General features: G+C 63.8%; 46 protein-coding genes (2 of these 46 only partly in view). 24 read left to right on the forward strand and 22 right to left on the reverse strand.

Going from position 1 to position 57,671, the window contains the following annotated elements; genetic code table 11:
* The 3 genes in view from PI87_RS15025 to PI87_RS15035 are tightly spaced (at most 20 nt apart) and all read right to left on the reverse strand, a layout consistent with a single transcriptional unit that may run on beyond the window.
* Window positions 1-706 carry the 5' portion of a cytochrome d ubiquinol oxidase subunit II gene (locus PI87_RS15025; protein ID WP_039598504.1) on the reverse strand. Its footprint begins 326 nt before the window's first position, so the window shows 706 of its 1,032 coding nt (coding positions 1-706); the start codon lies at window positions 704-706; the stop codon falls past the left edge of the window.
* Entirely contained in the window at window positions 703-2,076 is a 1,374-nt protein-coding gene (locus PI87_RS15030) for a cytochrome ubiquinol oxidase subunit I (protein ID WP_039598505.1), read from the reverse strand. The genes PI87_RS15025 and PI87_RS15030 overlap by 4 nt, the downstream gene beginning before the upstream one ends.
* Window positions 2,077-2,096: 20 nt before the next feature.
* Window positions 2,097-2,663, reverse strand: coding sequence for a GbsR/MarR family transcriptional regulator (locus tag PI87_RS15035; protein ID WP_039598506.1), 567 nt, complete (start codon window positions 2,661-2,663; stop codon window positions 2,097-2,099).
* 458 nt (window positions 2,664-3,121) lie between these two features.
* Between PI87_RS15035 and PI87_RS15040 the strand changes: the two genes are divergently transcribed.
* From PI87_RS15040 to PI87_RS15095, 12 genes are all read left to right on the forward strand, one after another.
* Window positions 3,122-4,666, forward strand: coding sequence for a methyl-accepting chemotaxis protein (locus PI87_RS15040; protein ID WP_039598507.1), 1,545 nt, complete (start codon window positions 3,122-3,124; stop codon window positions 4,664-4,666).
* 145 nt (window positions 4,667-4,811) lie between these two features.
* Window positions 4,812-5,066 (forward strand): GlsB/YeaQ/YmgE family stress response membrane protein, encoded by a 255-nt coding sequence (locus PI87_RS15045; protein WP_039598508.1) that lies wholly within the window; start codon window positions 4,812-4,814, stop codon window positions 5,064-5,066.
* A 157-nt stretch (window positions 5,067-5,223) separates the two neighbouring features.
* On the forward strand, window positions 5,224-5,514 hold the full coding sequence (locus tag PI87_RS15050; protein WP_039598509.1) for a hypothetical protein: 291 nt from the start codon (window positions 5,224-5,226) through the stop codon (window positions 5,512-5,514).
* Between the two features lie 376 nt (window positions 5,515-5,890).
* Window positions 5,891-7,213, forward strand: a complete 1,323-nt coding sequence (locus PI87_RS15055) for an MFS transporter (RefSeq protein ID WP_039598510.1) — start codon at window positions 5,891-5,893, stop codon at window positions 7,211-7,213.
* A gap of 13 nt (window positions 7,214-7,226) precedes the next feature.
* Entirely contained in the window at window positions 7,227-9,782 is a 2,556-nt protein-coding gene (nirB, locus tag PI87_RS15060; RefSeq protein ID WP_084209978.1) for a nitrite reductase large subunit NirB, read from the forward strand.
* A gap of 24 nt (window positions 9,783-9,806) precedes the next feature.
* Entirely contained in the window at window positions 9,807-10,145 is a 339-nt protein-coding gene (nirD, locus tag PI87_RS15065; RefSeq protein ID WP_039598511.1) for a nitrite reductase small subunit NirD, read from the forward strand.
* Between the two features lie 2 nt (window positions 10,146-10,147).
* Window positions 10,148-11,377 carry an NAD(P)/FAD-dependent oxidoreductase gene (locus PI87_RS15070; protein ID WP_052321552.1) on the forward strand — a complete coding sequence of 410 codons (1,230 nt, stop codon included), beginning with the start codon at window positions 10,148-10,150 and terminating at the stop codon, window positions 11,375-11,377.
* Between the two features lie 284 nt (window positions 11,378-11,661).
* Window positions 11,662-14,409: a nitrate reductase gene (locus tag PI87_RS15075; RefSeq protein WP_039598512.1), complete on the forward strand. Its 2,748-nt coding sequence runs from the start codon at window positions 11,662-11,664 to the stop codon at window positions 14,407-14,409.
* 76 nt (window positions 14,410-14,485) lie between these two features.
* On the forward strand, window positions 14,486-14,833 hold the full coding sequence (locus tag PI87_RS15080) for a YkgJ family cysteine cluster protein (RefSeq protein WP_039598513.1): 348 nt from the start codon (window positions 14,486-14,488) through the stop codon (window positions 14,831-14,833).
* A 44-nt stretch (window positions 14,834-14,877) separates the two neighbouring features.
* Window positions 14,878-15,684 carry a fused MFS/spermidine synthase gene (locus PI87_RS15085; protein WP_039598514.1) on the forward strand — a complete coding sequence of 269 codons (807 nt, stop codon included), beginning with the start codon at window positions 14,878-14,880 and terminating at the stop codon, window positions 15,682-15,684.
* Window positions 15,685-15,857: 173 nt separating this feature from the next.
* Window positions 15,858-16,490 carry a DUF2239 family protein gene (locus PI87_RS15090; protein ID WP_039598515.1) on the forward strand — a complete coding sequence of 211 codons (633 nt, stop codon included), beginning with the start codon at window positions 15,858-15,860 and terminating at the stop codon, window positions 16,488-16,490.
* Window positions 16,487-17,869 carry an MATE family efflux transporter gene (locus PI87_RS15095; RefSeq protein WP_039598516.1) on the forward strand — a complete coding sequence of 461 codons (1,383 nt, stop codon included), beginning with the start codon at window positions 16,487-16,489 and terminating at the stop codon, window positions 17,867-17,869. Before PI87_RS15090 ends, PI87_RS15095 begins: the two co-directional genes overlap by 4 nt.
* A 22-nt stretch (window positions 17,870-17,891) precedes the next feature.
* Here PI87_RS15095 and PI87_RS15100 read toward each other — a convergent pair whose 3' ends face one another.
* The 7 genes from PI87_RS15100 to PI87_RS15130 form a co-directional block, all read right to left on the reverse strand.
* Entirely contained in the window at window positions 17,892-18,233 is a 342-nt protein-coding gene (locus PI87_RS15100; RefSeq protein WP_198139563.1) for a Rieske (2Fe-2S) protein, read from the reverse strand.
* Complete coding sequence (locus PI87_RS15105) at window positions 18,220-18,792, reverse strand: RBBP9/YdeN family alpha/beta hydrolase (protein ID WP_039598517.1); 573 nt, start codon at window positions 18,790-18,792, stop codon at window positions 18,220-18,222. The genes PI87_RS15100 and PI87_RS15105 overlap by 14 nt, the downstream gene beginning before the upstream one ends.
* 106 nt (window positions 18,793-18,898) lie before the next feature.
* Window positions 18,899-20,041: a porin gene (locus PI87_RS15110; RefSeq protein WP_039598518.1), complete on the reverse strand. Its 1,143-nt coding sequence runs from the start codon at window positions 20,039-20,041 to the stop codon at window positions 18,899-18,901.
* Between the two features lie 70 nt (window positions 20,042-20,111).
* On the reverse strand, window positions 20,112-20,960 hold the full coding sequence (locus tag PI87_RS15115) for a TauD/TfdA dioxygenase family protein (protein WP_039598519.1): 849 nt from the start codon (window positions 20,958-20,960) through the stop codon (window positions 20,112-20,114).
* Window positions 20,961-20,969: 9 nt separating this feature from the next.
* Window positions 20,970-21,950 (reverse strand): quinone oxidoreductase family protein, encoded by a 981-nt coding sequence (locus PI87_RS15120; protein ID WP_039598520.1) that lies wholly within the window; start codon window positions 21,948-21,950, stop codon window positions 20,970-20,972.
* A gap of 142 nt (window positions 21,951-22,092) precedes the next feature.
* Entirely contained in the window at window positions 22,093-23,433 is a 1,341-nt protein-coding gene (locus PI87_RS15125) for an MFS transporter (protein ID WP_039598521.1), read from the reverse strand.
* A gap of 72 nt (window positions 23,434-23,505) precedes the next feature.
* The gene (locus tag PI87_RS15130) at window positions 23,506-24,561 is read right to left on the reverse strand and encodes a 3-keto-5-aminohexanoate cleavage protein (RefSeq protein ID WP_039598522.1); all 1,056 of its coding nucleotides are present in this window, start codon (window positions 24,559-24,561) and stop codon (window positions 23,506-23,508) included.
* 143 nt (window positions 24,562-24,704) lie between these two features.
* Here PI87_RS15130 and PI87_RS15135 point away from each other — a divergent pair, with 143 nt between their 5' ends.
* On the forward strand, window positions 24,705-25,712 hold the full coding sequence (locus PI87_RS15135) for an AraC family transcriptional regulator (protein ID WP_039598523.1): 1,008 nt from the start codon (window positions 24,705-24,707) through the stop codon (window positions 25,710-25,712).
* Window positions 25,713-25,714: 2 nt separating this feature from the next.
* Here PI87_RS15135 and PI87_RS15140 read toward each other — a convergent pair whose 3' ends face one another.
* Together PI87_RS15140 and cls are read right to left on the reverse strand one after the other, a co-directional pair.
* Window positions 25,715-26,977 (reverse strand): MFS transporter, encoded by a 1,263-nt coding sequence (locus PI87_RS15140; protein ID WP_039598524.1) that lies wholly within the window; start codon window positions 26,975-26,977, stop codon window positions 25,715-25,717.
* Window positions 26,978-27,075: 98 nt separating this feature from the next.
* Window positions 27,076-28,512: a cardiolipin synthase gene (gene cls / locus PI87_RS15145; RefSeq protein WP_039598525.1), complete on the reverse strand. Its 1,437-nt coding sequence runs from the start codon at window positions 28,510-28,512 to the stop codon at window positions 27,076-27,078.
* Between the two features lie 188 nt (window positions 28,513-28,700).
* On the opposite strand from cls, the gene PI87_RS15150 reads away from it, so the two are divergent.
* A complete protein-coding gene (locus tag PI87_RS15150) occupies window positions 28,701-30,431 on the forward strand; it encodes a phospholipase D family protein (protein WP_039598526.1) in 1,731 nt (576 codons plus the stop codon).
* An 88-nt stretch (window positions 30,432-30,519) separates the two neighbouring features.
* On the opposite strand, the gene PI87_RS15155 is transcribed toward PI87_RS15150, so the two are convergent.
* Entirely contained in the window at window positions 30,520-30,660 is a 141-nt protein-coding gene (locus PI87_RS15155; RefSeq protein WP_039598527.1) for an entericidin A/B family lipoprotein, read from the reverse strand.
* Window positions 30,661-30,974: 314 nt separating this feature from the next.
* On the opposite strand from PI87_RS15155, the gene PI87_RS15160 reads away from it, so the two are divergent.
* Entirely contained in the window at window positions 30,975-32,543 is a 1,569-nt protein-coding gene (locus tag PI87_RS15160; protein ID WP_039598528.1) for a methyl-accepting chemotaxis protein, read from the forward strand.
* 78 nt (window positions 32,544-32,621) lie between these two features.
* On the opposite strand, the gene PI87_RS15165 is transcribed toward PI87_RS15160, so the two are convergent.
* Window positions 32,622-34,049 (reverse strand): bifunctional diguanylate cyclase/phosphodiesterase, encoded by a 1,428-nt coding sequence (locus PI87_RS15165; RefSeq protein ID WP_039598529.1) that lies wholly within the window; start codon window positions 34,047-34,049, stop codon window positions 32,622-32,624.
* Between the two features lie 268 nt (window positions 34,050-34,317).
* Window positions 34,318-35,226: a flagellar brake protein gene (locus PI87_RS15170; RefSeq protein ID WP_039598530.1), complete on the reverse strand. Its 909-nt coding sequence runs from the start codon at window positions 35,224-35,226 to the stop codon at window positions 34,318-34,320.
* Between the two features lie 201 nt (window positions 35,227-35,427).
* Here PI87_RS15170 and PI87_RS15175 point away from each other — a divergent pair, with 201 nt between their 5' ends.
* Window positions 35,428-35,829 carry a GtrA family protein gene (locus PI87_RS15175; RefSeq protein WP_084209974.1) on the forward strand — a complete coding sequence of 134 codons (402 nt, stop codon included), beginning with the start codon at window positions 35,428-35,430 and terminating at the stop codon, window positions 35,827-35,829.
* A 22-nt stretch (window positions 35,830-35,851) separates the two neighbouring features.
* On the opposite strand, the gene PI87_RS15180 is transcribed toward PI87_RS15175, so the two are convergent.
* A complete protein-coding gene (locus PI87_RS15180) occupies window positions 35,852-36,331 on the reverse strand; it encodes a hypothetical protein (RefSeq protein WP_039598531.1) in 480 nt (159 codons plus the stop codon).
* Between the two features lie 663 nt (window positions 36,332-36,994).
* Here PI87_RS15180 and PI87_RS15185 point away from each other — a divergent pair.
* The 3 genes from PI87_RS15185 (at window position 36,995) to PI87_RS15195 (ending at window position 40,102) form a co-directional block, all read left to right on the forward strand.
* Window positions 36,995-38,353: a diguanylate cyclase domain-containing protein gene (locus PI87_RS15185; RefSeq protein ID WP_039598532.1), complete on the forward strand. Its 1,359-nt coding sequence runs from the start codon at window positions 36,995-36,997 to the stop codon at window positions 38,351-38,353.
* A gap of 312 nt (window positions 38,354-38,665) precedes the next feature.
* Entirely contained in the window at window positions 38,666-39,346 is a 681-nt protein-coding gene (locus tag PI87_RS15190; protein ID WP_039598533.1) for a GntR family transcriptional regulator, read from the forward strand.
* 72 nt (window positions 39,347-39,418) lie between these two features.
* Entirely contained in the window at window positions 39,419-40,102 is a 684-nt protein-coding gene (locus PI87_RS15195; RefSeq protein WP_039598534.1) for a GntR family transcriptional regulator, read from the forward strand.
* 117 nt (window positions 40,103-40,219) lie between these two features.
* Here the strand turns inward: PI87_RS15195 and abaF are convergent, their stop codons facing one another.
* A complete protein-coding gene (gene abaF, locus PI87_RS15200) occupies window positions 40,220-41,596 on the reverse strand; it encodes a fosfomycin efflux MFS transporter AbaF (protein ID WP_039598535.1) in 1,377 nt (458 codons plus the stop codon).
* A 401-nt stretch (window positions 41,597-41,997) separates the two neighbouring features.
* On the opposite strand from abaF, the gene PI87_RS15205 reads away from it, so the two are divergent.
* The 3 genes from PI87_RS15205 to PI87_RS15215 all read left to right on the forward strand — a co-directional run bounded on the left by PI87_RS15205 (window position 41,998) and on the right by PI87_RS15215 (window position 45,571).
* A complete protein-coding gene (locus tag PI87_RS15205) occupies window positions 41,998-42,942 on the forward strand; it encodes a dihydrodipicolinate synthase family protein (protein ID WP_039598536.1) in 945 nt (314 codons plus the stop codon).
* Window positions 42,943-43,043: 101 nt separating this feature from the next.
* Window positions 43,044-44,516, forward strand: coding sequence for an aldehyde dehydrogenase (NADP(+)) (locus tag PI87_RS15210; RefSeq protein WP_232314002.1), 1,473 nt, complete (start codon window positions 43,044-43,046; stop codon window positions 44,514-44,516).
* 38 nt (window positions 44,517-44,554) lie between these two features.
* Window positions 44,555-45,571: an Ldh family oxidoreductase gene (locus PI87_RS15215; RefSeq protein ID WP_039598537.1), complete on the forward strand. Its 1,017-nt coding sequence runs from the start codon at window positions 44,555-44,557 to the stop codon at window positions 45,569-45,571.
* Window positions 45,572-45,705: 134 nt separating this feature from the next.
* Here PI87_RS15215 and PI87_RS15220 read toward each other — a convergent pair whose 3' ends face one another.
* The 5 genes from PI87_RS15220 to PI87_RS15240 form a co-directional block, all read right to left on the reverse strand.
* Window positions 45,706-46,269: an acyloxyacyl hydrolase gene (locus tag PI87_RS15220; RefSeq protein ID WP_039598590.1), complete on the reverse strand. Its 564-nt coding sequence runs from the start codon at window positions 46,267-46,269 to the stop codon at window positions 45,706-45,708.
* A gap of 272 nt (window positions 46,270-46,541) precedes the next feature.
* Window positions 46,542-48,062: an AdeC/AdeK/OprM family multidrug efflux complex outer membrane factor gene (locus PI87_RS15225; RefSeq protein WP_039598538.1), complete on the reverse strand. Its 1,521-nt coding sequence runs from the start codon at window positions 48,060-48,062 to the stop codon at window positions 46,542-46,544.
* Window positions 48,059-51,166 carry a multidrug efflux RND transporter permease subunit gene (locus PI87_RS15230; RefSeq protein WP_039598539.1) on the reverse strand — a complete coding sequence of 1,036 codons (3,108 nt, stop codon included), beginning with the start codon at window positions 51,164-51,166 and terminating at the stop codon, window positions 48,059-48,061. The genes PI87_RS15225 and PI87_RS15230 overlap by 4 nt, the downstream gene beginning before the upstream one ends.
* Window positions 51,163-54,315, reverse strand: a complete 3,153-nt coding sequence (locus tag PI87_RS15235) for an MdtB/MuxB family multidrug efflux RND transporter permease subunit (RefSeq protein WP_039598540.1) — start codon at window positions 54,313-54,315, stop codon at window positions 51,163-51,165. The genes PI87_RS15230 and PI87_RS15235 overlap by 4 nt, the downstream gene beginning before the upstream one ends.
* A gap of 45 nt (window positions 54,316-54,360) precedes the next feature.
* The gene (locus tag PI87_RS15240; protein WP_039598541.1) at window positions 54,361-55,785 is read right to left on the reverse strand and encodes an MdtA/MuxA family multidrug efflux RND transporter periplasmic adaptor subunit; all 1,425 of its coding nucleotides are present in this window, start codon (window positions 55,783-55,785) and stop codon (window positions 54,361-54,363) included.
* Window positions 55,786-56,029: 244 nt separating this feature from the next.
* Here PI87_RS15240 and PI87_RS15245 point away from each other — a divergent pair, with 244 nt between their 5' ends.
* Both PI87_RS15245 and PI87_RS15250 read left to right on the forward strand, forming a co-directional pair.
* Window positions 56,030-56,761: a response regulator gene (locus PI87_RS15245; RefSeq protein ID WP_039598542.1), complete on the forward strand. Its 732-nt coding sequence runs from the start codon at window positions 56,030-56,032 to the stop codon at window positions 56,759-56,761.
* Window positions 56,745-57,671, forward strand: the 5' portion of a protein-coding gene (locus PI87_RS15250; RefSeq protein WP_039598543.1) for an ATP-binding protein. Its footprint extends 360 nt past the window's final position; the window shows 927 of its 1,287 coding nt (coding positions 1-927); its start codon is at window positions 56,745-56,747; its stop codon lies beyond the right edge, outside the window. Before PI87_RS15245 ends, PI87_RS15250 begins: the two co-directional genes overlap by 17 nt.

A 57,671-nucleotide genomic window follows, 5' to 3' on the forward strand; every position in this document is an offset into this window, starting at 1 on the left:
GCACGGGTGCCAGCAGGATGATGTTGGGCAAGGCAAACCACTTGTCGAACACGCGCGTGCTGACCCACGGCGTGGCGAGCGACACCGCGGCCACACCCAGCGCCGTGAACCACAGGCTGCCGCGCGCCCACTGCACCGCGCGCAACTGCAGCGCACCTTCCGTCTTCATGATGAGCCACGTGGCGCCCAGCAGCAGGTAGCCGGCAATCAGCCCGCCCGCTGTACAGATCGCAAAGACGATGTTGGCCGTGTCGTATTGGAAGCCCGTGATGTACAGCCCCAGCATCAGGCCTTGCGCCGCTGTGGCGATGACCGAACCCGCATAGAACGCGCGGTTCCACCACGGCTTGTGGTGCGCGCGCGCCTTGACACGAAAGTCGAACGCCACGCCGCGCAACATCAGCCCGAACAGCATGATGGCGACGGGCAAATACAGCGCGCCCAGGATCTCGCCGTGCGCAGCTGGAAACGCCACCAGCAGCAGGCCGACACCGAGCACGAGCCAGGTTTCATTGGCGTCCCAGAACGGACCGATGGACGCGATCATGGTGTCCTTCTCGGCGTCATCGGCGCGGCGCAGCAGGATGCCGACGCCGAGGTCGTAGCCGTCCAGCACCACGTAGGCCAGCACGGCAATGCCCATCAGGGCCATGAAGACCACCGGCAGCCAGCCGGCGGGTTGGGTGAGGTCAGGGATGGTGCTCATGCGTGGCTCGCGACGGGGGCGGAAAGTTGGGGGCTGTGCTTGGCCGGCATGTCGGCGTCTGTCGGGTCAATGGCGCCGCCGGCCTTGCGGGCCAGGTAGAACACCACGGCGATATACGAGGCAATGAGGAAGGCGTACAGCGCGAGGTACATCGCCAGCGTGGTGCCGATCATCTGGGCGGGCACGGTGGACGCGGCTTGCGCGGTGGTCAGCACGCCGTAGACCAGCCACGGCTGCCGGCCAATCTCTGTGACATACCAGCCAGCGACCACGGCGATCCAGCCGGAGAACGTCATCGCCACGAGAGCACGCGCCAGCCAGCGCGGTAGTTCGCCGTTACGGCGCAGGCGCCAGGCGCTCGTCCATGACACGGCCAGCATCAGCAGCCCCACGCCCACCATCAGGCGGAAGGCGAAAAACACCGGTAGCACGGGCGGGTGCTTGTCGAACTGGTCCAGCCCCTGCACTTCACCGTCGAGCGAATGCTTGAGATATAGCGATGCCAGTTTGGGCACGGCGATCTCGAAGCGGTTGCTGCGCGTGGCTTCGTCCGGAATGCCGAACAGCACGGCAGGCACACCGCGCTCGGTCTGCCAGATGCCTTCCATGGCGGCCAGCTTGGCCGGCTGATGCTCCAGCGTGTTCAGGCCGTGCGCATCCCCTGCAACGATCTGCAGGGGGATCAACATCGCAGCCAGTACGACACCCGTCTTGAGGCTGGCACGCACATCGGCGCCGCGGTCGTTACGCAACCAGCGATAGGCTGACAGCCCCGCCAGCAGGAACGACACCGTCAACCCAGAAGCCAGCAGCATGTGCGTGAACCGGTAAGGAAACGACGGGTTGAAGATGATCGCCAGCCAGCTTTCCGGATGCGCGCGGCCGTCGATCATCACGTAGCCGGTGGGTGTCTGCATCCACGAGTTGAGCGCGATGATCCAGAACACCGAGATGGTCGTTCCAAGCGCCACAAGGAAGGTCGCCAGCGTATGGATGCGCTGGCTCACGCGGCCTGTGCCGAACAGCATGATGCCGAGGAAGCTGGCTTCCAGAAAGAACGCGGTCAGCACCTCATACGCCAGCAGCGGCCCGGCGATGTTGCCGACGGTATTCATATAGCCCGGCCAGTTGGTGCCGAACTGGAAGCTCATCGTGACGCCAGACACCACGCCCAGCGCGAACGTGAGCGCAAAGACTTTCACCCACAGGCGGTACGCAGCCATCCAGGCTTCATCGCCCGTCTTGCGATAGCGCAGCTTGAAGAACAGCAGCACCCACGCGAGCGCGATGCTGATGGTGGGGAAGAGGATATGGAAGGTGATGTTGGCGCCAAACTGGATGCGCGCCAGTACAACAGGATCGAGTGACATGATTCTTCTCAGGGGCGTGACTACTTGTTCTTGCCGCCGCCGCCAACGACGACGGCAAGCTTGTTCTTCACTTCCAGCAGCTTGTGCACCTTGGCGCCCATCTTCATGAGCTGTTGCAAGGAGTCGGCGTCCAGTTTCTGCACGTCGTCAAACCAGTTGGTCATGAGCGTGATGAGCTGGTACATCTCCTTCATGCGCGCCTGGGCGTGGCGGTCGTCCGGGTCATTGGGGGATTCGAGCATCACGTCGCGCAGCAGCGAGAGCGTGGGGTCGATCTCGCGCTTGCGGCGCTCTTCGGCCAGCGTGCGGAAGATGGTCCAGATGTCGTCGGGGGCCGAGAAGTACTCGCGCCGATCGCCCGGCTTGTGCGAGAGCCGCACCAGCTTCCACGACTCCAACTCCTTCAGCCCGATGCTCACGTTCGAGCGCGAGAAGCCCAGCGCTTCGGCAATCTCATCCGCGTTGATCGGTTCACGCGCGGCGTAGAGCAGGGCGTAGATCTGCCCGACCGTGCGGTTGATGCCCCAGCGGCTGCCCATCTCGCCGAAATGCAGGACGAAGCGCTGTTTCAAGGGAGAAAGTTGCATGGTTTTGATCTTTCTCAATTTTCAGGAATTTCTGAAAGTTTAGAACGCACCGGTGATGCTGGCGATGTGGCGTGCTGTCGCGCCCGTGTCCGGCATCGCTTTCGTTTCAGGACATCCGTTATGTGAAAAATTCTATCAAGCAAACGTGTGGCAGTTAACGTGAAACAGTCGTGTGTCTAGAAACTCGCGAGAATTAACGTAAATGAGTGATTATCGATGGAGAGGTTTTCATATAACGCACTGAGTGCGGGGGGGTGAGCGAGGTGATTGGCGTTGTTTGGCGCTAAATAGGGCAATATTGATAGTTGATAATCATTCTCATACGATGTTATCTTTGCGGGGCTTGTTGATGCCGTGATGTCTTCCCCACGAGAGCAGGGTTATTTTGGCCTTAATAAATCTCGATTTATGCCGAAGATCTGTTTGCAAAATAAATCATCAAGGAGAAGCCCCCCATCATGCGTGTCAACGAACCTATTACCCAGCGCGAATACGAGTTCCCCGACAACGCCACGCTCATGTCGACCACCGACACACAGAGCTACATCGCCTATGCGAATGCGGCTTTCGTCGAGGTCAGTGGCTTTTCTCACGAAGAGATCAAGGGTCAGCCGCACAATCTCGTGCGTCACCCGGACATGCCGCCCGAGGCGTTTGGCGACATGTGGGCCACGCTCAAAGCCGGGCAGCCCTGGACGGCGCTGGTCAAGAACCGCCGCAAGAATGGTGACCATTACTGGGTGCGCGCCAACGCCACGCCGGTGGTGCGCAACGGCCAGCCGACCGGCTACATGTCGGTGCGGACCAAGCCATCGCGCGAGGAAATTGCTGCCGCCGAGGCACTCTATAAGGAGTTCCGTACCGGTCAGGCGGGCAGCCGCAAGTTTCACAAGGGGTTGATCGTGCGGACCGGGTTGATGGCCTGGCGCTCGGTATTCCAGGTGATGCCGGTGCGTTGGCGCATTCGCCTGACCTTCCTGACGTTGCTGCCAGCGCTGCTGGTAGCGGCGTGGGCGTTTGGCTTGTCCGGCGCGGCACTCGGTGGCTTTGCGATTGCAGAATTGGCCGCGCTGATACTCGCCTCATGGTCGCTGAAGGTGCAGATCGCCACGCCGCTCGAAAGGCTGCAGGAGCAGGCGCTGAGCGTTGCCTCGGGCGAGAACCAGAAAGTCGCCATCGCGAACCGTGTGGACGAGATCGGCATGACGTTGCGCACGATCAGCCAACTCGGTTTGATGTTCCGCTGGCTGATCGACGACGTGGCCGAGCAGGTGGTCAATGTGCAATCGGCCAGCCAGGAGATCGCCAAGGGCAATGGCGACATCAACACCCGCACCGAACAAGCCGCGGCCAGCCTGGAGGAAACCTCCAGCTCGATGACGCAGATGACGGCCACGGTCGCCAGCAATGCGGAGACCGCCGGGCAGGCCAATACGCTGTCCGGTGCCGCCACGCAGGCCGCGCTCAACGGTGGCCGTGCCATGGAAGAGGTGGTGACAACGATGGGCGCGATCACGCAGAGCGCCAAACAGATTGCCGACATCATTGGCGTGATTGACAGCATCGCTTTCCAGACGAACATCCTGGCACTCAATGCCGCCGTGGAAGCCGCGCGTGCCGGCGAGCAGGGCCGCGGTTTCGCGGTGGTGGCGGGCGAGGTGCGTGCCCTTGCGCAACGCAGCGCCGCAGCCGCCAAGGAGATCAAGGAACTGATCGGCGCCAGCGTTGAGAAGGTGGCGTCCGGCTCAAAGCTGGTCGATGAGGCTGGCAAGACCATGGACGACATCGTCGATCAGGTCAAAAAGGTCTCAGCCATGATCGCCGACATTAGCCTGGCCACCGCGCAGCAGACCGACGGCATCACGCAGGTCAGCCAGGCGGTCAACCACCTAGACCAGGTCACACAGGAAAACGCTGAGCTGATCGGACAAAGTGCGGCGGCCGCAGAAGGTTTGCGCGTTCAAGCTTCGCGTCTGGTGGAGGCGGTGAACGTGTTCCGCTGAGCCGCAGCGCCCGTCTGCCGGAGCCGTTACTGGCTCCGGGTCAATTGCAAAAACCCCGTGAGCGTCACATGGCGATGACGCCGTCTTCGCCTACTATGCCTATGCAGCAACGTCCCTCAAAACGCACATTATTTGGAGCGCAAACATGGCCTCACACGGTTTGATTGCCTGGTTGATCATCGGCGCATTGGCAGGTTGGCTGGCCGGCCTGCTGGTCAAGGGCGGCGGCTTTGGCATCTTTGTCGACATCGTGGTCGGCATCGTCGGCGCATTCATCGGTGGATGGCTGGCAGGGGTGCTGGGCATCTCGCTGGGCGGCGGGTGGATCGGCTCGATCATCACGGCAGTGATCGGGGCGGTGATCCTGCTATTCATCATCCGGCTCATCAAACGCGCTTAGTACGCGCCAGTACGGAGCGCTTACGGCGGTTGGTGCCGATGTCATCCAACCGCCGGATTCCAACCCACACCCCATCACCTAGACTGGTTGCATCGAGGACAGCCATGCCGCGCCACAAGCGTCGGCGCGGCAGGTACACGTCACAAGCGAGGCCACCATGTCTGACCAGCTAACCGCACCGCAAGAACTCTACGAAGGGTTCGAGATTCACGTTGTGCCGTCGCCCACGCGCACCAACGTCGCCCGCTACACCTACACCGGCTACGTGTGCCACCCCGGCGCCGATCCGCACCTGCCGGGCCATGTGGTGCCCTTTCATGCTGGCGGCGACGACAGTTTCCGCAGCCCCGAAGAAGCCATGGAAGAAGGCGTGCATGTGGCACGCAGCATTGTCGACGGCACGCATCCGGACTTGTCCGTGCTGTCGATCGTGACGCACGGCTACTGAACCCGACGCCTGATCAGGCAACGTTCCCCTGACCGGCACATGTGATGCGCCGGTCGCCCTTGGTTTGCGGCCGACACATTTGCTGTGCCGCACCATCCCGAAACGCACCTGCACCGAAACCGTGCGGCGCAGTGCTCGCGTGTGAGGCACGCGCGCCGCACGTTTTCTGCCCATTTCCCGGCAAACCGAGATAGCACAAGGCTTTGTGCACCTGGCACACCTGTTGCGTAGCACCATTGCGCGGGTCAATGGCGATTCGCGCTCTTCGTGGTGAAGGCCCTGGTGCTCAGGGCTATTTGGACAACGGCGTCCCAGAACCCGGCAATACCAGCCCGGTTCTCGGGCGCCTTTCTTTTTTTCGGAAGCGGGATTCGACATGACCGGCAAAGCCACCCGAATCGATCTGTTCAGCCTGCGCACGCCGCAGATGCGCGCGTTTCATCTGACGTGGCTCGCGTTCTTCGTGTGTTTTTACGCATGGTTTGCCTGCGCGCCGCTCATGCCGGTGCTCAAGGGCGAGTTCCACCTCACGCCCGGGCAGATCGCCAATATCAACATCGCCGCGGTGGCGGTGACGATTCTGGTGCGGCTGCTGGTCGGCCCGCTGTGTGACCGCTTTGGCCCGCGCAAGACCTATACCGGGTTGCTGGTGCTCGGCGCCATTCCCGTGCTGGGCGTGGCAACGGCGCAGAGCTACGAGGCCTTCCTGTTCTTCCGTCTGGCGATTGGCGCGATCGGGGCGAGCTTCGTGATCACGCAGTACCACACGTCGGTGATGTTCGCGCCGAATGTGGTGGGCACGGCCAACGCCGCAGCCGCCGGTTGGGGCAACGCAGGCGGTGGTGTGGCGCAGGGCACGATGCCGCTGCTGCTGACGGCCATCGTGATGATGGGTGTGACGCAGAGCATGGGCTGGCGCCTCGCTATGGTGGTGCCGGGCGTGGCCATGCTGATCGTTGCAGCGCTCTACTGGCGCTATACGCAGGACTGCCCGGAAGGCAATTTCGACGCGCTGCGCGCCGCAGGCAAGACCATGGACGGTGGCAAGAAGGGTGGCTGGGGCAGCTTCGTGACGGCCGCCGGCAACTACCGCGTGTGGCTGCTGTTCATCACCTACGGTGCGTGTTTTGGCGTGGAGATCTTCATCCACAACATCGCTGTCACCTACTACGTCGACCACTTTGGCCTGTCGCTGTCGGCGGCCGGCATGGCTGCGGCCAGCTTCGGTTTGCTGGCGCTGTTTGCCCGTGCGCTGGGCGGCATCGTGTCAGACCGCGTGGCAGCCAAGCGCGGCCTGGATGCCCGCACCCAACTGCTGTGCGTGCTGATGCTGGGCGAGGGCCTGGGCCTGTTCGGTTTTGCCCACGCTGGCAGCGTGACGGTGGCCATTCTGGCCATGCTCGGTTTCGGCCTGTTCACCCACATGGCGTGCGGCGCGACGTATGCACTGGTGCCGTTCATCGACCGCCGTGCACTGGGCGGCGTGGCCGGCATCATCGGCGCGGGCGGCAACGCTGGTGCAGTGGCGGCGGGCTTCCTGCTCAAGGGCATGGCCGATACGCAAGCCACGCTGTCCATCCTCGGCGTGCTGGTGGCGCTGTCCGCCATCTGCGCCGTGGCCGTGCGCTTCTCGGCTGAACACAAGGCGCGTGAACAAGCGCTGTACGACAACACGCTGGCCGCTGCTGGCGGCGCTTGAGGAGAACATCACCATGACCATGAAGATCGTTGTCATCGGCCACGGAATGGTGGGCCATAAGTTCTTGGAAAGCCTGTTGCATGCGCCGGGCCACCATCTGCAGGTGACGGTGCTGTGCGAAGAGCCACGCCCTGCGTACGACCGCGTGCATCTGTCGGAATTCTTCACGGGCAAGACGGCGGAAGACCTCTCGCTGGTGGCGCCGGGCTTCTTCGACCGCGATGACGTGGTGCTCAAGCTCAACGCGCGTGCCACCGCCATCGACACGGTGGCCAAGGTGGTGACGGCATCCACCGGCGAGGTGCTGCCGTATGACAAGCTGGTGATCGCCTCCGGCTCGTCGCCGTTCGTGCCGCCGGTGCCGGGCAAGGACCGGAAGGACTGCTTTGTCTACCGCACCATCGAAGACCTCGAAGCGATGGCCGAGTGCGGCCAGCGCGCTAAGACCGGCGTGGTCATCGGCGGCGGCCTGCTGGGCCTGGAATGCGCCAAGGCCCTGCGTGACATGCACCTGCAAACGCACGTCGTCGAGTTTGCCGGCCGCCTGATGGCCATGCAGGTGGACGACGGCGGCGGCCGCATGCTGCGCCGGAAGATTGAAGACTTGGGCGTGACTGTCCATACGCAAAAGAACACGGTGGAAATCGTCGATGGTGAAGACGGCACGCACCGTCTGAACTTTGCCGACGGCACGCACCTGGACGCCGACATGGTCGTCTTCTCCGCCGGCATTCGCCCGCGCGATGAACTGGCACGCGCCTGCGGCCTGGAAGTGGGCGAGCGCGGCGGCATCGTGATCGACTCCGAGTGCCGCACCTCCGCGCCGGACGTGTATGCCATTGGCGAGTGCGCACTGTGGGGCGGCAAGGTTTATGGCCTGGTGGCGCCGGGCTACGAGATGGCGCGCATCACCGCCAAGCAAATCCTGGCTGCCGATGGCGAATCCACCTTCACCGGCGCTGACATGAGCACCAAGCTCAAGCTGATGGGCGTAGACGTGGCCAGCCTGGGCGATGCGCAAGGCACGACGCCGGGCAGCCGCAGCGTGCTGTTCACCGACGAGCGCAAGCAGATCTACAAGAAGCTGGTGCTGTCGGAAGACGGCAAGTACCTGCTGGGTGGTGTGCTGGTGGGCGACGCGACCGAGTACGGCACGCTGCTGCAGATGATGCTCAACCGCATCGAGCTGCCCGAGGCACCGGAATTCCTGATCCTGCCGCAAGCCGATGGCAATGCTCGCCCGGCGCTGGGCGTGGATGCGCTGCCCGACAGCGCACAAATCTGCTCGTGCAATGACGTGTCGAAGGGGGCACTGTGCCAGGCCGTGTGCGGCGGCGCTACCACCGTGGGCGCGCTCAAGGATGCGACGAAGGCCGGCACCTCATGCGGCGGTTGCGTGCCGCTGATGACGCAGGTGATGAAGGCCGAAATGAAGAAGCAAGGCCTGGCCGTCAACAACCACCTCTGCGAGCACTTCCCGTATTCGCGTCAGGAGCTGTATCACCTGGTGCGCGTGGGCCGCATCCAGTCGTTCGAGGCGCTGCTGGAAGCGCATGGCCACGGCATGGGCTGCGACATCTGCAAGCCAGCGGTGGCGAGCATCCTGGCCTCGTGCTGGAACGACTTCGTGCTCAAGAAAGAGCACGCCAGCCTGCAGGATTCCAACGACTACTTCCTTGCCAACATTCAAAAGGACGGTACGTACTCCGTCGTGCCGCGCATGCCGGGCGGTGAGGTGTCCGCAGACGGCCTGATCGCCGTGGGCCAGGTCGCCAAGAAGTACGGCCTGTACACCAAGATCACCGGCGGCCAGCGTGTCGATCTGTTTGGCGCGCGCCTGGAGCAACTGCCGTTGATCTGGGAAGAGCTGATCGCCGCCGGCTTCGAGTCGGGTCATGCCTATGGCAAGTCGCTGCGTACGGTGAAGTCGTGCGTGGGCTCCACGTGGTGCCGTTACGGCGTGGGCGATTCGGTGGGTTTTGCGGTGGCGCTGGAGAACCGCTACAAGGGCCTGCGTTCACCGCACAAGCTGAAATTTGGCGTGTCGGGCTGCACGCGCGAATGCGCCGAGGCACAAGGCAAGGACGTGGGCATCATCGCCACCGAGAAGGGCTGGAACCTGTACGTGTGCGGCAACGGCGGCATGAAGCCCCGCCATGCCGAACTGCTGGCAGCGGACCTCGATCAAGACACGCTCATCAAGTACGTCGACCGCTTCCTGATGTTCTACGTGCGCACGGCCGACCGCCTGCAACGCACCAGCACCTGGCGCGACAACCTGGAAGGTGGCCTTGATTACCTGAAGGATGTGGTCATCAACGACAAGCTGGGCATCGTGGCCGAACTGGAAACCGAGATGCAGCACGTGGTCGACACCTACCAGGACGAATGGAAGACCGCCGTGACCAACCCCGAGGTACGCAAGCGCTTCCGCCACTTCGTCAACAGCGACGCGAAGGATGCGAACGTCGTCTTCGTTGAAGAACGCGGCCAGATTCGCCCCGCCACGCCGGATGAGCGTAGCAAGACCCGTCCGGTCCGCATTCCCGTTGTTGCTGAAGCTGCCTGACCCCCGACCCAGAAGGAGATCACCATGCAAGCCAATCACTGGACCCCCATCTGCGCCCTGGACGACATCGTGCTCAACACCGGCGTGTGCGCGCTGGTGGGCGATGAGCAGGTCGCCGTGTTCCATGTGGGCGGGAGCTCGCCGCAGCACGTCTACGCCATCGCCAACTACGACCCGAACTCCGATGCAGCTGTGCTCTCGCGCGGGCTGGTTGGCAGCCTGGGCGAACGCATCGTCGTTGCCTCGCCGATCTACAAGCAGCACTTTGATCTAGCGACGGGCGAATGTCTGGAGGCGCCTGCCAACTCGGTGCATGCCTACGCCACCAAGGTCGAGAACGGCACCATCTGGGTGGGGGCGTAAGCATGACTTCCATCGTGCGCCCCAAGCTGGTCGTCATCGGCAACGGCATGGCCGGCATGCGCACGGTCGAAGAGCTGCTCAAGCTGGCGCCGGACCTGTACGACATCACCGTGTTTGGCGAAGAGCCCCACGGCAACTACAACCGCATCCTCCTCTCGCCGGTGCTGGCGGGGGAGAAGCAGGTCGACGACATCATGCTGAACACGCGTGAGTGGTACGACCAGCACCACATCACGCTGCATGCGGGTGACCCGGTGGTCGCCATCGACCGCCCGCGCCGCACGCTGCGCTCGCGCGACGGCGTGGAGATGCAATACGACCGCCTGCTGATCGCCACCGGCTCGCGCCCGTTCATCCTGCCGGTGCCCGGGCACATGCTGCCGGGCGTGATTGCCTTTCGCGACATTCAGGACGTAGAGACGATGCTGGAGGCCGCGCGCAACCATCGGCACGCGGTGGTCATCGGTGGTGGCCTGCTGGGGCTGGAGGCCGCCAACGGCCTGATGCGCCAGGGCATGGACGTGACCGTGGTGCACCTGCCTGACACGCTGATGGAGCGCCAGCTCGACAAGCCCGCCGCCACGCTGCTGCAGAAGGCGCTGGAGGCCAAGGGCCTGCGCTTCCTGCTCGGTGCGCATACGGCCGAACTGCTCGGCACGGATCGCGTGACTGCCATCCGCTTCAAGGATGGCTCCGAGATCCCCGCAGACCTCGTCGTCATGACGGCCGGTGTGCGCCCGAACATTGAACTGGCCAAGGCGGCCGGCCTGCACTGCGAGCGCGCCATCATCGTCGACGACACCCTGCAGACCTACGATCCGCGCATCTACGCCGTAGGCGAATGCGTGCAGCACCGTAGCGCGACGTTTGGCCTCGTCGCGCCCATCTGGGATCAGGCTCGCGTGTGCGCCGCACACCTGGCCGGCGCAGGCCACCGCCGCTACATCCAGCAGGCCACGGCGACCAAGCTGAAAGTGACAGGCGTGGACCTGTACTCCGCAGGGGATTTCATCGGCGGTGACGGCACCGAAGACATCGTGCTGCGCGACCCGCGCCGCGGTGTGTACAAGCGCCTTGTGCTGAAGGAAGACCGCGTTGTCGGCGCAGTGTTGTACGGCGACGTTGTCGACGGCCCGTGGTATTTCGACCTGATCCAGCGCCAGACCCCCATCACGCCGATCCGCCAACGCCTGTTGTTCGGCCGCGCGCTGTGCGAAGCGGAGGCCGCGTGATTGACCAAGGAACAACCCGGCGCCAACACACGCGCCCAGATGGTTTGGCCGTTCCTGCCCTTGATGGCGCCTTGAATTTTCGTAAGCGGGCGGAAGAAAGACGGGGAACTGTCTGAGCGCAGCGAGTTTTCCCCGTCTCCGCCCGGTTACGAAAATTCAAGGGATGGGTCGCCATCTCGGGCGCGCCTTTCTTTGCTTACTTTCTTTGGCAAGACAAAGAAAGTGAGTCAGCCCCGGCAGGGGATGAAACAAGGGATGCACCACACACGTACAGCAATACAGAGATGACGATGACGACCATCCCCATCCTTCCGGCCACCAAAGCGGTGCGCACCACCTGCCCCTACTGCGGCGTCGGCTGCGGCGTGCTGGCGACCCCACAAGCGGATGGCAGCGTCGACATCAAAGGCGACCCCATCCACCCGTCCAACGCAGGGCGCCTATGCGTGAAGGGCTCGGCGCTAGGCGAGACGGTCAGCCTCGACGGCCGCCTGCTGTATCCCGCCATGCGCGAGCGCTCGCACGACGTAGATGCCAAGCCCGCACCATTGCACCGCGTCTCCTGGGACACCGCCCTCGACACCGTCGCCCAAGGCTTCCGCCGCATCGTCGACGAACACGGCCCCGATTCCGTCGCACTCTACGTCTCCGGCCAGTTGCTGACCGAGGACTACTACGTTGCCAATAAGCTCATGAAGGGCTTCATTGGCACGGCCAACATCGACACCAACTCGCGGCTATGCATGTCATCGGCCGTAGCGGGGCACAAGCGCGCGTTTGGCGAAGACCTCGTGCCCGTCTGCTACGACGATCTGGAAGCGGCAGACCTGATCGTGCTGGTAGGCTCCAACACCGCGTGGTGCCACCCGATCCTGTTCCAGCGCATCGTGCGTGCCAAGGAAGCGCGGCCTGAGATGAAGGTGGTGGTGGTCGACCCGCGCCACACGGCCACGTGCGAGCTGGCAGACCTGCACCTGCCCATCAAGCCCGGCACGGACGTGTGGTTGTTCAACGGCCTGCTGTCGTTCCTCTCGCGGCGTGGCGTGGTGGACCGCAACTTCGTCACCCTGCATACCAACGGCCCCGACGCCGCGCTGGAAGCCGCCGGCACCGAGAGCGACGACGTCGAAGCCGTGGCTCGCGCCTGCAAGCTCAAGCTCGACGACCTGCTCACGTTCTACAGCTGGTTTGCGGATACCGAGCGCACCATCACCGCGTTCTCGATGGGCGTCAACCAATCGACAGCGGGCACCGACAAGGTCAACAGCATCATCAACTGCCACCTGCTCACGGGTCGCATCGGCCGTGCGGGTATGGGGCCGTTCTCAATCACCGGCCAGCCGAATGCGATGGGTGGGCGCGAAGTGGGCGGCCTTGCCAACATGCTGGCCGCGCACATGGAGCTGAATGAGCCATCTCATCGCGAGCTGGTGCAGACGTTCTGGAACGCCCCGCGCATGGCTGACAAGGTGGGCCTGAAGGCGGTGGACCTGTTTGAAGCCGTTGAAGACGGGCGCGTGAAGGCCGTGTGGATCATGGGTACCAACCCTGTGGTCAGCCTGCCCGATGCCGATCAGGCGCGTCGTGCGCTCGCCAAGTGCGAACTGGTCGTCGCCTCCGACATCGTGGAGGCCACCGACACCACCGTACTGGCCGACATTCTGCTGCCGGCACTCGGCTGGGGTGAGAAAGACGGCACGGTGACGAACTCCGAGCGCCGCATCTCGCGCCAGCGCGCCTTCCTGCCCGCCCCCGGCGAGGCCCGCGCCGACTGGCACATCATCGCCGACGTGGCTCGCCGCATGGGCTGCGACGGCTTCGACTTCAAAAGCCCGCGCGACGTGTTTGACGAGCATGCGCGCCTGTCCGCTTACGCCAACGACGCAGGTGGTGTGCGCCGTGCGTTCCACCTCGGCGGCCTAACGGGGCTCGACACGGATGCCTACAACGACATGGCGCCCGTACAGTGGCCAGTCGCCATGCCGGACAGCAGTGAAGCGCGCCTCTTCAGCGATGGCCGCTTCGCCCATGCCGATGGCCGCGCGCGCTTCGTGCCGACGTCGGCCCGCGCGCCCGCACACAAGGCGGACGGCGAATACCCGCTCATCCTCAACACTGGCCGCGTGCGTGACCAGTGGCACACCATGACGCGCACCGGCCGCGCGCCCAAGCTGGCGGATCACGTGCCCGAACCGTTTGTTGATCTGCATCCGCACGATGCGCTGCTGGCCGGTGTGCGCGAAGGCAACCTGGCGCGCGTGTCGTCGCGCTGGGGCAGTGTGGTGGCACGCGTGCGCATGAGCGGCGGCATCGCGCGTGGCAGCGTGTTTGTGCCGATCCACTGGAACGGGCAGTTCGCCTCTGATGCGCGCGTGGGTGCGGTCGTCAATCCGGTGGTTGACCCGGTTTCGGGCGAGCCCGAGTTCAAGCACACGCCGGTGATGGTCGAGCCGTTTGATGTGGCGTGGCACGGCTTCGTGCTCTCGCGCCGCGCACTGGACACCGATGACGCGACGTGGTGGACGCGCATCCAGGGCAAGCAGTTCGTGCGTTACGAACTGGCGGGGCGCCAGCAGATTGGCTCGGTGCGCGACTGGGCGCGTCAACTGCTCGGCGTGACTGACCCGCATGCCGATTGGCTGGAATACGAAGACACCACCGCGCGCGTCTATCGCGCCGTGCATGTGGTGGATGACCGCATCGAGGCCTGCGTGTTTCTCTCACCACGGCCGGAACTGCCGTCGCGCAACTGGCTGGCAGGGTTGTTCGCGCAGGCGCGCCTGGAAGACCTCGACCGCGCGGGCGTGCTGCTCGGTCAGCCAATCGAGGCCGGTGCCGATGTGGGGCCGACCGTGTGCTCGTGCTTTGGCGTCGGCCGCAACACCATCTGTGATGCCATCCGCACCAAGGGTCTGCAATCGACGGGCGAGATCACGGCCTGCCTGAAAGCCGGTGGCAATTGCGGCTCGTGCGTGCCGGAACTCAAGCGGCTGCTGGTGGAGGCGCGGGTGCCGACCGAAGAGGCGGCGTGACGGCGTGGCACCAGACGGTACCGAACGGAGCGACGCCGTATCATCGCGTCTGGTCGAGTGCCGGAGACGTTCATCCATGCATAGTCAAAAGATCCGATTTTTTCGCTCACGCATCCCCGCATTTGAGTGCGTCCCCGGCTGTCACGACTGCTGTGGCCCGGTGATGGCCTCAACAGAAGAGATGTCGAGGCTTCCCGTCAAGAGCGATGCCGAGCACGACGCGGCATTGGACAACCTGAGCTGCCCGCATCTGGGTGCCAAGGGCTGCTCGGTGTATCTGGAGCGCCCCTTGATCTGCCGCTTGTTTGGCACGACGCCCAGGCTTGCCTGTCCGCGCGGAAAGCGGCCGGACCAGATGATCAATCCGGACGTTGAACAGCAGATTCAGCACTTCTTTGTCGAAACACGTCATGTACTGGTCTGAGAGCGTGAACCAGTTCTGACGGCCTCACCCATTAAAATGGGCGGATGGACGCTTTCGACCCCCTCCTTGATACCGACCTGCCATTCCCTGAAGACGCCGACGATGGGGTGCCCATGGTGCTGGAGTCGGGCCACATTGTGTCGCTCCAATTCGATGAATCCGCGATACAGAGCCTCATGTTCCGTCACGCGCCCAACAAGCTGGTGCTCGGCTATACCCGGACGATGATGAGCTTTTTGCTCCTGCAGCCGGCGCCGGCTCGGATCTCGATCATCGGCTTGGGTGGCGGATCGCTGGCCAAATATTGTTACCACCATCTTCCCGAGACTCACGTCGCGGCCATTGAGATTGATCCGGCAGTGATCGCCCTGCGCGATGCGTTCCAGATTCCGCCGGATGACAGCCGCTTCGAAGTGATCTGCGCGGATGGCGTGGAGTACGTCAAAGGCCGGGAGGCGCACCCGGATGTCATTCTGGTAGACGGCTTCCTGGCGTGCGGTATGCCCGCGCAACTCGGTACGGCGGACTTCTATGCGGCGTGTCGCGCGCGGCTTGCCGACAACGGTGTGCTGGTCGCCAATTTTCTGGAAACCGACCCCGATATTCCCTTCTACCTGGACGAAGTCCGTTCGGTCTTTGGCGAGTCGTTCTCCATCTGGCTCTCCGAGGATGGCGGCAACTACACGCTGTTGGCCTGGAAGGGGAAGCTTCCGTCGTCCAACACGTTGCTCACGCGCGCCCGGAGTCTGGAGGCCGAGCACGCGCTGGAGTTGTGCTCGGCAGCGCGTCACCTGAAACAGCGCGAGCGGCCCGTGTTGGATCGCAAGTTCTGGCAAACGCGGGCGAACTGACCGGCTGGCTAACGAGGGCGAGTCAGTCGGGTCGACTACGACCGGGCTGGGGAAACGAACCTTGTCGCAGGGGACGTAGCTCTTGTCCGGTGCCAACAAATTCCACCCGGGTAATATTGACGTCAAATTAAATCCGGGTAGAATCGGCTCCTTTGTTTGATTGGAGCCTGTTCATGCATCCCGCATCGGTTGTGACCTGTACGGCGTTTGCCGGCGCGCGGCGCGTTGCCGCCGGCCCGCTGCGTGACGTTGCGCAAGCGGTCAAAGCCTACGTCGACCACCATGCCGATGCTGCCGTGCTCGTCTTTGACGATGCCACCAGTGATGTGGTCGAGCTCGACCTGCGTGGCTCGGTTGGTGATGTGCTGGCGCGGCTTCTCGTCCAATCCGTTCCCGAGATCCCCGAAGAACCGGCACCGCCGCGCGGCCCTGGCCGCCCGAAGCTGGGCGTAACTGCGCGCGAGGTGACGTTGCTGCCACGTCATTGGGAATGGCTCGCCTCGCAGCCAGGCGGGGCGTCGGTAACGCTGCGCAAGCTCGTGGAAGCCGCACGCCGTGCGACCGAAGCACGCGATCGTCAGCGTGCGGCAACCGATGTCGCGTATGGTTTCCTGTCGGCCATGGCGGGCAACGCGCCTGCCTATGAAGATGCGTTGCGCGCGCTGTTTGCCGGCGATGCCGAACGCTTTACCGCTTGCACCGAACATTGGCCTGTCGACGTGCGCGACCATGCGCGCGGGCTGGCGCAGCGCGCCTTTGCTGCAGCGGCCACCTCCATACAAGAAGAAGGACAACAAACCGTATGAGTACCCCCCAATCCCATCCCGCTGCAGCGCGTCCGCTGTGGCGGACGTTCGTGTCGTTTCTCGGGCCGCTGATTCTCGCCAACATCCTGCAATCGTTGTCGGGCACGCTCAACAACGTCTACGTCGGGCACATGCTGGGCGTGAAGGCGCTGGGCGCGGTATCGGCGTTCTTCCCGATCCTGTTCTTCTTCATCGCTTTCATCATCGGGCTGGGCTCGGGGGCTGCGGTGTTGATCGGGCAGGCGTGGGGCGCCAAGAAACCTGAGGCGGTGAAGACCGTGGCGGGCACCACGCTGTCGGTCGGTTTTGCCGTGGGCCTGGCGGTGGCGTTGCTGGGCGGCCCGTTTGCGCAGGCGCTGTTGCGCTGGCTCGGCACGCCGGCCGACATCTTGCAGGACGCCACGCTCTACGCGAGCGTCATGCTCTACGCAATGCCGGGCCTGTTCGTGTACCTGCTCGCCACGGCGATGATGCGCGGCGTAGGTGACACGCGCACGCCGCTGCGCACGCTGGCGTTGTCTACATCGATCGGGCTGGTCTTGACCCCGACGTTCATTCGCGGCTGGTTCGGTTTGCCGCAACTGGGCGTGGCCAGCGGTGCGGTGGCCACCATCATCTCGTTCACGATTGCACTGATCTGGTTGGCGTTCTTCCTGCGCCGCCGTAACCATCCGCTCGCGCCGGATGCGGTGCTGGCGCGGCATCTGTGGGTCGACTTTGGCGTGCTCAGGACGGTCCTGAAGATCGGCGTGCCGACCGGCGTGCAGCTTGTGGTGATCTCGATTGCAGAGCTGGCGCTGCTGTCGTTCGTCAACAGCTTCGGGTCGGACGCCACCGCCGCCTACGGCGCCGGCACGCAGATCATCAGCTACGTGCAGTTCCCGGCCATGTCGATTGCCATTACGGCGTCGATCCTGGGGGCGCAGGCCATCGGCTCGGGCAATACGGACCGGCTCGATGCCATCACCCGTACCGGGCTCATGCTCAACGTGGCCATCACCGGGTTGCTGGTGGTGCTCGCGCTGCTGTTCTCGCGCTCTGTGATTGGCTGGTTCACCTCCAACACCGAAGTGATGAGCCTGGCTCAGAGCCTGTTGCATATCTCGCTGTGGAGTTCGGTCATCTTCGGCATGGCGAGCGTGTTCTCGGGCGTGATGCGCGCCAGTGGCACGGTCATGGCACCCACGGCCATCTCCATCATCGCCATTGCGGCGGTGGAGGTGCCGGTGGCGTGGATGTTGAGCCGCCATATCGGTACCGATGGCATCTGGGCGGCGTACCCCGCTGCGTTCATCGCCATGTTCGTGATGCAGGGCGCGTACTACGGCCTGGTGTGGCGCCGCCGCGCGCAACGCTTCGGTATCCGCCGGATGGTGTGATGCCACACTCGCCGCACCGCTGTTATGCAGTGGGCGGCGGGTCCTCCAGCTTTACGGTCAGCATGCCGTCGGCAGCGCTGACCGGAAAGCGCTTCAGGCACAGCGCTGCTGTGTCGCTCGCGGCCAGATCGAAGCGCAGCCCGTGCGCCGGACATTGCAGTCGCGTGCCCTCCAGCTTTCCATTGGCCAGCGATGCCCCTTGATGCGGGCACGTGTTGTCGATGGCGTAGACCGTGCCATCAATGTTGAACAGCACGAGGCTGCGGCCATCCACAAATACGAGCCTGCGCTGACCCGGTGACAGTTCTGCCACGGGAATCGACACGGTGCGCGGCAGGCTGCCCGCTGATTCAGCGCAGGGCATCGATGAGTGCATGTGCTTCCGGCCACGGCCCAAAACCGGCTGCCGGGTTCAAGTGTCCGACGTCTCCCAGATCGACCAGCCGGCTGCCCCAATCGGCCGCCATGCCTGCAGTGCGTTCATACGACGCCAGCGGGTCGTTGCGGCTGGCCGCGACGATGCTCGGAAACGGCAGCGGACGGCGCGGGCAGGGTAGCCAAGCGTTCTTCTGCAGCACGTCGTGCGTCGGATACCCTGACGGCAACGGCGTGTCGAGGTCAGCCGGCGTTGCGAGCAGTGCGCCGAGAATGCTGCGCGCATGACGCCGTGCCCAATGCACGGTGATCATCACTCCCGCGCTGTGTGCCACCAGAATCACGGGCCCATCAATGGCGGAGATCGCCTTGTCCAGCGCCGCCACGCGCGCCGCGCAACTGAGCTTGTCGGCTTCCAGTGGTGGCACCGAGTCAGCCTTGTGTCCCTTGGCTTGCAGTGCGGCTTGTAGCAGCGTCTGCCAATGCTTGGCGACGTGGTCCCGCAGGCCGGGCACCATGAGGATCGTCGGAGTGGTTTGAGATTGCATGGGCGAAGAACGGAAGCTTGCAAAAAAGCGAGGAGGTTGCCCTCCTCGAACGCCGACCGGGGAGACGGCCCAAAAAGCGGTAGCCGCCTCCCGTGGTGTTGACTGCTCAGAATTTGTGGCGGATGCCGACTGCCACGCCAACCATGCTGGTCTTGCCGGTGGCTAGGCCATAGCCGGTGGCGTTGAGATCCACCGTGGCCTGGTCCAGCGCCAGGCCGGCGTTGCGCGCGTAAGCGGTAGTCAGGTACAGGTCAGTGCGCTTGGAGAACGTGTAGTCGGCAATGAAGGCCACCTGCCACGGATTGGGTTGTGTGGACGGCGCGCTGTTGATCGTTTTGATCTTCTGGTACGAGTACTCCAGCGACAGCGTCGTCGCGTTGGTTGCTTGGTAGTTCACGCCGGCCCAGTAGTAGTCGTCACGCAGGGCCACGCTGCCGTTGGCGTTCTTGTTCTGGCCCCAGCGGTAGCCGCCCATGATCTTGACGACATCGCCAAACAGGTAGCTGCCCGCGATGGCTGCCTTGCGCACGGTGCCTGAACTGAATGCACCGCCGCCCAGCGACACACTCGGGTTGTACTGGTCAAAGACCAGCGTCGCGCCAATCGGGCCGGCTGAATACGCCACGCCTGTGCCATAGCCGCTGTCGCGCCGGCCCTGGCCGGGGACCTCGCCGTTGCCGCCGCCGGTTGGGTTGGCACTTGGTGCGCCGGTGCCGAAGGAGTAGTGCGCCTGTGCCGTGACCGGGCCGAAGGTGCCCGTGTACATGGCGGTGTTGTCCGAGCGGAAGTTGACGCCCGTCTGCACGGCAGCGGGTTCGTACTGGGTGGAGTACGCCATCGGCTCGAAGTTGGCCAGCAACTGGAACAGCGTCGTGTACTGGCGGCCGAAGGTGAACTGGCCCACCGTGCTGCTTTTCAGACCGACGTACGCCTGACGTCCGAACAGGCGGCCACCTTGCTGCGATTGCCCGGTGTCGCTCGCAAAGCCGCTCTCCAGCACGAAGAGCGCGCTCAGGCCACCGCCCAGGTCTTCCACGCCGCGCAGGCCCCAGCGCGAGCCGGACAGACCGCCGCTCTGCATGGACACGCGGTTGCCTGAACTGCCGGGTGTGGCGCCCGGCAGGTTGGTGGCGTACTCGATGTTGGTATCCACCACGCCATACAGCGTCACGCTTGATTGCGCATAGGCCGCGCCGGCGCAGGCCAGCAGAGCGATCGGTGCGATGGGGGCGATGTGCTTGCTCTTCATGTTGCAGGGTCTCCTCTTTTGGTGTGGTCGCCGCTGGGTGCATTGGGTGTGCCAAGTGCCCCGGCGGTCGTTAGAGCGGCTTGCTGCCGATGATCCCGGCGCGCTCCATCTTCCGGTGGCACGGCGGGTAATCCATGACCGCGTAGTGTTGCGTGGCGGTGTTGTCCCAGATGGCGACGCTGTTGGGTTTCCAGCGCCAGCGCACCTGGTATTCGGGGATGTAGGCCTGGCTGATCAGGTAGCGCAGCAGCTCTGCCGCGCCGCCCGTGGCGTCCTGCCCGTAGCGCACGCGTGCCGGCGTGTGGTAGTTGGTGAAGTGCGTGGTGAAGCCGTTCACGTACAGCACTTTCTCGCCGGTCTCGGGGTGCGTGCGTACCACGGGGTGCTCCGGATCGGGGTACTGCGCCTTGAGTGCGAGGCGCTTCTCGATCGGCATGGCGGCGCCAAAGCTGGCTTCGATGCTGTGGCGCGCGCGCAGGTCGGCAATCTCGTGCTTCACGTTGTCGGGCAGCTTGTCATAGGCGAGTGCCATGTTGGCCCACATGGTGTCGCCGCCCACGGGCGGGCATTCCACGCAACGCAACACGGCCCCGAACTGCGGCGCCTCGCGCCATGTGGTGTCGGAATGCCAGCAGTTTTCGTAACGGTCGTTCGGGTGCTCGGGTGTCTTGTAGATGCGCACGAGGCCGGGGTGCTCCGGGTCGCTGCCGGCCACGGGGTGGTCTTCCAGATCGCCAAAGCGGCGGGCGAAGGCAACGTGTTCCGCACGGCTTAGCGCCTGATCACGCAGGAAGATGACGCGGTGCTTGAGCAGTGCGGCGCGGATCTCCGCAAACAGGTCGTCGCTTTGCACGGCATCGGCCAGTTGCACGCCAATCAATTCAGCGCCGAGCGCGTTGGACAGTGGTTCGACACGCATGACGGCACCTCAGATGACGAAGACGGACGAGCCCGTCGTCTTGCGTGCTTCGAGATCGCGGTGCGCCTGCACGGCTTCTTCCAATGCGTAGCGCTGGTGGATCTCGATCTGGATGCGGCCGGCTGCCACGTGGTCGAACAGTTCGCCGGCCAGTTCGGCTTTCTCAGCCGGATCGGCAATGTAGTCCGCCAGCGCCGGGCGTGTCATGTAGAGCGAGCCCTTCATCGCCAGCAGTTGCGGATTGAACGGGGGGATCGGGCCTGATGCCGTGCCCACGCACACCATCAGTCCGCGCCGCTTGAGTGAATCGAGCGAGGCCTCGAAGGTGCTCTTGCCCACGCTGTCCAACACCACGTTCACGCCCACGCCGTCGGTCAGCTCGCGCACGCGCTTGGCGACGTCCTCATGCGCGTAGTTGATGACGTGGTCGCAGCCATGCGCGCGGGCGACGTCCGCCTTGGCTTCGCTCGACACCGTGCCGATCACTGTGAGCCCAAGCAGCTTGGCCCATTGCGAGACGATCAACCCCACGCCGCCCGCGGCCGCGTGCAGCAGGACGGTGTCGCCCTTGGCAAACGGATAGATGCGGCGCAGCAGGTAGGCCGAGGTCAGGCCGCGCATGGTCATGGCGGCGGCGGTTTCGCAGGCAATGGCATCCGGCAGCTTGATGAGCGGCGCGGCGGGAATCAGGCGCTCGGTGCTGTAGGCGCCCAGCGTGTTGATGAAGCCGGTGTAGGTCACGCGGTCGCCTACGGCAACGTTGGTCACGTCGTTGCCCACAGCTTCGACAATGCCTGCAGCTTCAACGCCCATGCCGGCCGGGCGCGGTACCGGGTAGAGGCCGGAACGGAAGTACGTGTCGGCAAAATTGAGGCCCACGGCTTCGTGGCGCAGGCGGACCTGGCCGGGGCCAGGCTGGCCGACTTCAACCGTCTCGCAACGCAAGACTTCGGGGCCACCGGTTTCATGAAAGCGGACTGCAGTTGCCATGTGTGTCTCCTGGTTTTTCTCAGATGTTTGGGGTGCGCGCCGCCCGCACGGCTCGCTGTGCGAGTCGCGGTCAAAGCGGAGAGGGAGTGGGTTGCCTTGGGAGGCGGCGCGCGTTAAGTGGAACTCAAGCGGAATCAGGCCGTTATGCAGAGGCCACGGCAGTTGGGGTGGCGGTGGGCGCTGCGTCCAGCGATACGTTGGCCACGCGTTTCAGCTCAGCCTCATAGCTGCGTGCGGCCAGCAGGAAGCAGCCCGCTGCAACCACACCGAAGAGCGGCATGACGGCCAGCGCGGTTTGCAGGCCCCACGCATCGGACATGGCGCCACCCACGAACGGGCCGATCGCCAGGCCGAAAAGATTCTGGAACAGCGACAGCACCGCCGCCCCAGTCGAACGCACACCCGGATGCACTACGTCGAACACCACACTGGAAGCCGGCGCCACCGTGCACGTCATGAGAAAACCGCCAACGGCAATCAGCAGGAACTGCTGGTTGGGCGGCATGGCCGTGCCGAAGGCCGTCACGAACACCAGCAGCGTCACGATGGCCAGGCCAGCCACCGCAATCAGCCGGTTGCGCTGACGGCGTGCCGCCACTATATCGGCCACCACGCCCCACACGAACGCGCCCAGCGCACCGCACAGCACCACCAGCGCAGCCTGCATGGCTGCACGCTCCGGCGGTGTGCCGTGGTAGCGGTTCAGATAGCTCGGAAGCCACGACCAGATGGTCGATACGACGATCAGCTGGAACGCCGCGCCCAGGCAAGTCCACCACAGCGTGCGCGAACCAGTGAGCGCGCCAGCGACGCGCTGCAGGAGCGTGCCGGCGGACTGCCGCGTCTGCGTGCTGCCCGGTGTCATCGCCACCGTCTTGTAGTCCGGCACGAACACGTAGAGCAGCGCCAGCAGCAACCCCGGCACGCCCACCACACCAAAGGCTGCTTGCCAGCCCCAGCGTGCGGCAATCACGCCGCCCAGCAGTACGCCCAGCACCGAACCCACCGACGCCGCCGCAAAGAAAGCGCCCATCAACGTGGCACGCAGACGCTTGGGGAAGAGGCTGGCGATGAGTGCTGCGCCCACCGAGCCGTAGCCGGTTTCGCCCACGCCCACGATGGCGCGTGCGGTGAACAGTTGCCCGTAGTTGCGCGTGAACATGCAGGAGATGGTTGCCAGACTCCAGACGGTCGCCATGATGACGATGCTCTTGACGCGGCTGAAGCGGTCGGCCAGCAGCGCCACCGGCAAGCCGCCCACTGCCACCACGATCGAGATGACGGAGACCAGCGCGCCGAGTTGTTTGTCCGACAGCGCCCAGGCCGTTTTCAGATGCGGGAACAGCGACACGATGACTTGCCGGTCGATGTAGTCGAACAGCATCAGCGCAAAGGTCATTGCAAACGCAAACCATGCCTGGGGGCGGCTGACAAGGTAGTCGTCGTGGTGGTCTGTGCGCGGGTCGGCGGCATGCAGATTCATGGTTGTCTCCGAGTGGCGGCGCTTGCGTTGAGCGCCGCCTGTGTTGGGCCCAGTGAAAGTGCGTCTTCTAGTTTAGGCCGCGCGCAGCGGCAGGTTCTTGACGTTCGGCGCGCGGTTGGGGGCCATGCCGTGGGCTGCCAGCGTTTCCTCGGCGCTGTCATACCAGGTGCCGATGCGGTAGATCTGGCGTGCCTCCTTGCCACTGGCGATTTCGCGCCCCAACTCCTTGGCCACGCGCACGCATTGCTCGATCTGCTGCACCGAGGTCATGCGGTTGCCGTGCTGGTCGATGATGGTGTCTTCAATGCCGCAGCGCGGATGCAGGCCCATTGCCATGGCCATCATGTTGAACGGCAGCACGTTCTTGAGCAGCGACTCCGCCGTCAGCGTGCAGCCGTCCGGTGCACGGTGGATGAAGTTGAAGAAGTTGAATGGGTTGGGGCCGTCAAAACCGCCACCAATGCCGATCCACGTGAGATTGAGCGGACCCTTGTAGAGGCCCTTGCGCACCAGGCGCTCCAGCGTCTCCATCGCATGGATGCCGGTGAGCTGGAAGTGCGGCTGCACGCCGGCGGCCTGCAGGCGGCGCAGGTGTTCTTCCAGCCATTGCGGGCCAGCCGGCACGGTCATTTCGCGATAGGCCTGCTGTAGCGCGGGGTGTGACAGGGAGGTGCCTTCCAGGTATTCCGGATACAGCAGCTCCATGATGTTCATCTGCGTCGTGTTGATGGCCATCGTCACCTGATCAGGCGTTGGGGTCAGGTCGGCCAGCATATGGCGCGTGTCATCCGACAGCCACTTGGCAGCTTGCCCCTCGTCTTCCGGCGCAAACGAGATCGAGCCGCCCACCTGGATGATCATGTCGGGTACTGCGGCGCGCACACCCGCAATCAGCTCGTTGAATTTCGACAGCCGCTTGGAGCCCTTGCCGTCCAGCTCGCGCACGTGCAGGTGCAGCACGGTGGCGCCGGCGTTGTAGCAATCCACGGCCTTCTGCACCTGTTCTTCCATCGTCACCGGGATGTCTTCCGGAAAATCCTCCGGCATCCATTCCGGGCCGTACGGCGCAACGGTAATGACAACCTTGTCCTGGTTCTCGGGGTGCAGCGAATCGTCGAGGAATTGCATGTCGGGCGCTCCTGTAGGGGATGTCTCTGGTGGACTTCACTATAGGGAAGCGGTAAGTTTGAATTTCTCATTTGGCGCCAAGTTTTTCTCTTTATGCGCCATTCCGTGTAAACACCAAGGCAGTTCGACAACGGCGGAAATCCATGGAAACGATGGTGCGTGCCCGGTCGCTTAACGGCTACTTTCAGGTCGTGCGGCGGCTCGGCTTCAACCCGCAGGAGGTCTTACGGCAGGTGGGGCTCGATCCGGCCAAGCTAGCCGATCCAGAGTTGCCTGTGCCCGTGGTGGCAACCTGTCAGTTGATGGAGATCACCGCCGCCGCCGCGCCGTGTCCGACGCTTGGTTTGCAGATGGCCGAGGCGCGGCAAGAGTTGGATTTCGGTGTGCTCGGGTTGCTGCTCGCGCATAAGCGCACGCTGCGCGAGGCGCTGCAGGCCATCATCCAATACCGTCATCTTCTCAACGAGGCGCTGGCGATCTCCTTGGAGTCGGATGGCGACATGGTCGTCATTCGCGAGGAGGTCATCACCGAGACGCCGGTGCCGCTGCGCCAGGCCAATGAGCTGGCGGTGGGCGTGCTGGCCCGGGTGTGCAGCGCGCTGCTGGGCACGCACTGGAAGCCGCGCGGCATTCACTTCACGCACGCGGCACCAGCCGATGCCAGCCTGCATCGCCGTGTGTTCGGCTGCGCAATCGTGTTCAATGCGGATTTCAACGGCATCGTCTGCGCGGCGGCCGATCTGGAGACGCCCAACCCCGCTGCCGATCCGGCGCTCGTACGCTATGCGGAAAGCCTGGCGGAGCCGCTCAACGTGTCGGGCCCAGATGCGGTGGTGCAGGAGGTGCGGCGCGCCGTGTATCTGCTGCTGCCGCTGGAGCGCGCCTCGGTGGAGCAGGTGGCGGAGCATCTGCACTTGAGTGCGCGCACCTTGCAGCGGCAGTTGGAGGCCGCAGGCGCGACGTTCTCCGAACTGGTGGAGGAAGTGCGCCACAACCTTGCTGTCCGCTACATGGCCAACCCGAGCTACCGGATCGGGCGCGTGGCTGCATTGCTTGGCTATACGCGGCAGGCGTCATTCACGCGCTGGTTCATCGCGCATTTTGGGATGACGCCGCGCGCGTGGCGCGATGCGCAAGCACAGACGCCATAGCGTCAGGTTGGGTTGAACGCGGTGTTGGTGTCGTGCGCTTTCGGCTGATGGGCTAACCGCACCGCAGGCGATTGCAGGATGCACAGCAGCTGCAGTGCAAAGCCCGCGAGCGCCATCAGCAGGCACGCACCGACACCCGCCTGCGCCGCGAGCCATGCGGCCAGCGCGGCGCCTACCGGTCGTGCGCCATACGACATCACATTCACGGCGGACACACGCGCCAGCAACGCAGGCGGCGTTACGGTCTGGCGCAGCGTCGTCGTGCTGACCACCCACAGAATCGGCCCGCTGCCGAGCAGGAAGAACCCCGCGTGCGCCAGCGCCGGCCACGGTTGCCAGAGCGTGGCCGCCAGCAGCGCACCGCCCATCAGACCGCACACAGGCCCCGTCGCCACAACGGTCCCGAAACGCCAGCGCGCTAGGATGCGTGCCGCCAACAGTGCGCCGATCACCATGCCTGCACCGTACATTCCCAGCGTCAGCCCAATCGCCTGCGCAGACAGCCCAAGCCGGTGCGCGGCATACGGCACGAAGATCGCGAGCACCATGAAAAAGGACATCGTGAAGAGGCACTGCGTGATGAACACAGGCCGCAGCAACGGGTGATGGAATACGAAGCGCGCGCCTTCGGCAATGTCCCGCAGCGGATGCGTCGTACGCCGTGCTGCAGGCACGGGTGAGGGCACACCCGCCAGCAGCGCAGCCGCCATTGCCGACAGTGCTGCTGCCAACACGAACGCGACCATGGCACCCGTCCAGCCGATCAGCGCGCCGCCAATGGCGGGCCCACACGCAAACGCTACGGTGCGCGCCAGTTCGATGCGCCCATTGGCCCGCGAGAGCATCGCAGGTGCCACCAATGACGGCACCAATGCCGGCGCGGCCACGCTGAACACCACCGTACCGCAGACAGCGACAAAGCCCAGCCAGCCGAGTGTCGCCAGGTTCAATCGCTCGGCCACCAGCAACCCCGCCACCACGAACAATGCCACCGCCCGCACGGCTTCCGCCCCCGCCATCAGCGTACGCTTTGGCCAGCGGTCCGCCAGCATGCCGACGGGAATGGCAAACAGCACGAACGGCAGCGTGAGCGCTACCTGCAGCCAGCTCGCGGTGCTGGCGTCGGCATGCAGGGTGAGCACCGCCACCATGGGCATGGCCGCCAGCGCAATCTGCTCGGCGGACTGCGCTGCAAGGTTGGAGCCCGCCAGCCGGTTGAAGCCGGAGGGCAGGCGGGTGATCGATGAATCAAGGGGGGCGGGCATCGCACGTCTCCTGAAGGCATAGGGCTTCAGGTTAGGGACGGCGATGCGTGGTGGCGCTCCGCTTCTTGCGGGCGAATTCTGGTGAGGGCGACGGGGCGCTACAGGATCGGCGCGAACAGCTTGGCCACGTGCATGATCACGCGGCGCGCGGGGTGGGCGCGTTCGTACTCGTCACGGCCGATGCGGGTAGCTTCGGCAAAGTCGGCTTCGAGCATGTGTGCGACATCGCTGGCGAAGCGCGGGTCGGCGGTCATGACCATCACCTCGAAGTTCAGGCGGAACGAGCGGTTGTCGAGATTGGCGCTGCCCACGGCGGCAGCGTCGTCGTCGATCAGCACGACCTTCTGGTGGAGGAAGCCTGGCAGGTAGCGGTAGATCTTCACGCCCGCGCGGATGGCCTGATGCGCATACAGCGTCGAAGCCAGGAACACCACGCGATGGTCCGGCCGCGACGGGATCAGGATGCGCACATCCACGCCACGCAGCACAGCCAGGCGCAGCGCTGCAAAGACGGCCTCGTCGGGAATGAAGTACGGCGTGGTGATCCACAGCCGCCTGCGTGCGGACTGGATGGCCTCCATGAAGAACAGCGAGCAGGTCTCTTGCTTGTCGGCCGGGCCGCTGGCGACCACCTGGCAGACCATGTCTTCCACCGGACGCTGTTCGGGCACGATCAGTTGCGGCACCTCTTTCGCAGCCCAGTACCAGTCTTCAGCAAAGGTGAGCTGCAGGTCCATGACCGCCGCACCGGCAATCTCGATATGGGTGTCGCGCCATGGCGAGAGCGGCGGCTTCTCGCCCAGGTATTCGTTGCCGACGTTGTGCCCGCCCACGTAGGCGCGCTCGCCGTCCACCACCACCAGCTTGCGGTGGTTGCGGAAGTTGAGCTGGAAGCGGTTGACGAAGCCCCCATGCGTGGCAAACGGCTTGGCATGGATGCCGCCATCGGTCAGGCGCTGCACGTAGCTGCGTGGCAGGGCATGGCAGCCGATGCTGTCGAACAGGAAGTACACGCGCACGCCGGCGCGGGCCCGCTCCAGCATCAGCTCTGCCAGGCGGCGGCCGAGTGTGTCGTCGTGCACGATGAAGAACTGCACGATCAGCACACGGCGCGCTTGGGCGATAGCGGCAAAGATGGCCTCGAAGGTTTCGGCACCGTTCACCAGCAGGCGGACGCGGTTGCGCGACAGGCACGGCATGCCCGTCAGGCGCGGCAGGGCCTGCATGCTGGCATGCTGCGGCGCGACCACGCTGGATTCATGGTCGCGCAGGCTGCGCCAATCGTCGGAGAGGGTGATCTCGCGCAGGCGGGCGTTGTGGAAGCGTCGGGCATCCACGTAGCCGGCAAACGTGCTGCGCCCGAAGATCAGATAGGGGATCAGCGTGAACTCGGGCAGCGTGACCAGCGAGATGGCCCAGGCGATGGCGCCCTGCGAGGTACGCACGGTGAGCACCGCATGCATGGCCGCAAGCACGCCCACACAGTGCACGAGGAAGAGGAAGCTGGCAAAAAACGCGGTGGTACTGGTCGGCATTGAGGAGGGAGACGAAGGCTCGGCCCGGCACACGACGATGTGCGCATTCTGACACGCCCTGGGTGTCGTCGGACAAACACGGAGACGCGTTGTCCGGTCGCGGGCGTAGCGCAGTCTGGCAGGCACGCCGTATGCTGGTGTGCAGTTACCGTCCTGTCGATCCAGCGTAGCGAAACGCAACAAAGACCATGCAAGGCCGCTCCCACATCTCGAACACGCGCAGCTGCGCCTGGCTGATCAGCCTGGTTGCTGTGCTGCTGGCTGCCTGCGCCAGCCTGCCGGAGCAGGTTGAACGGCCCGTGACTACGGCACTGCCCAACGCGGCGACAGCCACGTCGCTCGGGCGCTTGGCACAGTCGAATGCTCCTTCCGGTGACGTCTCGGGCTTTCGGCTGATTCCGTCCGGTGAGGAGGCCTATGCCACGTTGCTCACGCTGGCCGACCGCGCAGAGCGCACGCTGGACCTACAGTACTTCATCATCGAAAGCGACAACACGGTGCGTGAGTTGATGCGCCATGTGCTGGCCGCTGCGGAGCGCGGCGTGCGCGTGCGTGTGCTGGTTGACGACCTGCACAGCGATGGCCGCGATCTGGCGTTCTTGCGGTTCTCGTCACATAAGAACATCGATGTGCGGCTGTTCAACCCGTTTCCCGGCGGCCGTATGTCGAACTTCACGCGCTACCTGAGCGGCGCCGCCGAGTTCCGCCGCGTCAACCGACGCATGCACAACAAGGCGTTCATTGCCGATAACGCGCTGGCTGTGACCGGTGGTCGCAACCTGGGCGCCGAGTATTTCACGCAGGACAAGACCACCAATTTCGTCGATCTGGATGTGCTGGCCGCAGGACCAGCGGTGCGGCAACTGTCAGCGGCGTTCGATGCGTACTGGAACAGCGAATTCGCCTACCCGGTGGAGGCGCTGGTGCCGGAGCGCAGCGACGCGCATCCGCCCGAACAGAAAGACGGGAACTACCCACCGCCCGTGACCGTGCCAGCCCGGCCGGCAGCACCGTTGCAGCGCATCGACGTGCCGACCGAGCCAATCGACATGGGATCCGCGTCCGGGCCGCAGGAATCGGCGCGGCGCATCACCGACCCCGAACAGCGGCGCTTGCTTAACCAGACGGATCTAGCGAGTACCACGCCGGTGGACCCACTGCCGTTGCGGCCTGCGCCGCGCGACTGGTTCCTGGCCGACCAGATTGCCCGTGGTCGCCTGCGGCTGGAGTGGGCGCCGGCAAAGGTGATCGTTGATCGCCCCGCCAAGGTGTCCGGCGACGATGTCGAACCCGGCGGCGAGCGTCTCGCCCAGACCTTGATGCACTTGGTTGATGAGGCTCAGCATGAGGTCATCCTGATTTCACCGTACTTTGTTCCGGGCACACGCGGGGTGACGGTGGCCGAGGGCTTGCACGACCGGGGCGTGCATCTGCGTGTGTTGACCAATTCGCTGGCCGCTACCGATGCACCCATTGTGCATGTGGGCTATGCCAAATATCGCGGCGCGCTCATCGATAGTGGTGCCGAACTGTATGAACTGCGTCCCACGCTGGGCGAGCGCCCGAAGGGTGTCGGCACCTTCCGCTCGGCGCAGGCGAGCCTGCATGTGAAGTCCGTCATTCTGGATCGCAGCGTGCTGTTCATGGGGTCGATGAACATTGACCCGCGCTCGATTGCGCTGAATACCGAAACGGGGCTGGTCATCCGCAGTCCCGTGCTGTCGCAGGCGGTCGCCAGGCTATTCGATGGTGCGGTTGGCAACAGCGCCTACCGCGTCACCAAGGTGAACGGCCAGTTGCGTTGGACCGCGCACGAAAACGGCAAGGAAGTTGTCGTCGACCACGAACCGGATGTCGGCTTTGGCCGTCGCATGTGGATTCAGATGCTGGCGCCGTTCACGCCGGAAGAATTGCTTTGAGAGGGGCGGGGGCGTCCGGAAAGAAAAAACGCCGCTGGGTGCGGCGTCTTTCAAGTCTGGCTGAGCAATCGCCTCGGCCAATCTCGCATTACATCTTTTGCTTCGTGTTGTCGGCGGCGTTCTCCAGCTTCTGACCACCCGACTGGATGTCCTTGCCCATGCCAGCCATCGTGTTGCAACCAGCCAGTACAGCGCAGCCCAGGGCCACCAGTGCAATCAGTTTCTTCATCTTGATCCCCTTGTGAGTAGTGCGGCCTACCGCGCAATCTTGCACGGTTTCGCGTGATTGCCCACCCGTCCGGTGGCGCAGACCGCATTTTAGTGCCACCCCACGCCCGTTGGGTGTGCCGGGCGCATCTTTTTGACAGTCTTGCGTATCACTTGCGGCGTATCCCGGACATTCGTGGGGGGAGTCTCTACTTCCGTCGGCCCCTGCCGTTAGGACATTTCAGGAGTGAAACGGGTGCCAACCAACCGGCGCGCCAACGCCGGAAAAAAGAGCACAAGACAGCGCCTGACGGCCAACCAGACGGGGGAATACATATGTGGAAGTGGATGGACACGAGCATTCGGACACGATTGACGATGCTGGTTGCGGTGTTTGCCGTGATGATCGCGGTGGTGGGCTTTGCGGGCATCTCCACGGGGCGGGCGACGAATGACGACCTGCGCGCCGTGTATCTGGAAGACGCCAAGGGGCTCGACCTGCTGGCCAAGGACACCATCAACCTGCTGTGGGCGCGTATTCACCTGACCAATTTTGATTCGGTGTCGTCTCCGGAAGAGCTGAAAAAGCTGCTGACCGACGCGCACACGATGGTCAACACGGCCAACGACGCGTGGGCCGAGTTCATGAAGCTGCCGATTCCCGATGCCGATCGCGCCCAACTGCAAGTTGCCGATGCCGCACGCACCAAGTTCGTGAAGACGGCGCTGGAGCCGGCCATTGCCGCGCTGGAGCGCAGTGATCTCACCACCTACCGCGAACTGAACACGACTCAGGTACCGAAGCTGTTTGTCGACTACGACACGGCGCTGGGGCCGCTGGTCGGGGCGCGCTTCAAATATGGCAAGACGCGCTTTGATAACTCGCAGTCGCGCTACACCATGAGCATCTGGATTTCCGGCGGCCTGCTGTTGGCGGCCCTGGTGCTGTCGGTGGTGGCGCGTGGCGTGTTGGGCCGTACCGTGGTGCGCCCGCTGGAGCGCGCCATCCAGGTGTTCGAGCGCATGGCCTCGGGCGACCTGGCTACACGCATGGAAGGGCAGACTGCTGCCGGTCGCCGCGATGAAACCGCACGTCTCATGCACGCGGTGTCCTCGATGCAGACGAGCCTGCAGCAGATCATCGGGCAGGTGCGCACGGGCTCGGACTCGATCGCCAGCGCCACCAAGCAGATCGCCGCCGGCAATGCGGACCTTTCGCAGCGCACGGAGCAGCAGGCCAGCTCGCTGGAGGAAACCGCTTCCAGCATGGAAGAGCTGACCAGCATCGTGAAGCAGAACGCCGACAACGCCCGTCAGGCCAGCACGCTGGCAGTCAATGCGTCGGACATCGCCGTCAAGGGCGGGGAAGTCGTCGGCCGCGTTATCGAGACGATGACGGGCATCAACGATAGCAGCAAGAAGATTGCCGACATCATCGGCGTGATCGAGGGCATTGCCTTCCAGACCAACATCCTCGCGCTCAATGCGGCGGTGGAAGCTGCGCGTGCTGGCGAGCAAGGCCGTGGCTTTGCCGTGGTGGCGGGTGAGGTACGCAGCCTCGCGCAACGCAGCGCCACGGCCGCCAAGGAGATCAAGGAGCTGATTGGCGATTCGGTGGGCCGCGTGCAGAACGGCTCCACGCTGGTGGCCGAAGCCGGAACGGTGATCGAAGAAGTGGTGATGGCCGTCAAGCGTGTGACCGACATCATGGGCGAGATTTCCGCCGCGTCGGAAGAGCAGAGCAGCGGTATCGAGCAAGTCAACCAGGCCGTCACGCAGATGGACCAGGTGACCCAGCAGAATGCGGCACTCGTGGAGCAGGCGGCGGCCGCTGCGGAATCGCTGGAGGAACAGGCGGAAGCACTGCGCAGCGCGGTGGCAGTCTTCCGCGTGCAGCACGCGTAAGCAGCGCGGCTTCAGCCTCCAATCCAACAACACGCCCTTCCGTATGTGCGGAAGGGCGTTTGTTTTTGCGGTGGTGCCTTAAGGCATTAGATCGCGTGCGCGCTCGGCAATCACGCCTTGCGTATCGTCGATCCAGCGCGCGGGGAAGGGCTGCGACAGCAGGTAGCCCTGGATTACGTCGCAACGGCAGGCACGCAGCGCTTGAAGCTGCGCAGCGGTTTCCACCCGCGTGGCCGTAACGGGCACGCCGGCGGCATGGGCTGCGGCCACCAGCGTCTGCAATGCACCTTGATGGCGTGCATCGGCCACCGCGTTGACAACGCCTTGGTCGAGCTTGACCTGATCGGGGCGGAACGCTTCCAGGCAATCCAGGCTGTGTGACGTCGCGCCAAAGTCTTCCACGGCCACGCGTGCACCGCATGCGTGTAGCGCCTCAATGGCCTGCCGGGCGGCGCCATTCACACGCAGCAGCGTGTGCTCTGATACCTCGAACACCAGCCGCGTGGTCGGCACCGCGTGGCGTGCCGCAATGTCGCGCACGATGTTGCTCAATTGCGGATCGAGCAATTGCGCTACCGAGAGGTTGACCGCCGCATGCACGCTGGGCTGATGTCGTTGGCCACCGCGGCCGGCCCGTTCGGACTCTTCGCGCTGCAGGCCTGCGAGCATCTGAGCGGCGTTGTCGAGCACCCAGCGGCCGACCTCGCGGATGTCGCCGGTCTGCTCCAGGATCGGCAGGAAATCCGCCGGTGCCACGCCGCCCAGCTCGGGTGAGATCCAGCGCAGGAGAAATTCGTAGCCGACGATCTTGCCATCGGCCAGGCTCAGTTGCGGCTGCAGGTTCAGGCTGAACTGGCGGCGTGCCAGTGCGTGGCGCAACTGTGCTGCAAGACGCGGGTGTTCGGCTGCGGGGTCGATTGCATCGTCTGCCGTTGCTGCGCCGTCGGTACGCGGCGGCATCGCGGCGGGGGCATATAGCGCGGGGCTTTGTTCGCCGCCGTGCTGCACGTGGTAGAGCGCGCGATCGGCTTGTTCGATCAGGCGTGCGGCTTCCGTGGGTGTGCTCTCGAACAGCGTCATGCCGATGCTGCACGAGCAGACAAGCTCGTAGCCCTGTGCAATGAACGGCCGCGTGAGCGCTGCGGAGATGCGTCGTGCCAGATCGTGCACCGCTTGTGCAGAGGCAAATTCAGCCGAGGCAATGGCAAAGGTCTCATGGCCCACGCGTCCTACGATCGGCGCGTTGCCGTCGGCATCGGGCGTGCACAGTGCCTTGAGGCGCGCCGCGCATTCAACGATGACTGCGCTTGCTGCCAGCGGCCCGAGCGTGTTGGTCGCCTCGGCAAAATGATCCAGGCCAATCAGCAGCAATGCGCCGATCGACCCCGCGGCGCCCGGCTGAGCGGGCTGTGGCATCGCTGCCAGCAGGTGGACGAATCGTTCACGGTCCGGCAATTCGGAGATGGGATCCAGACCTGATGGCGCGACAGATGGTGCGCGACTCATAAATGGGGATCGTCCTGCAAATACCTTTGAAACGGAAATGCACGGGTTTGCTCATGCCGTCATTTGTGTAACGTTGTTACGGCAAACCTCTGGGCATCATAAGCCGAAACACGGCGTGGGTGGCCGATTCCCGGCGGATTTTCGCGAGAATCACATGCGCCGGTTTTATAAATTTAGCCCCAATTAATTCAGATAAAAATACGATTAATATCGATCGTGCCGGGTCTTCATGCCTGGGTTTTGACTGTTATGGCAACCATGCAGCGGCTTACACCATGCGTTGGCCGCCCCATAGCAATTGCTCGTAGATAAAGCATTGCAGCAGCATCTTCTGCGCCGCGACCAACTCGATGAATTCCACGCCGTACTGGTAGGTGTTGGGCAGGTCGGCCGGCTTTTCGCTGCGGATGAGCGTCGCGGCCACCAGTTCTGAGTGGTAGTCGCGCGTCTTCACACGAAAGCGCATGCGCGCCGGTGCACCGCTGACTTCCAGCCGATGCGCGGAGCGGAACGACGCCCCGGTCGTGCTGATGTCGGAGATATGGATCATGCGCGGCGGCTCACCGCTCACCAGCATCTTGCCGACCACGTTGGTGCGCACGCGCAGTGATTTGCGCAACGTGCGGTTCTTGATCCGCCGCGGCGGCGATACCACGACGTACTCAAAGGGGATGCGGCATACCGCCATCACCGTGCATTCGAAACTGGCGATGCCCTCACCTGAGAACGCGTGGATCTCCAGCAGCTCATCCTTGACGGGCATGACCGCGCGGCCGCTGTCGGTCGGCATGGTGATGAGCAGATGGCGCTGCGGGCTGTAGCCCATCACGCGCGCTGCCCCCTTGCTCTGGCCCGCGCCTGCGGTCAGGCGTACGGTGAGCATGCCGCCCGGGCGCAGGCCCAGCAGCTCCATGGCGATGTTGCGTTCCCCGTCCGGGTCTTCGCCCACCATGTCGGGGAACAGCGTGTTCGGGAACTGCGTGTTGGCAAAGGCGGGCGCCGGCTGCGGCAAGCCATCAGCCTGGCGGTGGGGACGATGCAGCGTGAACAGCAGGTCGATCTCCTCCGGGGAGTGGATGACGTCGCCTTTGGGTACGAGCAGTTGCCCGTCGGCGTCCAGCATCGGCCACGGCAGGGGGATAGCAAGCGGAATGTCGAGAGGTTGAAGTTCAAGCATGGCAAAGGCGCACCCGCACCTGCGCGGGTCCCACGACGTTAAACGGCCAAATGTCACGCAACTTTAAGCGCAAAGCGCACTTGGCGTCGCTTCCGGCCTGGATGGCACAGGAGTTGCGCGCACTGTTGCCATGATCCGGCGCAGTTTTCATTCCACGGCAGGCACGACGCGACGGCGATTCCTCGGCGGGGCGTTTGGGCAATGGCGGCGCAGTTCGCGCGCTATGTCGTGATTGGCGGCGGCGCGACGCTGGCGCACTACGTCGTGCTATTCGGGCTGGTGCAGATGGGCGTTTCACCCTGGCGGGCGTCCGTGGCGGGCAGTGTGATCGGTGCCGCGCTCAATGACTTCATCAGTCGGCAGGCGATGTTCAACTGCACGCGTGGTCATCTCGGCGCGATGCTGCGGTTTGGCGTCGTGGCATTTCTGGCGCTGGGGTGCAATGCCACGATCATGGCGGTCGCCCTGGCGCTTGGGCTGTACTACCTCATCGCGCAGATGTTCGCCTCGGCCATTGCCACCATCTCCAACTTTCTGGTGCACCGGCACTGGACTTTCCGCGATGCGGTGGCCGTGGGAGGGCCGCCCGATGTATCGCGCTGAGCCGGTCAGTGTGCGCTGGCGATCAATGCCGGCTGGCGACGCTGCGCAGGCTAGGGGTGCTTTCGGTGGTGAATGTGACTTCGCCGATGCTGTCGGTGGGTGGTGTCGGGCCGTCGTCGCGCAGGCGCTCGACTACGAGATGCACGTCGATGATGTCGGCCACACCGGCGGCTTCCAGCGAGACAAGTGCCGCAAGCTGCGCAATGGCAAACGTATCCGCAAGCAGCGGTGTGTCATCGTGCAGATCGCCGGTAATGCGCGTGGGTTGAGCAACATCTGCAGCACGTGAAGAATGCTGCGCAGCATCGCGGGCACGATAGGCGAAGTACGCATCGGCAAAGTGCACGCGGTGTGCGTCAAATACGCGCACAGCAGCGGTCAGCGCATCGTCGATCCAGACCGGGTCGATCGACTCGGTGCCTTCGGACGCTGCAGGCAGGCCCGCCAGCTTCAAGGCGTAGCGGTGTGTTTGCGTGCCGGGGGCGACAAAACTCAATTCCATACAACCTCCCACTTGCCGCGCGCGCATATGGGCGTGCGTCGGCTCGCCATGTTCACTCGCCCCCCGAAGCGATATCCAAGAATAGTAATGGAGCGCGTCCCCTTTTGGCGTGGCTTCGTTCTTCTGGATGATCGCCTAAGGCTTGTCTGCAAGTGGAGACATCCGCAATGTGGAGAATCCCGCGCGCGTATCAGGCAAACGTATGCGGCGCGTGCTGCATCCTTTCGACCTAACCAAATGGTTAGCTGTTCTCCGCAGGGCGCGGGTGTAGAGTTGTCAGATGTCCGGCGTCGCCGGGCGGCTGTCGACAATCGACAGCGACAAACGCTGACGGGAATGACGCGGGGCGCGTTTCCTTCGCGTCGACTTCGAGTACGAGGGGGCTAGCATGGGCATGTGGTCCGTGTCCCCTCGCGGGAAGGGATTGCCCCGTTAACCAGCGGCTTCTATAGTCCGCCTCGATTCGTGCGCACGCAACGCGCGCGGACCGGTCTGCCAGCCACCGCCGGACATGCAGACCACGAGACCGGTTACGGGGATCACGCCGACCGCCACCGCACCCGCCCAAACGCAAAGCATTGCGTTGCCAGGCACCTTGGGGCGGAATGGCCGTCATCACATCAGCCACCCCCGGGACTGCCGCATTCGCGAAACTGCATCGCCATGCTTGAGGACCACCACTTGTACAAGGCTGCGATCGAACATTCGCCGATAGGGATCGGCCTGTGCGCGCCGGAGGGTCGCTTCCTCGACGTGAACCGTGCGCTGTGCGCGCTGACAGGCCATGAAGCGCAGACCCTGCGCACGCGCGATCTGTTCGACCTCTGCCACCCCGATCACACCGAACGCGCGCGCGATAGCGTTGACGCGCTGCTGTCTGGCCAACGCGAAGCGCTGTCGATGGAAACTCGCTTTGTGCGTCAGGACGGCAGTACCGTGTGGGTGCAGGCTGATCTTGCGGTGGCGCATGAGAGCAGCGGTGCAAGCACAAGCAAGCACCTCATCGTGCAGGTGCAGGACGTGACTGCGCGGCGCCTGGCGCTGGAGTCATTGCGTGCCTCGGAGCAGCGCCTGGCCTATGTGCTTGATGGTGCTGGCCTGGGTACCTTCGATTGGTCAACGCGGGCGCGGCACGTGTCGTTCAACCGGCGCACGGCCGACATGCTCGGCTACGAACCCGAGGATCTGCCCAATGATCCTGATGCGTGGTTTTCGATGGTGCATCCGCAGGATGCGTCACTGAGTGCGCGTCGCATCTATCGCCATCTGCGCGGCGATGCCGAGAGCTTCGAAGTTGAACAACGCATGCGCGGCAGCCACGGGCAATGGATCTGGATTGCCGCGCGTGGCCGTGTGACCGAGCGTGATGCACGCGGCCTGGCCACGCGTGTGAGCGGTACGCTGCTCGACGTGACCAAGCGCCGCGCCATGCTTGACCAGGCGCATCACCTTGCGCTGCACGACCCGCTGACCGACTTGCCCAACGCGCGCTTGCTGCGTGACCGGTTGTTTGTCGCCATTCAAACCGCGCGCCGCGCACGCGGCCAGGTTGCCGTTGTCTTTATCGATCTCGACCGCTTCAAGCCCGTCAATGATGAATACGGTCATGGCGTGGGCGACCTCGTCCTCAAGGCCACGGCCATGCGCTTGCGCAGTGGCTTGCGTGCGTCTGACACGGTGGCGCGACTGGGCGGCGATGAGTTCGTCGCCATCCTCACGCACTGCGCCACGCGCGACGATGTCGAGCAGACCATCGAGCGCTTGATCGATCAGCTGCAGGCACCGTTCCGTGTGGAGGGACACGTGCTGTCGATGGGGGTGAGCGCGGGTGTGGCGCTGTACCCGGGCGATGGCCGCGATGCCCAGACATTGATCCGCAATGCCGATGCAGCCATGTATGAAGTCAAGCGTGCCGGCGGCAACGGCTTTGGCTTCCATGCTTCTCTCAACTACGAGCGGCTGATGGGTATGCGATCGCGTGACCGCGATCTCGACGTCGACGGCGAGGCCGACGCGCGCTGATCTGGTATCGGCCGGGCTCATCCGCTCTCCGAGGCGATCTTCTTGATGCTGTTTCCTCCCTCAGGGGCGGGAATCAGTGTTTTCAGCGGGTGGTGTCGCGCCCAACCTCTCCTTGGTATTTGGTTCGATCGCATCGCTGGACGCTGTCTTCCTTGGGGCCCATCCCGATTGGGCGATGGCGCAGCGTGGCGACGATTTGCGGGCTGGCGGCCGGGCGCCACCCCGCGGCAACGCACGTGACGGCAGTAGAATGCCGGTGGGCCGAAGCCCACCCTGAGCGCCCGGTCGAACAGGTGCACCCACGAGACAGATATGAACGGAAGATCCACGTCTGCGCTAGGCGCGGCAACACGCGCCGAAGCGGCAACCGAAGAACTCAGGCGGCGCATCCTGGAAGGCGAGCTGGTGGAGGGCTATCAGCTCAAGCAGGATCTTCTCGCGGAAGAATTCGGGATCAGCCGCATCCCGGTGCGCGAAGCGCTGGTCCAGCTTGAGAATGAGGGGCTGGTCAAGATCGTTCCCCACAAAGGCGCAATCGTCGCTGAACTGTCGACGAAGGACATCGAAGAGCTGTTCTCGTTGCGCGCGCTGCTTGAATCGCATCTGCTCCGACATTCGATTCCGCGTCTCACAAAGGATGACTTCGATCGCCTCGAAGACATCCTTCGGCACTATGCGATTGAACTCGCCGAACGGCATCCCCATCGGTGGGGCGAGCTCAATACCGAGTTGCATGAGATCTTGCTGGCGCGTGCGAACAGACCCATGTCCCTGGACCTTGTTCAGTCGCTATTGCGGCAGACAGATCGTTACACCAGAGTCCAACTCTCGATCAGCGAGGCCGCAGTGGAGCGAGCCAAAGCGGAACATGAGGAGCTCGTCCGACTGTGCCGGCACGGCGAAGTGAGGGAGGCGTGCGCATTGCTCAAGCGGCATATTGAACATGCCGGTCAGGAACTCATCCTGTTCCTCCAGGAGCGACGACGGACCTGAGGCAAGAAAACCCTATTGTAGAATGTAGAAAATATGCAAAACGGCGGTGGGTCGTGCCGTTGTTAAATTCCAATGGTCACCAATAAACTTGGTCTTCGGCATGTGACGCGGGCAGAGGCCGCCGCTGATGAAATCCGACGTCGAATCCTCACAGGCCAGTACCTGGATGGTCATCAACTCCGGCAAGACGCGCTGGCCAACGAACTCGGGATCAGCCGCATTCCTCTGCGCGAGGCGTTGGTGCAGCTCGAGAGTGAAGGGCTGGTCAAGATACTTCCGCACAGGGGAGCCATCGTGTCCGAGCTTTCCATCGATGAGCTCACCGAGCTTTTTGAGTTGCGGGCGCTGCTGGAGCCCACGCTGATTCGCCAATCGGTGAAGAAGCTTTCCGCTGACGACTTTAGGGCGCTCGATTCGATTCTGGCCGAGTTCAGTGGCGAACTGAAAGCCGATGCGCAAGACCGCTGGGGCGATCTGAATACCACGCTGCACCAACTCCTGCTTTCGAGGGCCGAGCAGCCCAAGACGGCAAGTATCGTCGCATCCTTGCTCCAGCAGACGGACCGTTACACGCGCCTCCAGCTTTCCTTGTCTACGGCAAGCCGGGACATTGCCGAAGCCGAACATCGGCAACTCGTCGAGCTCTGCCGCAAGGGGGATGCGCGGGGCGCCGCCACACTGTTAAAACGGCATATCGAACACGCGGGTGAAGAGCTGAAGAACTTCTTGCTCTCCCGTCGGCGTAATGTCAGCTAGCCTCGTCTTCGCTGTGTTTTTCTCGCATTGCGTTGGCCAGCGATGAGCTGACGAGGCGGGATAAAGCAAAGAGCCGCCCAACTGGGGCGGCTCTTTGCCGTTCAGGGCGTGGTCCGGTTAGCGGCTTGCGCGCGCTTTCGCTTCGGCGTCGACATCGCGCAGCGATTTGCCGCGCGTTTCTTTCGCCGCGCCCACGCTGATGATCGAAATCAGCGCAGCAGCGACCAGATACAGGGCGATCGGTGTGGAGGAGTGGTACTTCTCCAGCAGAGACAATGCGATGAGCGGGGCCAGCGACCCGGCCATCAGCGGCGCGATCTGATAGCACAGCGAGAGTGCCGTGTATCGGACATTCGTTGGAAACATCTCGGTCATGAGCGCGGAATACGGCGAATAGGTCATCGACTCAATCGCCAGGCCCAATACGATCGCAGCCATGATGATCCAGTCATTGCCGGTGTCCATCATCGGGAAGCCAATGAACCCCCAGGCTGCCGTGAGGACTGCGCCCGTCAGGTACACCGGCTTTCGACCGATGATGTCCGAGAGGTAGCCCATGAACGGAATGATCATGAAGTGCAGGGCATTGGCAAAGAACATCAGCTTGAGAATGCGTGTGGTGTCCGCACCGACAACAAGCTTCAGGTAGGTAATGGAGAACGTGACTACCATGTAGTAGAGAATGTTCTCGGCAAAGCGGGCGCCAATGCCGATCAGTACCTCTTTCCAGTGATAGCGCAGGACATAGCGAACCCCTTGTTGGGTTGCATGCTCTTTTTCCCGGCGTTCCTGTGACTCCTTGAAGATCGGGGCATCGTCGACCCTTCGGCGAATCCAGAAGCCGATCAGTACCACGACTGCGGAGAACCAGAAGGCGACTCGCCAGCCCCATGAAAGGAATTCTTGTTCTGGCAGCGTACTCGACAGCGCAAGCAGAATGAGCGTGGCGACGAGGTTGCCCGCCGGCACGCCTGCTTGCGGCCAGCTAGCCCAATAACCCCGTCGGTTGTCCGGGCTGTGCTCGCTGACGAGCAGCACGGCACCGCCCCATTCTCCACCAAAGGCAAAGCCCTGAATGAGGCGCAACGTAACGAGCAGGATGGGTGCCCAGTATCCGATCGCATCAAAAGTGGGAAGGCATCCCATCAGGAACGTGGTGATCCCTACGGCTACCAGACTGACCTGCAGCAGATACTTGCGACCAAACTTGTCTCCGTAGTAGCCGAAGACGATGCCTCCAATGGGTCGCGCAGCGAACCCGACGGCGTAGAGCGCGAATGCTGCGATCAGCCCGTCGACAGGGTTCCCCGTCTTCTTGAAGAAGTGCGTACCAAATACCAGTGCGGACGCCGTACCGTAGAGGAAGAACTCATACCATTCCGCTACGGATCCGACCATCGCCGCCGCAACAACGCGGCGCAGGTCCTTTGTTGTCGTGCCACGGCGTTGCCCCACATTGACGTCGGGGGCAGCCTCGCTGAGTTGATTCGCCATCTTTGCTCGTCCTCTTGATCTTCCGCTGGTCGGTGGGTGGATTCCCGCCTTGCCATGAAATTGTCAGCAGCAGGATTTTATACAACATGCAATATACGAGTATGAGGGGTTACCCTTTGATGCTGATCCCAGCCTAAAGAAGGGGAGTCTGGCCAATGCAAGAAAGGCGTGTCGCGGCCCGTATAGAAGGTAATCAGGCTTGAGATCTGGCAAGTAGAGCAGATCGGGCTTCGCGCATCTGAAGGTAAACCCTGATCAATTCGCGCGCCGTCCTTCTCTCTTATTTTATACAATATGCATAAATGTTGGCCGCTAAGCCGGCGCGCCAACATCGCTGATGCAGCTCCGGGGCACCCGTGATGCCGCTCTTTTTGAAACTTTCTGACTTTCAGGACCGCGTGATGTCTTCCAAGATTTTTGAGGGTACGATCCCCGCACTCATGACCCCTTGCACGCCTGAGCGCAAGCCGGACTTCGACGCGCTTGTCGCCAAGGGATTGGAGCTCGTTGAACTCGGCATGAGCGCCGTCGTTTACTGCGGGTCGATGGGGGATTGGCCGCTGCTGACCGAGGCGCAGCGACAGGAAGGGGTGGCCCGTCTTGTTGCGGCTGGTGTTCCAACCATTGTCGGGACTGGCGCCGTCAATTCGAAGGAAGCCGTCTCGCACGCAGCGCATGCCGCCGAGGTTGGGGCGCAGGGCCTGATGGTCATTCCGCGCGTTTTGTCGCGAGGGGCTTCTCCTGCCGCACAAAAGGCGCATTTCTCCGCCATTCTCGCTGCGGCACCCAGCCTGCCCGCAGTGATCTACAACAGCCCGTACTATGGCTTTGCGACCCGCGCTGATCTGTTCTTCGAACTCCGCCGGCAGTTCCCGAACCTGATTGGTTTCAAGGAGTTCGGTGGTGCGGCGGACATGCGCTACGCCGCAGAAAACATTACGTCGCAAGACGAAAACGTGATCCTGATGGCAGGCGTCGACACGCAGGTATTCCACGGGTTCGTGAACTGCGGCGCTACGGGCGCGATCACCGGCATCGGCAACGCGTTGCCACGTGAAGTTCTGCAATTGGTCAAGCTGAGCAAGCAAGCGGCCAAGGGGGATGTCAAGGCCCGTCGCCTGGCCAGGGAGTTGGATGCGGCCCTGAATGTCTTGTCATCCTTTGACGAAGGCACCGATCTCGTCCTGTTCTACAAGCACCTGATGGTTCTGAACGGCGACAAGGAATACACGCTCCATTTCAATGAGACGGACGTGCTGAGCGATGCGCAACGCAACTATGCAGAGAAACAGTACGCGTTGTTCCGCGCGTGGTATCGCGCGTGGTCAGAGGGCCTTGACGGCTAACACCGTTTGATTCGGCGTCACCCCGAAGGCCGCCATATCGGGTGCCTTCGGGTGTATTCACGCTAACGCTCCTCGTTTGCCCCGTGATGCAGGACACCTCTGTGTTCCTGTTGCTTCCGGCGCTACCGTCAGTCTTCTCGTATCAACTCATGCACTCTTCCGAACAGAATCAGGTTTACGCGATCATCGATCAGCACGCGGCGCGTGCCCATGGGGCCAGTGCGGCATGGGCGCATTCAAGTCCATCGGAGCGCAGCGGATTGTTGCGCGCATTGGCCGATGCGCTTGACGCGCATGCGAGCGAACTCGCCGTGTTGGCCGACGAGGAAACGGGCCTCGGCAACGCACGGCTGATGGGCGAAATCGCTCGCACGTCTTTCCAGCTACGGGGCTTCGCGGAAGAAGTCCTGGCGCGAGTGCCCTATGCCAGGCTGGACGATGAAGCCATTCCCGGTCCGCCGCCGTCTGGGCGCCCGCATCTGACGCGAGTGCTGGTCCCGATTGGTCCGATTGCCATGTTTGCGGCAAGCAACTTTCCGTTCGCGTTTTCTGTCCTGGGCGGTGATACGGCTTCGGCATTGGCGGCCGGCTGCCCGGTCATCGTGAAACCGCACGCCGGGCATCCGCGGCTTTCGACTGCGGTTGCGCAGCTAGCGGCAGATGTCCTTCGAGCGCAAGGGGTAGAGGAGGGAGTGTTCTCCATGCTCGATTGCGAGATGTCGCGCGACGCCAATATCTATCTGGTCAAGCATCCTCTTGTCGCTGGAGTCGCCTTCACGGGTTCCTATCAGGGCGGCGTGGCACTGTGGCGAGCCGCCAATGAACGGGAAATTCCGATTCCCTTCTTTGGCGAGCTTGGCTCGATCAACCCTGTGGTGGCGCTCCCGGCGGCGTTGCATCTGGATGTGGCTGGCCCGGCCAAGGCGTTGGCGGCGTCGATCCTGCAAGGTTGTGGGCAGTTCTGCACGAGCCCCGGGATTGTCGTCGTCGTCGATGACCAGCGCGGGCGCGAGTTCGTTGCTGCGCTGAGCGATGCGTTGTCGGGGCAATCGACGCATCGCATGCTGAGCCAAGACATCCGTAACGGTTTCGAAGACGCTGCTGCGCGTGTCAAGGCTAATGTCAACGTTCAGGTGGTCGTGCAGGGGGACGAAGCCGGCGCGGGCCCGGCCCCTCGGCTGTTCAGGGCGACCAGTGCCGCTTTCATCTCGGATCCAGGCCTTCACGAGGAAATGTTCGGGCCGGCAGCCGTGGTGGTGACGGTGCCATCCGCCAGCAAAATTCCGGACGTGCTTGCCGCGATCAAGGGAACGCTTACCGTAACGATCTGGGGCGCCGACAGCGACAGTCGCGAAAATCGCGAGATCGTGCGGGCAGCTTTGAACATTGGTGGGCGTGTACTGTTTTCTGGGGTGCCGACCGGGGTGTCCGTGACACGCGCGCAGCAACACGGTGGACCGTGGCCGGCTTCCACAGCGCCCCAAACCACGTCAGTCGGGTACGCTGCATTGCAGCGCTTTCTCCGACCTGTAGCGCTTCAGGATGCGCCGGATTGGCTGCTCCAGATGGCATAACCGTACGGTCAGCATCTCATCGGGAGGCATGCACATCGATGTCGCAAACCGTCCAACTTTCGCTTGCGGAGGTACGTGAGCTTTCGCTCAACGTTCTGCAAGCGAACGGGTATTCCGAGGCGCACAGCAAGGCGATCGCAGAGGTGATCGTTGCAGGCCAGCGCGACGATTGCCAGTCCCACGGGCTGTATCGCCTGCTGGTGTGTGTTCATACCATTCGCCATGGGAAGGTCGATGGTCACTCGGTTCCTGAACTCGTCGACCAGGCGGCATCCATCGTCCGGGTCGATGCGCGCTTTGGCAACTCGCTGCTAGCGTTTCAGACTGGCCTGCCTCTCTTTGTCCAGAAGGCCCGGGCGTGCGGCCTGGCGGCCATGGCCATCAATCGCTGTTTTCATTTTTCTGCTCTTTGGCCGGAAGTGGAAAGGCTGGCGAGCGAAGGCCTGGTCGCGATGGCCATGACGCCCAGCCACGCTTGGGTGGCCCCCGCCGGTGGAAGCAAGCCGGTGTTCGGGACCAATCCCCTCGCGTTCGCCTGGCCGCGCCCAGGGAGGGCGCCATTCGTTTTCGATTTCGCGACCAGCGCGATTGCCAGGGGGGACATCGAGCTCCACCGCCGGCAAGGCAAGGCGTTGCAGGAAGGTTGGGCCATCGACACCGATGGCCACCCCACGACCGACCCCCTCGCTGCCCTGAAAGGAGCCATGCTGACGTTCGGGGGCCACAAGGGCTCGGCCTTGGCGGCGATGATCGAGTTGATGGCCGGGCCGCTGATCGGCGACATGACCAGCGCGGAGTCCATGGCGTTCGACGCAGGCGCGGGGGCCACACCGTGTCACGGCGAACTGCTTCTGGCGCTGGATCCCAATGCCTTCCTGGGCGAGCGCGCCGGCGATTATCTGCAACGGGCCGAGGCCCTGTTCGAGGCCATCACGAGCCAGGGGGCGCGCTTGCCATCGCAGCGTCGCTACGCTGCACGTGCCAAGAGCGATGAGATGGGTGTTGAGGTGCCGCGAGCACTTTATGAAGACCTGCTCAAGCTGCTGCCTGCGTAGGGTCAATATGGAATCCAGAAAGCAAAAAGCCCGGCCTTGCAGGCTGGGCTAAGTGCTGATGGCTGACAGAGACGTCAAGCAGTGCCGTTCCTGGCATGAATCCCGGCCAGGAACGTGACCGGTTGATCAACGGTTCAGAACGTGTAGCGCAAGTACAGCTCGTTCAGGTCCGTACCCGGGTTCGGGCGCTTGATCGACGCGTTCGAGAGGTGCTCGAAGCGATAGCCCATCTGGAACTGTTGCTTGCTGCCGAAGGCCACGCCCACGCCGATCATGTCGGAGAACTGGAAGGCCGTGCTGAAGTTATGCTCATCCGACGTGCGGGTGTGCGACAGCAGACGCGGGCCGACGCCGGCCTCGATGAACGGTACCCACGAGCCACCGCGCTTTTCAATGCGGAACAGCGGCGTCACGCCAAACTCGGTCAGGTTCTGACGGTTGGTGCCCTTGGTCGAGCGCCATTGGCCCAGTGCCACTTCCCAGTCCAGGTTGACAAACCAGCCTTCCGGGTTGCCCCAGTGGAAGCCCGAATCGAAGTCCAGATCAACGCCGTACTTCTCAATGCCGTGGCGGTTGTCCTTGCCGTAGATGACGCGCACGGACGGATCGGCCTGGGCGGGCAGGGCAGCGAACAGCGAGGCGGCGCCGAGTGCGGCAGCCATCAGCTTGGCAGAGCGGGGAAGTGTCGATCGGATCATCAGAGAGAGCGGCAGAAGCGGTTGTGCAGCGCGCGATTTACGGCAACGGCAGCGGCCGGCCACGCGCGCAGCGGACATGGCGGCAGACAAACAGACGACCGTGACAGCGATGGGGCTAACGCAATTTACGCGCCCAACGCAATCAGACTAGGCTTAAAAAATTCTGACGATTATAGGGGGAATACCCGCGCTGCGTGTACGACCCTACGCACAAGGAGACATTGCCGGCGGCGAAACGTCGACCGCCGGCAACAGAGAGGGGATGTAGGGATTTACTGTGCGGCAGGCGCAGAAGCGGGTTGCAGCGCAGCCTGGCCAACCACCGGCACTTCGCCGTGCCAGCCGCCGCCCAGCGCCTTGACCAGCAGGATCGCCGCCGAATATTGCTTGCCCTGCAGCGTGAGCAGCGTGCGCTCGGCGTTGTAGGCGGTTCCCTGCGCAGTGATCACGTCGAGGAAGCTGACGGTACCCGCGCGGTACCGGTTGAGGTTGAGTTGCGCGGCCTCCTGGGCGGCCTTGACCGCATCGGCTTGCACATCGAATTCCTTGGTCTGCCAGCGCAGGGCTGCCAGGTTGTCTTCAACGTCCTGGAACGCCCCGAGCACGGTTTGGCGATACGTGGCCACCGAGCCGTCATAGGCGGCGCCCGCCTTGTCCAGGGCGGCCGAGCGTGCGCCACCATCGAACAGCGTCGCAGCCAGTGTCGGGCCAATCGACCAGATGCGGCTGGGCAGCGTTGCCAGGCGCGAGAGCGTGTTGACCGAGAGTCCGGCCGAGGCGCCGAGCGTGAGCGTCGGGAAGAAGGCCGCCTTGGCCACGCCGATCTGCGCGTTGGCGGCTGCCATGCGGCGCTCGGCTGCGGCCACGTCGGGGCGGCGCTCCAGCACGGCGGACGGAATCTCCAGCGGAATACTGGGCAGCGTCGGCAGTTCGTAGACGTTGGTTGCCTTTGACGGTGCCAGCGAGAACTCCGCCGGCGGTTTGCCGATCAGCACGGCAATCGCGTGTTCGAGCTGGGCGCGCGTGACTTCGGTGTCCAGCAGCAACGCTTGTGCCTGCTTGAGCTGCGTTTGCGCGGTCAGCACATCGGAGCGCTGCGCCACGCCCACGGCGTACTGGTTTTCCGTGAGCTTCAGGAAGCGCTCATAGTCGGCCACGGTACGCTGCAGAACGGCCTTCTGCGTATCCGTGACCAGCAATTGAAAATAGTCCTGCGCCAGCGTGGCTTGCGCTGAGAGCAGGGCGGACGACAGGTCTCCCGCGCTGGCTTGGGCACTGGCCTTGTTGGACTCCACGTTGCGGCGGACGCTGCCCCACAGATCCAGCTCCCAGCTCGCGTTGAGTGACAGGCTCTGCGAGTTCTGCAGGCTCGGGTTGCCGACCGACAGGCTGCCGTCCGGGTTGACCGTGGTACGCACCGAACGGCTACGCGTGGCCGACGCACTGGCACCGAGCGTCGGGAAGAACGCTGCCTGTGCCGATTGCACCAGCGCCTGCGCCTGGCGGTACTGTGCTTCCGCCACCGCGATGTTCTGGTTGGCCGCCGCCACCTGTTCTTCCAGCGCGTTCAACTGCGGATCGTTGAAGATCTCCCACCACTTGCCGCGGGCAATGGCGTCATTGGGCGTGGCGACTTTCCAGTCGCCGGCTTCCTTGTACTGCTGCGGCACCTCGGTATCGGGGCGCTTGTAGTCGGGGCCGACCGCACAGGCGGTCACGAGCGCGCAGGCGGCCAGCGCAAGCATGCGCGGCAGCAGGCGGGGTGTGCGGTGGGCTTGGGTGCCTCTTGTCATGTCGAGCTTCCTTGCGAATCCAAACTGGGCAACGGTGCGTCTTTACTGCGACCGGCGCGGCGCAGGCGCAGGCGGTCCAGCGCCAGATAGACCACCGGCGTGGTGTAGAGCGTCAGGATCTGGCTGACCAGCAGCCCGCCGACGATGGAGATCCCCAGCGGCGTGCGCAGCTCCGCGCCGTCGCCGTGGCCGAGCGCGAGGGGCAGGGCGCCGAGCAGGGCGGCCATCGTCGTCATCAGGATCGGCCGGAAGCGCAGCACGCAGGCGTGGAAGATCGCATCCGCCGGGCTCATGCCCTGGCTGCGCTCCGCCTCAAGCGCGAAGTCGATCATCATGATCGCGTTCTTCTTGACGATGCCGATCAGCAGGATCACGCCGATCAGCGCGATGATCGAGAAGTCCGTATCGGTAATGATCAGCGCCAGCAGCGCCCCCACACCGGCTGACGGCAGTGTCGAGAGAATCGTGATCGGGTGCACGTAGCTCTCATACAGCACGCCCAGCACGATGTAGATGGTGATGAGCGCAAACAGGATCAGCACCGGCTGGCTGGAGAGCGAATCCTGGAATGCCTTGGCGGTGCCTTGGAAGCTGCCGTGCACCGAAGTCGGCACGCCGATGCGGTCCATGGTGTCCTGAATGTCCCGCGTCGCGCCCGATAGCGACGCCCCGGGCGCCAGGTTGAACGAGATCGTGCTGGCCGCGAATTGCCCCTGGTGGTTGACAGCCAGGGCCGTACTGGTGGGCTCGTAGTGCGAGAAGGTGGACAGCGGCACCTGCGTGCCCGACGACGTGATGACGTAGATGTCGCGCAGGCCTTCTGGGTTCTGCCAGTACTGCGGTGCGGCCTCCATCACCACCCGGTACTGGTTGAGCGGGTTGTAGATGGTCGATACCTGACGCTGACCGAATGCATCGTTCAACGCGTTGTCAATATCAGCCGGATTGATGCCGAGCGACTTGGCCTTGTCGCGATCGATCACAAGCGAGGTCTGCAGGCCCTTGTCCTGCGTATCGGTGTTGACGTCCGTCAGCGATTTCACCTGCGTGAGCGCCTGCTTGATCTTCGGATCCCATTCGCGCAGCTCGTTCAGGTCGTCCGCCTGCAGCGTGTACTGATACTGCGCGTTGCTGGCGCGGCCGCCTACGCGGATGTCCTGTACCGATTGCAGGAACAGCGTTGCGCCGGGCTCCTGTGCGAGCTTGCCACGCAACCGGTTGATGACATGGTCGGCCGACAGCTTGCGCTCGGCCAGCGGCTTGAGCTGCAGGAACATCTGCCCGGTGTTGCGCTGGCTGCCGCCCGTGAAGCCCACCACGTTCTCTACCGCGGGGTCTTGCCGCACGATGGTGATGAAGTCCGTCAGCTTGGTGCGCATCGCCTGGAACGAGATCGCCTGGTCAGCCTGGATGAAACCGATCACGCGGCCCGTGTCCTGCTGCGGGAAGAAGCCCTTGGGCACGATGATGTACAGATAGACGTTCAGGCACACCGTGGCAAACAGGATCAGCAGCGTGAGCCAGCTATGGCGCAGCGCCCAGGCCAGCGAGTTGCGGTAGATGTCGAGCAGGAAGGTGAAGAAGCCCTCGGTCTTGCGGTGGAACCAGCCGTACTCCTCTTCATTGGCGGGCTTGAGCAGCCGTGCACACATCATCGGCGTGGTGGTGAGCGAGACCACCAGCGACACCAGGATGGCCACCGACAGCGTGACCGCAAACTCGCGGAACAACCGCCCGACAATGCCGCCCATCAGCAGCAGCGGAATGAACACGGCAATCAGCGAGAAGCTCATCGATACGACCGTGAAGCCGACCTCGCGCGCGCCCTTGAGCGCCGCCTGCATCGGCCGCATGCCGTTCTCGATGTGGCGCGAGACGTTTTCCAGCACCACGATGGCATCGTCGACCACGAAGCCGGTCGCCACCGTCAGCGCCATGAGCGAGAGGTTGTCGAGGCTGTAGCCGCACAGGTACATCACCCCGAACGTGCCGATCAGCGACACCGGCACCGCCACGCTCGGGATGAGCGTGGCCCGCACGTTACGCAAGAACAGGAACACCACCATGATCACCAGCGCAATCGACAGCACCAGCGTGCGCTCCACGTCCTTGAGCGAAGCGCGAATGGTGGGGGTGCGGTCCATCATCACGTCCAGGTTGATCTGGGCGGGAATGGTGTTGCGCAGATAGGGCAGGGTCTCGTTGATGGCATCGACGGTGTCGATGATGTTGGCGCCCGGCTGCCGGCTGATGATCAGCAGGACCGACGCCTTGCCGTTGGCCGAGCCATAGTTGCGGATGTCCTGCACGCCATCGGTCACGTCTGCCACATCGGACAGCCGCACCGGTGCGCCGTTGTTGTACGCGATGATCAGCGGCTTGTACTCGGCGGCCTTCTTGGCCTGATCGTTGGCGAAGATCGTCCACACCCGGTCGCCGGATTCCACCATGCCCTTGGGCCGGTTGGCGTTGGTGGAGGTGATGATGGTGCGCACGGTCTCCATCGAAATGCCGTACTTGTTCAACGCCGTCGGGTTCAGCTCCACGCGCACCGCCGGCAGCGAAGCGCCGCCGATGGTCACCTGGCCCACACCCGAGATCTGCGACAGCTTCTGCGCCAGGATGCTCGACGCGGCGTCGTACAGCTCACCGCGCGACATGGTGTCGGACGTGAGCCCCAGGATCATGATCGGCGCGTCGGCCGGGTTGACCTTGCGATACGTCGGGTTGCTCGGCAGACCCGAGGGCAGCAGGCTGCGCGACGCGTTGATGGCGGCCTGCACATCGCGTGCCGCGCCATCAATGTCACGCGACAGATCAAACTGCAGCGTGATGCGCGACGAGCCCAGTGAGCTGGACGACGTCATCTCCGTAATGCCGGCAATGCGACCGAGGGAACGTTCCAGCGGCGTGGCCACGGTGGCGGCCATCGTCTCGGGGCTGGCACCGGGCAGCGATGCACTGACCGAGATGGTTGGAAAATCCACCTGCGGCAGCGGGGACACCGGCAGCAACCGGAACGCCGCCATGCCTGCCAGCGCCACGCCAATGGTCAGCAGCGCCGTAGCAACCGGCCGCGCGATAAAGGTGGCGGACAGGTTCATGACTGGCTGCCGTGTTGATCGGCGCCCGGCGTGCCGTGGCCACGGGCGGCGGCGCGGCGTTCACGCCAGTTGCGCAGGCGCAGGCCCAGGCTGTCGAACGCCAGGTAGATGACCGGCGTGGTAAACAGTGTCAGCACTTGGCTGACCAGCAGGCCGCCCACCATCGTGATCCCCAGCGGCTGGCGCAGCTCCGAGCCCACACCTGTGCCCAGCATCAGCGGCAGCGCGCCCAGCAGGGCTGCCATGGTCGTCATCAGAATGGGGCGGAAGCGCAGCAGACACGCTTGATAGATGGCGTCGCGCGGTTTCATGCCTTGCTCGCGCTCGGCCTCCAGCGCGAAGTCGATCATCATGATCGCGTTCTTCTTGACAATACCGATCAGCAGGATGATCCCGATGATCCCAATGATGCCCATGTCCTTGCCGGCAACCAGCAACGACAGCAGCGCGCCGACACCGGCCGAGGGCAGCGTCGACAGGATCGTCACCGGATGGATGGTGCTTTCGTACAGCACGCCCAGCACGATGTACATCGTGATGATGGCGGCCAGAATCAGCCACAACTGGTTGGACAGGGCGGCCTGGAAGGCCAGCGCCGCACCCTGGAAGCTGGTCGCCATGCTGAGCGGCAGGCCGATTTCCTGCTCGACGGCCTTGATGGTCTCAACGGCCGCACCCAGTGATGCACCCGGCGCCACGTTGAACGAGATCGTGGCCGACGGGAACTGGCCCTGGTGATTCACCACCAGCGAGCCCGGTTGCTCGACCACCGTGGCAAAGGCGCCCAGCGGAATCTGTTGCACGCCTGATCCGCCGGTGCCGCTGGAAGGCACGTGCAGGTCGTACAGCGATTGCGGGCCGGCGTGCATGCCCGGGTCGTTCTCCAGCACCACGCGGTACTGGTTCGACTGCGTGAAGATGGTCGACACCAGCCGCTGGCCGTAGGCGCTGTACAGCGCGCTGTCGACCGCCGCCATCGTGATGCCGTAGACGGCCGCCTTGTCGCGGTCCACCTGCACGTAGGCGCGCAGGCCGTTGTCCTGCAAGTCGCTCGCCACGTCGCGCAGCTCGTGTGTCTGCTTCAGGCGCTCGACCAGCTTGGGCACCCACTTCGACAGGTTGGCCGGGTCCGGGTCCTCCACCGTGAACTGGTATTGCGTGCGGCTGACGCGGTCTTCAATCGTCAAGTCCTGCACCGGCTGCATGTACAGCGAGATCCCTGCCACCTTGGCCAGCTCGGGCTGCAGACGCTGGATGATCTCGCTCGCATCGGCGTCGCGCTCGTCCTTCGGCTTCAGGTTGATCAGCATGCGGCCGCTGTTGAGCGTGGTGTTCGTGCCATCCACGCCAATGAACGACGACAGGCTTTCCACCGCCGGGTCTTTCAGCACCACCTCGGCCAGCTTCTGCTGCCGCTCGGCCATGGCCGAGAACGAGATCGACTGCGAAGCATCCGAGATGCCCTGGATCACCCCCGTGTCCTGCACCGGGAAGAAGCCCTTGGGCACCACCACGTACAGCACACCCGTCAGCACCAGCGTGCCGATGGCGACCAGCAGCGTGCTCTTCTGGCGGTCGAGCACCCACTGCAGCATGCGGCCATACTGGGCGATTACCTTGTCGAAGAACCCGCCGGCGGCGTGGTAGAACCAGGTCTGTTCGGCCTCGGGAATATGGCGGAGCAGGCGCGCGCACATCATCGGCGTGAGCGTGAGCGACACCACCGCCGAGATCAAAATCGACACCGCCAGCGTGATGGCGAACTCGCGGAAGAGACGCCCCACCACGTCGCCCATGAACAGCAGCGGAATCAGCACCGCAATCAGCGAGAAGGTGAGCGAGATGATGGTGAAGCCGATCTGCTTGGAGCCCTTGAGCGCGGCCTCCATGGGCGGATCGCCCTCTTCAATGTAGCGGGCGATGTTCTCGATGACGACGATGGCGTCGTCCACCACGAAACCGGTGGCGATGGTCAACGCCATCAGCGTCAGGTTGTTGATCGAGAACCCGGCCATGTACATCACGCCAAACGTGCCCACCAGCGACAGCGGCACCGCTGCGGCCGGAATGAACGTGGCCGGCACGTTGCGCAGGAACAGGAAGATCACCATCACCACCAGCGCCACGGCCAGCAACAGCTCGAACTGCACGTCGGACACCGATGCGCGGATGGTGGTAGTGCGGTCTGTCAGCACGGCCACCTCCACGTTGCCGGGCAGCGTGTCCTTCAACTGCGGCAGCAGCGCCTTGGCGCGGTTCACCACCTCGATCACGTTGGCACCCGGCTGGCGCTGCACGTTCAGGATGATGGCGGGCGTGCTGTTGGCCCAGGCGGCCAGCTTGCTGTTCTCGGCAGCATCGATGACCTGCGCCACGTCGCTCAAGCGGATGGGCGCGCCGTTCTTGTAGGCGACGATCATCTTGTTGTATTCGGCAGCGGACTTGAGCTGGTCGTTGGCGTCAATCGTGGACGCGCGCATCGGGCCGTCAAAGCTGCCCTTGGCGCCATTCACGTTGGCCGTGCCGATGGCGGTGCGGATGTCGTCGATCGACAGCCCCAGTGCCGCCAGCGCCGATGTATTGGCCTGGATGCGCACAGCAGGCCGCTGGCCGCCGCTGATGCTCACCAGGCCAATGCCCGGCAGTTGCGAAAGCTTTTGTGCGATGCGCGTGTCGACCAGGTCTTCCAGCTTGGGCAACGGCATCGTCTTGGAGGTGATCGCCAGCGTCAGGATTGGCGCGTCGGCCGGGTTGACCTTGCTGTAGATCGGCGGCATCGGCAGGTCGCTCGGTAGCAGGTTGCCGGCTGCGTTGATGGCCGCCTGTACTTCCTGCTCGCCAATGTCGAGCGAGAGCGACAGATCAAACTGCAGCGTGATGACCGAGGCACCGCCCGAGCTGGACGACGTCATCTGCTTCAGGCCCGGCATCTGGCCGAACTGCCGCTCCAGCGGCGCGGTGATGGACGACGTCATCACGTCCGGGCTTGCGCCCGGGTACAGCGTCGTCACCTGGATGGTCGGGTAGTCGACCTCGGGCAGCGCAGAGAGCGGCAGCATCCGGTATGCCACCAGGCCCGACAGCAGGATGGCGACCATCAGCAGGGTGGTCGCCACGGGCCGGAGGATAAACAATCGAGAGGGATTCATGCCAGCTCGGAACAGAAGACTTCGTCAGGCGGATGTGCGCGGCGCTTATGGCTTGGCTGCAGGGGCGCTGGCAGCGGGTGCCGAAGCGCCGCCCTGGCCACGGCGATGGCGTTGACCTTGCCCTTGACCACCCTGGTGGCCCTGGTTCGCAGCAGGGGCGCTGGCGGGCGCGGCACCCGGCTGGATCACTTCCACCGGTGCGCCATCGCGCAGCTTGTCGGCCCCGTCAATGACCACACGCTCGCCGGGTTGCAGACCGTTGGTGATCGAGACACGTTCGCCTTCGGTCACGCCCAGCTTGACCACGCGCAGCGTCACGTTGTTGTCTGCGCCCACGACGTAGACGAACGTGCCTTGTGTGCCGCGCTGGATGGCGGCGCCCGGCACGATCACCTGATCGTGCAACGTGTCGACGCGCATGCGCACGTTGACAAACTGGTTGGGGAACAGCGCGGCATTCTGGTTCGGGAACTGTGCGCGCAGCTTGACCGTGCCTGTGGTGTTGTCGATGGTGTTGTCCACCGTCATGAGCACGCCGTGTGCGAGCACCGTGGTCTGGGCACGGTCCCACGCGTCCACCGGCAGCTTGTCGCCCGATTGCAGGCGCGGCATGACCTTGGGCAGGCTGTCTTCGGGGATGGAGTAGATGACGGTGATCGGGTCGATCTGCGTGATGACGACGATGCCGTTGGTGTCCGACGCATGCACGATGTTGCCCGGGTCTACCTGACGCAGGCCGACGCGGCCCGATACCGGTGCGGTGATGCGCGTGTACGAGAGCTGTACGCGTGCGTTGTCGACATTGCCCTGGTCCAGCTTGACGGTGCCTTCATACTGGCGCACCAGCGAGGCCTGCGTATCGACCTGTTGCTTGGCGATCGAGTCTTGCGACAGCAGCGTCTGATAGCGCTGGAGATCCAGGCGTGCGTTCTGCAGCAGTGCCTGGTCGCGCGCCAGTTGGCCTTCGGCCTGCTCAAGCTGGGCTTGATACGTGCGCGGGTCGACTTCGGCAAGCAGATCGCCAGCCTTGACCGTTTGGCCTTCCGTAAAGGCGAGGCGCACAAGCTGACCGTCAACGCGTGTCTTGACCGTCACGTTGTTGACGGGGGTGACGTTGCCCAGTGCAGAGAGCACCACGTTGATGTCGCCCTTGGCAGCGGAGGCGACCATCACCGGCATAGGCTTGTTGGCCATGGCGGCGCCGCGTCCGCCCGAGCCGCCTCGGCCCGCGCCACCGGGGCCGCCGGCGTTGCGGTGCGTGGCGTGATAGACCGCATAGCCGATCAGCACCAGGATGACGAGCACCACCCAGATGACCCAGCGTCGGCGCTTGCCGCCTTCGCGCGGCGGAGGGAGCAGCGTCGGCGAGACTCCATCGCGTGTCTCGTGCGTGCCGTGTTCCGCATCTTTGTGGCCGGCGTTCTTATTGTTGCCGCCGTTATCGCGTTCGGGGTCCATCGCCTCGGACATGTCGTGCTTCCTGGTTGGATCAATATGGGGACGAGCGCACATGATACCCGGCGCTCATTCCAGTCAGACCGCAGCTTAAGGGCATCGTCTTTGCGCAGAATTAGTCGCGCAGCGGGTTGTATTACGTCAGATTACAAACCCATTCTGCTGTTACCGCGAGAAACAATATGGCGTAAGTGCATCGACGCTTCGCGCGCGTGACAATCGTTATCATGAGCACACTTCCAAGCGTCTTCTCCCAGACATGAGCGGCACCAAGATCCTGGTCGTCGATGACGACGTCGAACTGCGCGACCTGCTACGCGAATACCTGACCCAGCAGAGCTTTGCCGTGTCCGTCATGCACGACGGTGAGGGCCTGGCCGCCCGGCTCGAGCGCGAGCGCCCGGCACTCGTGGTACTTGACCTGATGATGCCCAAGGTGGACGGCCTGTCGGCCCTGCGTGACCTGCGCGCCCGCAACGACGACGTGCCGGTCATCCTGCTCACCGCGCGCAGCGACGAGATCGATCGCATCATCGGCCTGGAGATCGGTGCGGACGATTACCTCGGCAAACCGTTCTCGCCGCGAGAGCTGCTGGCCCGCATCAACGCCGTACTGCGCCGCCGCCAGGCGGTACCGGCTTCCGCGCCGGAAGACCGCGACAGCTTCGCGTTCGGCCCGTTCAAGCTCAACTTCCGCATGCGCACGCTGTTTCGCGGCGATCGCGCCTTGTCCATCAGCGATACCGAGTTCGCGCTGCTCAAGCTGCTGATTGCGCATGCCATGCAGGTGCTCACGCGCGAGCACATCGTCGAGCTGATGTACGGCCCGGGCAGCGGTGTGTCCGACCGTGGCATCGACGTGCAGATCTGGCGCCTGCGCCGCGTGCTGGATGAGGATGCCCAGCGCCCGCGCTACATCCAGACGGTACGCGGTCGCGGCTACACCTTCGTGCCGGACGAGCGGGAAGAGGTCAATGAAGTTCAAGACTAGATTCGACACGCTGTTCGGCCGGCTGGCTGGGCTGATCGTGGTGGTGCTGGTGCTGAGCCATTTCTCGTGGCTCGGCGTGCTGCGTTCGGAGCGGCGCGAGCGGCAGTACCAGGCCTCGGTCGACCAGATGGCGTTCCAGTTGCAGGCCTTCCAGGCGGTAATGGATGGTCACCTGCGTGCGAAGCTGCCTGACCTTGTGATCGAAACCAGTGAGGCGCCGGCCGGCGATGCGTTGTCGGCGTCGGACAAATCCGCCGAACTTGCGCGGCAGCTTGCCCGCCGCCTGCCCGCCGGCACGGAACTGCGGTTGGAGACGGCGGCCACCCCCCGGGTGTTCGTGCGTTTTCCGCAGCGCGACAAATGGATCGCCATGCCGCTCGTGTGGGTGCACGCGCCGCCCACCATCTCGGCCGTCGTGCCGGGGGTGATGGTGGTGCTGGCGATCGCCATTGCGTTCTCACTATTTGCTGCGTGGCAGATCCAGCGCCCGGTGCGCGCGCTGGCCGAGGCTGCCGGTGCGCTGGCCCGGCGCCGCTACGTGGCCCCGCTCAAGGAGCGCGGTCCGTACGAGCTGCGCCAGTTGACTGACCAGTTCAACCACATGGCCGCCGATTTGTCGGCCACGGATGAAGAGCGCAACACCATGCTGGCCGGCATTGCGCATGACCTGAAAACGCCGCTTTCACGCCTGCGCCTGCGCGCCGAGATGCTGGCCGACCAAAAGGCCGGCGCCGGCATCGAGCGCGATGTCGAATCCATGTCGGCCATTGTCGAGCAGTTTCTCGCCTATGCGCAGAGCGGCGACAGCGAGGCGCGTGAGGTGACGGTTGATCGCCATTTGCGCGGGCTGGTGCAGCCGTTTGCCGAGCAGGGCAAGCACGTTGCGCTGGATTTGCATGCCGGAGACCGC

It is taken from the genome of Ralstonia sp. A12 (genome assembly GCF_000801955.1).
Taxonomy (GTDB): Bacteria; Pseudomonadota; Gammaproteobacteria; order Burkholderiales; family Burkholderiaceae; genus Ralstonia.

Excerpts from the sequence above, each read along its gene's own strand:
- PI87_RS15230 (WP_039598539.1), bottom strand. The coding sequence starts at position 51,166 with ATGAACCTGTCCGCCACCTTTATCGCGCGGCCGGTTGCTACGGCGCTG.
- PI87_RS15045 (WP_039598508.1), top strand. The coding sequence starts at position 4,812 with ATGGCCTCACACGGTTTGATTGCCTGGTTGATCATCGGCGCATTGGCA.
- PI87_RS15030 (WP_039598505.1), bottom strand. The coding sequence starts at position 2,076 with ATGTCACTCGATCCTGTTGTACTGGCGCGCATCCAGTTTGGCGCCAAC.
- PI87_RS15080 (WP_039598513.1), top strand. The coding sequence starts at position 14,486 with ATGCATAGTCAAAAGATCCGATTTTTTCGCTCACGCATCCCCGCATTT.
- PI87_RS15235 (WP_039598540.1), bottom strand. The coding sequence starts at position 54,315 with ATGAATCCCTCTCGATTGTTTATCCTCCGGCCCGTGGCGACCACCCTG.
- PI87_RS15165 (WP_039598529.1), bottom strand. The coding sequence starts at position 34,049 with ATGAGTCGCGCACCATCTGTCGCGCCATCAGGTCTGGATCCCATCTCC.
- nirB (WP_084209978.1), top strand. The coding sequence starts at position 7,227 with ATGACCATGAAGATCGTTGTCATCGGCCACGGAATGGTGGGCCATAAG.
- PI87_RS15095 (WP_039598516.1), top strand. The coding sequence starts at position 16,487 with ATGAGTACCCCCCAATCCCATCCCGCTGCAGCGCGTCCGCTGTGGCGG.
- PI87_RS15150 (WP_039598526.1), top strand. The coding sequence starts at position 28,701 with ATGCAAGGCCGCTCCCACATCTCGAACACGCGCAGCTGCGCCTGGCTG.
- PI87_RS15135 (WP_039598523.1), top strand. The coding sequence starts at position 24,705 with ATGGAAACGATGGTGCGTGCCCGGTCGCTTAACGGCTACTTTCAGGTC.
- PI87_RS15055 (WP_039598510.1), top strand. The coding sequence starts at position 5,891 with ATGACCGGCAAAGCCACCCGAATCGATCTGTTCAGCCTGCGCACGCCG.
- abaF (WP_039598535.1), bottom strand. The coding sequence starts at position 41,596 with ATGGCGAATCAACTCAGCGAGGCTGCCCCCGACGTCAATGTGGGGCAA.
- PI87_RS15075 (WP_039598512.1), top strand. The coding sequence starts at position 11,662 with ATGACGATGACGACCATCCCCATCCTTCCGGCCACCAAAGCGGTGCGC.
- PI87_RS15115 (WP_039598519.1), bottom strand. The coding sequence starts at position 20,960 with ATGCGTGTCGAACCACTGTCCAACGCGCTCGGCGCTGAATTGATTGGC.
- PI87_RS15035 (WP_039598506.1), bottom strand. The coding sequence starts at position 2,663 with ATGCAACTTTCTCCCTTGAAACAGCGCTTCGTCCTGCATTTCGGCGAG.
- PI87_RS15220 (WP_039598590.1), bottom strand. The coding sequence starts at position 46,269 with ATGATCCGATCGACACTTCCCCGCTCTGCCAAGCTGATGGCTGCCGCA.
- PI87_RS15245 (WP_039598542.1), top strand. The coding sequence starts at position 56,030 with ATGAGCGGCACCAAGATCCTGGTCGTCGATGACGACGTCGAACTGCGC.
- nirD (WP_039598511.1), top strand. The coding sequence starts at position 9,807 with ATGCAAGCCAATCACTGGACCCCCATCTGCGCCCTGGACGACATCGTG.
- PI87_RS15195 (WP_039598534.1), top strand. The coding sequence starts at position 39,419 with ATGGTCACCAATAAACTTGGTCTTCGGCATGTGACGCGGGCAGAGGCC.
- PI87_RS15110 (WP_039598518.1), bottom strand. The coding sequence starts at position 20,041 with ATGAAGAGCAAGCACATCGCCCCCATCGCACCGATCGCTCTGCTGGCC.
- PI87_RS15120 (WP_039598520.1), bottom strand. The coding sequence starts at position 21,950 with ATGGCAACTGCAGTCCGCTTTCATGAAACCGGTGGCCCCGAAGTCTTG.
- PI87_RS15190 (WP_039598533.1), top strand. The coding sequence starts at position 38,666 with ATGAACGGAAGATCCACGTCTGCGCTAGGCGCGGCAACACGCGCCGAA.
- PI87_RS15155 (WP_039598527.1), bottom strand. The coding sequence starts at position 30,660 with ATGAAGAAACTGATTGCACTGGTGGCCCTGGGCTGCGCTGTACTGGCT.
- PI87_RS15090 (WP_039598515.1), top strand. The coding sequence starts at position 15,858 with ATGCATCCCGCATCGGTTGTGACCTGTACGGCGTTTGCCGGCGCGCGG.
- PI87_RS15185 (WP_039598532.1), top strand. The coding sequence starts at position 36,995 with ATGCTTGAGGACCACCACTTGTACAAGGCTGCGATCGAACATTCGCCG.
- PI87_RS15050 (WP_039598509.1), top strand. The coding sequence starts at position 5,224 with ATGTCTGACCAGCTAACCGCACCGCAAGAACTCTACGAAGGGTTCGAG.
- PI87_RS15215 (WP_039598537.1), top strand. The coding sequence starts at position 44,555 with ATGTCGCAAACCGTCCAACTTTCGCTTGCGGAGGTACGTGAGCTTTCG.
- PI87_RS15130 (WP_039598522.1), bottom strand. The coding sequence starts at position 24,561 with ATGCAATTCCTCGACGATTCGCTGCACCCCGAGAACCAGGACAAGGTT.
- PI87_RS15205 (WP_039598536.1), top strand. The coding sequence starts at position 41,998 with ATGTCTTCCAAGATTTTTGAGGGTACGATCCCCGCACTCATGACCCCT.
- cls (WP_039598525.1), bottom strand. The coding sequence starts at position 28,512 with ATGCCGACCAGTACCACCGCGTTTTTTGCCAGCTTCCTCTTCCTCGTG.
- PI87_RS15125 (WP_039598521.1), bottom strand. The coding sequence starts at position 23,433 with ATGAATCTGCATGCCGCCGACCCGCGCACAGACCACCACGACGACTAC.
- PI87_RS15180 (WP_039598531.1), bottom strand. The coding sequence starts at position 36,331 with ATGGAATTGAGTTTTGTCGCCCCCGGCACGCAAACACACCGCTACGCC.
- PI87_RS15170 (WP_039598530.1), bottom strand. The coding sequence starts at position 35,226 with ATGCTTGAACTTCAACCTCTCGACATTCCGCTTGCTATCCCCCTGCCG.
- PI87_RS15240 (WP_039598541.1), bottom strand. The coding sequence starts at position 55,785 with ATGTCCGAGGCGATGGACCCCGAACGCGATAACGGCGGCAACAATAAG.
- PI87_RS15140 (WP_039598524.1), bottom strand. The coding sequence starts at position 26,977 with ATGCCCGCCCCCCTTGATTCATCGATCACCCGCCTGCCCTCCGGCTTC.
- PI87_RS15175 (WP_084209974.1), top strand. The coding sequence starts at position 35,428 with ATGGCGGCGCAGTTCGCGCGCTATGTCGTGATTGGCGGCGGCGCGACG.
- PI87_RS15085 (WP_039598514.1), top strand. The coding sequence starts at position 14,878 with ATGGACGCTTTCGACCCCCTCCTTGATACCGACCTGCCATTCCCTGAA.
- PI87_RS15160 (WP_039598528.1), top strand. The coding sequence starts at position 30,975 with ATGTGGAAGTGGATGGACACGAGCATTCGGACACGATTGACGATGCTG.
- PI87_RS15105 (WP_039598517.1), bottom strand. The coding sequence starts at position 18,792 with ATGCAATCTCAAACCACTCCGACGATCCTCATGGTGCCCGGCCTGCGG.
- PI87_RS15070 (WP_052321552.1), top strand. The coding sequence starts at position 10,148 with ATGACTTCCATCGTGCGCCCCAAGCTGGTCGTCATCGGCAACGGCATG.
- PI87_RS15225 (WP_039598538.1), bottom strand. The coding sequence starts at position 48,062 with ATGACAAGAGGCACCCAAGCCCACCGCACACCCCGCCTGCTGCCGCGC.
- PI87_RS15100 (WP_198139563.1), bottom strand. The coding sequence starts at position 18,233 with ATGCCCTGCGCTGAATCAGCGGGCAGCCTGCCGCGCACCGTGTCGATT.
- PI87_RS15040 (WP_039598507.1), top strand. The coding sequence starts at position 3,122 with ATGCGTGTCAACGAACCTATTACCCAGCGCGAATACGAGTTCCCCGAC.